Here is a 41,819-nt window from a genome sequence, read left to right as displayed (position 1 = left end):
GTTCGTCTAAAATTTTCAGTTTAAAAGGTTCTGAATACCGTCTGATTACTTTGTCATTTTTATACATAATGTTTAAAATTATGTAGCCTTTATTCAGGACGGGTCAAAATTGCCTACAACGGTTTTGTGTAAGCGTCAGTAACGGGAAAGTGCGTGAGTACTTTCGGCTGACGCACCTAATTTAGCAAAACGAGTTGAATTTCCGATTAGGAAATTCAGCCGTTATTGTGCTAACACATTGTTGACAGTAGGTTTTATTCATTCAACATTCTGTTTTTTAAGAAGTCATTTTCAAATTCAATTATAACTTTTTCTCTGTATTTCATATGACTCAAGACACTTATTAAAGGTAAATCTTTATACATATAATTCAGATAGTCGAATTTCTTAGCTTCACGATTTTGAACGGAATCTGTATTTAATTCTCTACGAACTCTTTCTGCTAAATTCTTATCCGTAATCAATTTCAAGATTTCAGTTCTATAGCTTTCAAGTTTAGAAATGAATTTAGTCGCTTTTTCGTTATATTTTTCTCCATTGAAGAAAAATTCGTTTATCAACTCTTTATTTGAGAGTTCTCCATTATAGTCATATTGATCATTTATTTTATCAAATAATTTCCAGTAAACACTGTCCAAATATTTTAAATATTCAGTTGTTAAACTATGATAAGTTTGTGTTGTGTCATCATTAAGTAATTTGTCATTTGATAGATTTTCAGCAATTTGGTCTTTTAGCATTGTACTAGAATGAACGAATTCCTCAATTAAAAAGCCATACATTGTATAAGTTTCATTTACATCGGAATCGGGTTTTAAATCAGTTTTAGAATCCGTTTTGCAAGAGTAAACAATTGTTAAAAGTAAAAGGAATTTGATTAGTTTCATAGGTGTATTTGGTAAACTTAGCCAACCTATTTGTATATAGAGAAAATGTTCTCAATGGGTTGTACTGCTAAAAATACTAAAAGTTGTAATTTACACCAGTACTTTTCTTACTTGATTTGCAGAATTTAGGGTTTTTCAGCACCCACTTAAGGAGTTGAATATTTCAACTGCGCTCTCAGTACAGGCCTTATGTTTGAAATTCCCGATCCCGATAGTTATAAGGATTGAGTAACCACGCCCAAAAGCGTGGCAGGTGTCCAAAAAAAATGAGATTACAAAAAAAGCTTCCAATATATAAAAGGAAGCTTTTAGTTGAGGCGTCGAGCGGAATCGAACCGCTGTAGCAGGTTTTGCAGACCTGTGCCTAAGCCACTCGGCCACGACGCCTTATGAAATGAAATCTATCAAAATAAATTTTGATAGACCTTTGAAATTGTCATTCCCGAGACATTGGGAATCAGTGCTGCAAATGTAAAAAAATTTGAGACTTTTACTCACAAAAAATTACTTTTTACGCTTATCTGTCATTTTTACGGTAACCACCTCTACATCGCCACCAATGGGCGGGTTTAGTTTGCCTATACTCACGGTGGCCTTTTTTACCAAAGCATCTTCATTAAATATTCTATCTAAAATACGTTTTGCAACGGTTTCCAACAATTTAGAGGGTATGTCCATTTCCTCTCGCACTACTTTATTTAAAAACACATAGTCAACTGTATCGTTTAACTCATCGCTTTTGGCAGATTTTTGTAAATCGGCTTTCACCTCTAAATCCACACGGTAGTCACTACCAATTTTTGTCTCTTCTCTCAAACAGCCATGATAAGAGAAAACTCTTATGTTTTCAACCTTTATAATTCCCATACAACAGATTTTAAGTCGGTAAAATTACCTAATTTTGCCAATATTTTATTTAAAGGGGTTAAAAACTTCCAATTGTAACATATTTTATGTCTGAAGAAAGAAAATCACTCAATTTTATAGAGCAAATTATAGAGGAAGATTTAGCAAATGGCATGTCGCGTGACGATTTGCATTTTAGATTTCCACCAGAGCCTAATGGCTACTTACACATTGGCCACACCAAAGCTATTGGTATTAGTTTTGGCTTGGGTGAATATTATAATGCTCCTGTAAATCTTAGGTTTGACGATACAAATCCCGCTAAAGAAGAACAGGAATATGTTGATGCTATTAAGCGCGATATCGCTTGGTTGGGTTACCAATGGGATAAGGTTTTATTTTCTTCGGATTATTTTCAGCAGCTATACGATTGGGCCATTATGTTGATAGAGGAAGGAAAGGCCTACGTAGATTCGCAATCTAGTGAAGCTATGGCAGAACAAAAAGGTACACCTACAGAGCCTGGAGTAGATAGCCCTTATAGAAACAGATCAGTTAAAGAGAACCTCGAACTGTTTCAGCGCATGAAGGATGGTGAATTTGATGAAGGTGAGCATATTTTGCGTGCTAAAATTGATATGCAACATACCAATATGCTGATGCGCGATCCTATTATGTATCGTGTAGTAAAAAAGGAACATCACAGAACAGGAGATAATTGGTGTATTTACCCAATGTATGATTGGACGCATGGCGAGAGCGATTATATTGAACAGATTTCCCATTCCTTATGTTCCTTGGAATTTAAACCTCACAGGGAGCTTTACGACTGGTTTTTAGATCAAGTGGTTGACCCAGATAAATTAAGGCCGAAACAACGTGAATTTGCCCGTTTAAACCTTAGTTATACCATCATGAGTAAGCGTAAGCTGCTAAAATTAGTGGAAGACGGTATTGTAAGCGGATGGGACGACCCTAGAATGCCCACTATTTCTGGTTTAAGACGAAGAGGCTACACGCCTACAGCTTTAAGAAAGTTTGTGGAAACCGTTGGTGTTGCAAAGCGTGATAATGTCATCGACGTATCGCTTTTAGAATTTTGTATTCGTGAAGATTTGAACAAAACCGCACCAAGGGTTATGGCAGTTCTAAATCCTGTTAAACTTGTCATCACAAATTATCCAGAAGATAAAGTAGAGTGGATGGATGCTGAAAATAATCAGGAAGATGAAAGTGCTGGTTATAGAAAAGTGCCATTTTCAAGAGAATTATATATTGAAAAAGAAGATTTTAAAGAGGAGGCAAGTAATAAGTTTTTCAGATTAAAACTAGGAGGTGAGGTACGCCTTAAAAATGCGTATATCATTAAAGCAGAAGATGTGGTTAAGGATGATAATGGAGAGGTTAAGGAAATCCACTGTACTTATTCTGAAGACACTTCAAAGAAAGTAAAAGGCACACTGCATTGGGTGTCTACTGCTCACGCTATAAAAGCTGAGGTTAGAGAGTATGACCGACTCTTTAAGGATGAAGCACCTGATAGTCATCAAGACAAGGATTTTATGGAGTTTTTAAATCCCGATTCTCTAAAAACAATCGAAGCTTTTGTTGAACCAAGTTTAAAAGAGGCTAAAATTGGGGATAGATACCAATTTCAGAGATTGGGTTATTTCAATGTGGATGATGATAGTACTTCTGAAAAACTTGTGTTCAATAAAACCGTTGGGCTAAGGGATACTTGGGCCAAAATTAAACCACAACAACCAAAAAATCAAAAGCCTCAAAACAATCAGCCTAAGCGAAAAGCTATCGACATCATAAAGCAATTAGGTAAAAAATACACCAATTTACCAGAGGAGAAACGTTTAAAAGTACGCGCCGAAATACTGGAGTTAGCAAAAGACGTTACATATGATGACATTGAGCCACTATTTAACACTGCGGTAAAAAAAGCAGGCACCAGAATTGCGGTTACTTTAGTCTTAAACGTGATGCTTAATAACGGTTTAGACCGTAATCAATCTGTATTAGACTTTCTTTCAAAAGCAAAGGAGGACAAAAACGATTTACTGGTTGCTGAGGCCTCTTTAATCTAAAATTTTAATCTGTTTCAAAAGTTAAAAAAAACCTTCCGTTTTATTTTTTAGCTATATTTAGGTACTAACTATAACTTTTTAATATTATGGAAATTAATTTTTTAGCGATTTTAGTTGCTGCAATTTCAGCCTTAGTTGTTGGTTTTGTTTGGTACAATCCAAAAGTGTTTGGAACCGTTTGGATGAAAGCTGCTGACATGACCGAAGAAAAAATGAAAGGTGCCAATATGGGAAAAATATTCGGTATGGCTTTAGTCTTTGCATTATTATTAGCAATGAGTATGCTTACTCTAACCATTCATCAGTTTGGAGCTGCTGGTATGGTTGGTGGCGATGTTGAAAACGCTTTGCCTTCTTTTAACGCATTTATGGCAGATTATGGTACCGCACACAGAACTTTTGGTCATGGGGCATTACATGGCTTTTTTGCTGGCGTATTTATTGTGCTTCCTGTACTGGGCACTAACGCTTTATTTGAGCGTAAAGGTGCAAAGTACATCCTTATAAATAGCGGATACTGGATGGTAACTATGGCTATTATGGGAGCAATCATTTGTGGGTGGCAATAATTTTGTAAACTTTTAACATATTTAAAGACTGAAGATGTTTAATTTTCAGTCTTTCTTTTTGTATTGATACACTATCAAATTTATAGAAGCATAAAAGATGTCCCGCAAGAATGGGACGCTTTAACGGTAGACGATATTCTTTTACAATCTACTTATTTACAAGCTTTAGAAAACGCTGCTCCTAGCAACATAAAATGTTTTTATATAGGTGTTTTTAAAGGCGAAGCCCTTATCGGTGTCGCCCTTATTCAACGTGTACAACTCTATCTAAAAGATATGTTTAGAGATACGAGAGTGTCCTGCGTAAAAACCTTTCTAAAAGATACGGTTTCAAAATTGTTAAAAGGCAATATTTTAGTGGTTGGTAACTTAACGCATACGGGGCAACACGGACTTTACTTCGATTCTGAGTCTATTTCAAATCATGAATTTTACAATGCAGTTTTTAAAGGTGTTTCTGAAATAGAATCTACCATAAAAGCTGAAACCAATAAAACCATAAGACTAATTTTGGCAAAGGACTATTTCTTGGATGATGCGATTTTAGATGATACCTTTTTCAAAAGAAATAAACTCCATAAAGCTACGGTACAACCCAATATGATCATGAACATAAGGGAAGATTGGTGCGAGAATGGTGATTACATATCGTGTATGAACAAAAAATACCGTAGACGCTATAAACGTGCTAAAAAGAAACTAAACAGTATTGTCTGCAAAGAAATGAATTTAGAAACTATCAAAACCAGTTCAAAATTACTTCATGATCTGTATTTAAACGTTTCAAACAATGCAAAGTTTAACACCTTTATTTTACCTGAAAGTCATTTTTATAATTACAAACTTCATCTAAAAGATAACTTTAAGGTTTTTGGGTATTATTTGAAAGATGAATTGGTTGGTTTTTTCACTTTAATACTGAATGACAAACAATTGGAAACCTACTTTTTAGGCTACGATTCGGAGCATCAATACCCTAATCAACTGTACTTAAACATGCTATACGATATGACAAAGTTTGGTATTGAAGCGGGTTTTGAATCTATTGTATTTGCCAGAACCGCCATGGAAATTAAAAGTTCTGTTGGGGCGAAGGCAAAACCTATGGTCATGTATTTAAAACATACAAATGGAGTATTAAATGCTATTTTAAAGCAAGTATTCAGATTTATGAACCCAAAACAGGATTGGGAAGAACGACACCCTTTTGATTAAAATTAACATGGGTTGGTGTTTAAGTATTCTATTTTTATTCCGACAAAGTGTACTTAATCCCCTTTTTTATGAGACAGTTGCAACTCCTTCTTTTGATATTGCCCTTTCTAGGGTTTTCTCAAAATATGACCAATGACAAACTTCAAGAGATTTACACCAGCATTAGTGATTCCATAAACGGACAACCAGGTGGATGGCAATTTCATATCAAAGAAGTGCCCTTGATTTCCATTACAGATGAAAATCATAATAGAATGCGTATCATATCGCCAATAGCCGATTCTAATAGCTTAAACGAAGAATTAATCAAAGCTGCTTTGGTTGCCAATTTCCATACAGCCTTAGATGTAAAATATGCGGTTTCAGATGGTGTGTTATGGTCGGTGTTTATTCATCCTTTAAAAGAATTGTCCGAACATCAGGTTAAGGATGCTGTAAGTCAAGTATATTATGCAAATATCAATTTTGGAACCACTTTTACCAGTACCTCTTTAACATTTCCTGGAAGTATCAATAATCAGCCAAAAGAAGAGGAAAAGCAAAAGGAAAAAATTGAATTTAAGAAATCATAAATTTCTAGTTGTCATTCAGAGCGAAGCGAAGAATCTACGGTAGCATAACATGTAGATTCTTCAGTCTTACCTCCTTCTGAATGACACTATAGATTACTTATCTTTTGAAGGATTCTTTTTAGCATTTTTCATAGCCTCACCTATTTGGTTACTCGCTGTAAAACTCGCCACCATATCATTCAGCATATTACTACCTGCCTGTGGTGCATTAGGTAAAAGAATTAAGTTACTATTGGTTTCTTCACCCAAAGACTGTAACGTATCATAGTGCTGCGTTACAACAATAAGCGCAGACGCCTCTTGACTGTTGATGCCAACACGGTTTAGTACCTCAACAGACTCTTCTAAACCACGTGCAATTTCACGACGCTGATCTGCTATACCTTGCCCTTGCAAACGCTTACTTTCTGCTTCAGCCTTTGCTTTTTCAACAATTAAAATACGTTGCGCATCTCCTTCAAATTGTGCTGCTATTTTTTCGCGTTCTGAGGCATTAATACGGTTCATGGCTTCTTTTACTTGTGCATCGGGGTCAATATCTGTTACAAGTGTTTTGATAATGTCATATCCATAATCAAGCATAGCATCGTTAAGTTCTGCTTTTACTGCAATTGCGATGTCGTCTTTTTTAACAAACACATCATCTAATTTCATTTTAGGAACTTCAGCACGCACCACGTCAAATACATAACTGGTGATTTGATCATGAGGGTAATCTAACTTATAGAAAGCATCATACACTTTTTCTCGAATAACTTTGTACTGAACAGAAACTTTTAAGCGAACAAATACATCATCTAAGGTTTTCGTTTCGATAATGACATCTAGCTGTTGAATTTTTAAACTTAGTTTACCAGCAATTCTATCTACTAAAGGAATCTTTAATTGAAGACCCGAGTGACGAATACTCTGGAAGCGCCCAAAGCGCTCAATAACCGCAGCCGTTTGTTGTTTTACAATGAAGAATGAAGAGATTAAGATAATTAATCCCAACACGATAAATGGGATGTAAAAGAAGTTCATATCTGTGTTTTTTAATGGTTAAAAATTTCGGATTACTAATTTACGTTATATTTGAGCATTAAACCCTAAATACCATGAAAATTAATCCTTACATTTTATTAGTAGCGGTTGCACTATGTTTTGTTACAACTCACCATGCGCAAAAAGGGAGATATCCAATTACTAACGGCTTTTCGGTTTTTGGAGGTATTACGAAGTTTGATATTACAACTGATAATTTCGTAACGTCCCAAGGCGATGGTTTTTTAGGTGGAATAAGTGCTACTGTTGATATACCATTGCGTTGGTACAATGTTAGTTTTGGCATGCAATTATCCGAAAGTAATATTGACATTCTAGGACGTCCGAGTCTAATTAGTACCGAAAATGAATTTATAAACTACAAAATGTTTGCTGCCCAAGTAGCAATGCTTATGCACATAAAAGTAATACCAAATCATTTTACTATTGATGCAGGACCAATGTTGCAATACAACGGAAAATTAGAGTTTAAGAATAGGGATCAAGAAGGGTATTATATTAATAATTACGCAAATTTAACCGCTGAGGATATTACCAATATTTCACAATTTAATTTTAATGGCGCTGTGGGTGCGTCTTTAGGCATTAGAAACTTTAAGTTGAAGGCGCAATACATTTATGGCTTTACTAATATTTTGAATAAACTTGAAAACGAAGGGCTAGACACTACCGGTGGAGATGCACGTTTTAAAGGTAATCAAAGCATGTTGGTTTTGGGAGCTATGGTATCGTTCTAGACTATTTAAACTATTCTTTGGTATAATACTGTGTTTCCTTAATTACGGAATCCAATTGCTTTACTTCTTCGATTGTAGAACTGATATCATCTGATTTTACGGTTTCTTCTTTAGTATAGCCCACATAGTTTAACCATCCTTCAGAACGTATTTTTCTGCGGTTACTAACCACTAAAAACAGAGGGTCAATCTTAAGAGGTGCGATCGAAGCTGTCGGATCATTGATTTGGATGTTAGGATACAAATCAGACAGTATTTTTTTAGCCATATAAAAATGACCAACGGCATTGGGGTGCACCCCATCCGGAATAAAGGTGCTATCTGATTTTTGGGTTTTAATGGCAACAAGTTGATTATTCAAATAAGTGTTAAGGTCAATTGTTTTAATATTCTCAAGGGTTTTTAACCACTTGGAGTATTCAAATAAAACAGATCCATAATCATAATACGGATGCTGATACGATTGTGGTTCATCTTCAAACGCTACACGGTCTATAATTGGGTCTGGATCAAAAGGCGTTGGTGTCATTAAAATGAGTTCCGCATTAGTTGCTTTCACTTTTTTAATTAGCTTATGTACACCGTTTTTATAATCGTCAAAGCGTGCGCTATCTTTCTCCGAATATATACCATCATTCATGCCATAGCAAGCTAAAACTAGGTCTGGTTTGATGAGTTGTAAGGCATCATCCAATCGCGAGTGCACACAGGGTCTCAGAACAGAGCGGTTTGCTTCAGTACCTCCCGAAACAGTTTCTCCGGATAACCCAATACTGATAATATCCAAAGATGTTTCAGGGTAGTTTTTTCTAAGGTAATATTCTAAAAAATCAACGTATTTGCCATTTTCGGTAATGCTGTTGCCTAAAATTAGCACTTTTTTGTTGTGGAGGGGGAGATTTGGTTTTTCTTGTTCTTTCTCGCAAGAATGAAAAGAATATGCTGCCAAGAAAAGAAATAGAACTTTTAAAAGTTTCATTTATTTATATTTTATGAGGTCATCAATTTTTCAAGTTTATTAAAATCACGATTCAAGAAAATTTTCAAATAACTCAATGCCTCATTTTTACTAAAACCCCATTTATCAATTACATCCATGGTTACTTTTTTACCCAAAAGACCAAAAAGTACGTTTTTTTGAACTTTTCTGTTATACCATAATGAAAACTCTAAGCTTTTATTAGCCATTTGAGCAGTTAGTCCCAAGCTAAACTTATTGGATTCATTCACAAAGTCTAGCGATGGATTATAACATACATCTCCATCCTTTAACGAATGCAAAAGCTCTAATTGTTGAACCCAAGGGTAGCTGCCTGCTATTTCTAAAACCTCTTCTTCATTCAAGAGTGTATCAATATATTCAATTTCAGGCTTATCGGGATGACAAATAGAATATTTATAGTTCAAAACAACTTTATTTGGATTTAAAAATTACAATATAGCCACAGCCTTCTCAATCCGTGCAACACTCTCCGCTTTCCCAATCATATACATAATATCAAACACATCAGGCCCTTGCAGTGCGCCAACCAATGCTAAACGCAATGGCATCATTACTTTACCAAAGCCTATGTCGTTTGAGGTAATCCAACCTTTTAAGTTGGTTTGAAGGGTTTCCACGGTAAAATCATCAATGGCATTTACAATAGAAACTACTTCTTTTAAGATATCTTTTGTACCTTCCTTAAAAGCCTTTTTTGATGCTTTTTCGTCATAGGACGTTGGTGCTGTGAAGAAAAAATGACTCAAGCCCCAAAAGTCTGAGACAAAAGTGGCGCGTTCTTTCACTAAAGCAACAACCATCTCTACATAATTCACGTCGATGTCATTTCCACCAGCAGGAGAAATCCCATCCTGAGATTCTTCGCTACCGCTCTGAATGACATTCAGCTTTTCATTTATTATTGGTAAAAACTTTTTAGCTAATTCATCATTAGCTTGCTCTTGCATATAATGATGGTTAAACCACTTGGTTTTATCTGGATCAAAGCGCGCACCAGATTTGTTCACGCGTTCTAAATCGAAAGCGTTTATCAAGGCATCTAAACTAAAAATCTCTTGCTCTGTTCCTGGGTTCCAACCTAAAAAAGCTAAAAAATTCACCATAGCTTCAGGGAAATAACCATCTTCTTTATAGCCACGAGACACATCTCCTGTTTTGGGATCTTTCCATTCTAACGGAAAAACAGGAAATCCTAATTTATCACCGTCACGCTTGCTTAATTTTCCTTTTCCTGTGGGTTTCAAAATCAAGGGCAAATGTGCAAACTCAGGAACTTCCCAACCAAAGGCTTGGTACAATTGGTAATGCAACGCTAAAGAGGGCAACCACTCCTCGCCACGTATCACATGCGAGATTTCCATTAAATGGTCGTCCACAATATTTGCTAAATGATAGGTGGGCATGCCATCACTTTTAAATAATACTTTATCATCTAAAACATTGGTGTCTATTTGAATATCGCCACGGATAATATCCTTTAAATGCAGCGTTTCATCCTGTGGTGATTTAAAACGTATCACATAATCTTCGCCGGCATCCAACTTCGCTTTTACTTCTTCTGCAGAAAGAGATAATGAGTTTTTTAACTTTAAACGATTATGCCAATTGTAAATAAAGGTTTTGCCCTTTGCTTCATGATCTTTTCTATGGAAATCTAATGTTTCGGCAGTATCAAACGCATAATAGGCATTTCCTGAAGCAATCAGTTCATCGGCATATTGCTTATACATGGCCTTCCGTTCGCTTTGACGATACGGCCCGTAGTTCCCTGGCTTTACAGGGCTTTCATCAGCAGGCATACCACACCAGTTTAAAGCGTCGATAATATATTGCTCCGCGCCTTCAACATATCTGTTTTGGTCTGTATCCTCAACGCGAAGTATAAAAGTACCGTTATGCTTTTTAGCAAACAAATAGTTGAACAAAGCAGTACGAACACCGCCTATATGCAATGGTCCTGTTGGGCTAGGTGCAAAACGCACACGAACGTTTTCAATCATGTTTTATCTGTTTTAAAACTGTGGCAAAGATAGAGCAGTACTCTATAAAGACAAAGTGTAGAGTGCAGAAGTTTAGCAGATAGAGAAAGGCTTGCGTTTTTGTAAATATGCAAGCGGATAAGTGCGCTAAGGATTGCAGCGGCAGCTTTTGGTCCCGCTACAGCGGGAAGCCAAAACTATTAGCGGAAAGCCTGACCCAAAGGGGAGCGCCCAAACCTTGATATTAGGAGTATTTTAACGGGAGGTTTAAATTGAAGTAGAAAATAAAATTGTAGTTTAGTAGCTTAAAAGGCTTGAAACCCTTGTATTTATGCCCAAATCATGGATAATTTTAAATATATTCAGCAAAAATTAGAGCGGTTTACAAAACGGTACCATACCAATGAGCTGCTAAAAGGCGGCATTTTGTTCTTTGCCATTGGCTTGCTGTATTTTCTGGTGACCTTATTGATTGAGCATTTTTTATGGCTGAACACGACAGCGAGAACGGTGTTGTTTTGGATGTTTATTGCTGTGGAATTGGCGTTACTGACTAAGTTTGTGTTTATTCCGTTAGCGAAATTGTTTAAGCTGAAAAAAGGCATTGATTATGAGAAGGCTGCAAAGATTATTGGGACGCATTTTCCTGAGGTAGATGATAAACTGTTGAATGTTATTCAATTGAAGGAGAGTGAGGAGCAATCGGAACTATTGCTGGCAAGTATTGACCAGAAATCGGTGGAGTTGAACCCAATTCCGTTTAAATTGGCGGTTAATTTTAAGCAGAATTTGTCGTATTTAAAATATGCTGTAATTCCCATTATTATTTTGTTGCTAGTGTATGCTACTGGGAATTTTAATTGGTTTAGCGACAGCTACAAGCGCGTAGTTGACTATAAAACGGCTTATGAGCCACCTGCACCGTTTCAGTTTTTTGTAGTAAATGAAGATTTGAAGGCAATTGAAGGTAAGGACTTTAAGCTTTTAGTAAAAACAGCTGGGGAAGTTGCTCCTGAAAATGCCCAGATTCAATATAACGATGAGACTTATTTTTTACAGCAAACAGGTGTTGGACAGTTTGAGTATATTTTTTCACAACCACAACAACCCATCATGTTTAGTCTTTCAGCAAATGAAGTAAACTCTAAACCGTACGAACTTGAAATAGTTGAAGTGCCGTCGTTATTGAGTTTTGAGATGGTTTTGGATTATCCTTATCACACTAAAAAGCGAGATGAAACTTTAAAAAGCACAGGGAATGCAGTGGTTCCTGAGGGTACAAAGGTAACGTGGCAATTGCAAACCAAATCTACAGATAATGTGTTTTTGTATGCAAAGGATACCCTTGGTTTCACTTCAAAAAATGATAATACTTTTTCTGCCTCTAAAAATCTATATTCAGATTACGACTATACCTTAAGCACGAGCAATAAAAATTTGAAGGATTATGAGAATTTGTCGTTTTCCATTGATGTGGTTAAGGATGAATTTCCTGAATTGAATGTACAAATGAAAGTAGATAGTTTGGATTTGCAAACGCTTTATTTCTACGGACAAGTTAGTGATGATTATGGACTAAGTAAATTACAATTAGTATATTATCCTTCTGATAATGAGAAAGATAAAAAGACTGAAGCTATTGCGATTACGTCTTCTAATGTTCAAGATTTTATTTCGGCTTTTCCGGATAATTTAGAGATTACGGCTGGTGTGCCTTATCAGTTATACTTTCAGGTGTTTGATAATGATAGGGTGAATAGGTTTAAAAGTAAAAAAAGCCCTGTTTTTAATTATCGAAAACGCACTCTGGAAGAAGAAAAAGAGAAACAGCTAAAAGAACAGGGGGAAAGCATTAAGGACTTAAACAAATCACTTGAGAAGTTTGAGGAGCAGGAAAAACGCTTGGATGAATTGACCAAAACCGGTAAAGAGAAAAAGAATTTAAACTTCAATGATAAAAAGAAATTAGCATCATTTTTTAAACGCCAAAAGCAGCAGGATGAAATGATGAAGAATTTCAATAAAAAACTGCAGGATAATTTAGAAGAGTTTCAAAAGGAAGAGCAAAAAGAGGATCCTTTTAAAGAAGATTTAAAGAAACGTTTGGAGGAAAACGAAGCGCAATTGAAAGAGAACGAAAAATTGCTAGAGGAACTGGAAAAATTGCAGGAAAAAATCAACAATGAAGAGTTGATTAAAAAACTAGAGGAAGTTGCGAAACAGAATAAAAATAAAAAGCGAAGTTTAGAACAATTGCTAGAGCTTACCAAACGATTTTATGTAGAGAAGAAATTGGAGAAGTTAGCCAATGATTTAGAACAATTAGCAAAGGAACAAGAGCAACTCTCTGAATCTTCAAAAGATGAAAACACTAAGGAAAAACAGGATGCCCTAAACAAAAGTTTTGAGGATTTTAAAAAGCAAATAGAGGAACTGGAGAAGGAGAGTAAGGACTTAAAAAAGCCAATTGATATTCCCCGGGATAAACTAGATGAAAAGGAAATTGAAGATGAGCAGCAAAAGGCGTCAGAAGCGTTAGAGCAAAAAGAGGCACAGGAAGAAGAACAAGAACCTCAAGAGCAAAATGAGCAAAACGAACCGTCTGAACAACAAAAGCAGAATATGCAAAACGCGCAGAAAAGTCAAAAGAAAGCGGCTCAAAAGATGAAACAGCTCAGTAGTAAAATGCAAAATTCTATGCAGTCGATGAGTGGCGAACAAATGCAAGAGGACATTGAAATGCTGCGACAAATATTGGATAATTTAGTGTTGTTTTCGTTTGATGAAGAGGCATTGATGGATCAGTTTAAATCCATTGACGTTAATCACAACAGCTACGCCAATTATTTAAAACGCCAAAGTTATTTAAAGGAACATTTTGAGCATATTGATGATAGCTTGTTTGCCTTATCGCTACGTCAGCCAAAACTATCTGAGCAAGTGAATAAAGAGATCTCTGAAGTGTATTTTAATATCGACAAAGCTTTGGAGCGTTTAGCAGAAAACCAATTGTATCAAGGGGTTTCCAATCAGCAATTTGCTATAACTGCTACTAACAATTTGGCAGATATGCTAAGTGATATTTTGGATAATATGCAAGAAAGTATGAGCATGTCTATGGGTCAAGGAGGTCAAGGTGATATGCAATTGCCGGACATCATTATGAGTCAGGAGCAGCTCAATCAGATGATGCAACAAGGCATGAAGAAAGGTGAAAAGGGAAAACCAAAAGAAGGTGAAGGCAAAGAGAAGGGTAAAGGAGAAAAGGAAGGTGAAAATGGAGAGCAAGGAGAAAAAGGCAAGAACGGTAAGCAACAAGGCAAAGAGGGAGAAAACGGTCAGCAAACGGGAGGCGAGGGTGAAGGCTCTAATTTTGATATGGAAGGTTTACTTTACGAAATTTATCAAAAGCAACAGCAACTGCGTGAGGCTTTAGATAAGCGATTAGAAAAAGAAGGCAAAGGTGGTATTGGAGAAAATCTCTCCAGACAAATGGAAGAAATAGAATTGGATTTATTGAATAAAGGATTTACCAATCAAACGCTGCAAAAAATGATGAATTTAAAACATCAATTATTAAAGCTAGATAATGCTACGTTTCAGCAAGGAGAGGAAAACAGAAGAGAATCTGAAACCAATACGAATAATTTTGATAATGATTCAAATAGCAACATACCAACGGCAAAACAATATTTTCAAACTACAGAAATTTTAAACCGTCAAGCTTTACCTTTGCAGCAGGTTTATAAAAAGAAAGTACAGCAATATTTTAAAAAAGCTAATGATTAATTTCAACTACGAAACGGATTTTAAACTCACCACAGAAGAACACATATCCCATTGGGTTATTGAGACCATAAAGTTGGAAGGGTACAAATTAGAAGAGATTAATTATGTGTTTTGCGATGATCAATATCTTCACAAATTAAATGTTGAATTCCTTAATCATGATACACTAACAGATATCATTAGCTTTGATTATTCGGTCGGAAAAATAATACAAGGCGATATTTTTATTTCTATCGAAAGAGTGGCTGATAACGCCATGGATTTCGAAGTTAATTTTGAAGACGAGCTTCATAGAATAATTATTCATGGCGTGTTGCATTACTGCGGATATAAGGATAAGACAGATGAGGACGCAAAGGTAATGACGGCAAAGGAAGACCACTACCTGAAGATGTTATCTTAAATTAAAGATTTCAACGTATATTTGCAGACCAAATTTTATTACCAACTCACGACACCTGCGTCGAGGGTTCAAATAAAATTGTCATTCCCGTGACAACGGGGCTCTAAGATGTTCCACGTGGAACATTGTTTTTGAAAAAGGAGAATTATGTTTAACGAACTTTATGATGTCATAGTAGTAGGAGCGGGGCACGCAGGAAGCGAAGCTGCGGCCGCTGCTGCAAATATGGGAAGCAAAACATTGTTGGTCACCATGAATTTGCAAAACATTGCGCAAATGTCTTGCAATCCAGCCATGGGTGGTATCGCCAAAGGGCAAATAGTTCGTGAGATTGATGCGCTTGGTGGTTACAGCGGTATTGTGTCTGACACTTCGGCTATCCAGTTTAAAATGCTCAATAAATCTAAAGGACCCGCAATGTGGAGTCCTAGAGTACAGAGTGACCGTATGCGATTTGCTGAAGACTGGAGGTTGCTTTTAGAGCAAACAGAAAACTTAGATTTTTATCAGGAAATGGTTTCTGGTTTGCTGATTGAAGGCGATAAAGTTGTTGGTGTCAAAACTTCTTTAGGTATAGAAATTAAATCTAAAACTGTTGTACTGACCAACGGTACTTTTTTAAACGGATTGATTCACATTGGTGATAAAAATTTTGGTGGTGGGCGAGCAGGAGAAAAAGCTGCGACAGGAATTACAGAACAATTGGTGGGTTTAGGTTTTGATTCCGGTAGAATGAAAACAGGAACACCTCCAAGGGTTGATGGACGTTCTCTTGATTATTCTAAAATGATTGAACAGCCAGGAGACAACAATCCTGAAAAGTTTTCTTATTTAAATATTACAAAGCCTCTTCAAAACCAACTTTCTTGCCATATGACCTACACAAGTCCTGAAGTGCATGATTTGCTTCGTGAGGGATTTGACAGATCGCCAATGTTTAACGGGAGAATTAAAAGCCTCGGTCCTAGATATTGTCCTTCAATTGAAGATAAAATAAACCGTTTTGCTGATAAGGACAGACATCAACTATTCATCGAACCCGAAGGTTGGAACACAGTTGAAGTTTATGTAAATGGCTTCTCTACGTCCTTGCCAGAAGATGTACAATTTAAGGCTTTACGCTCCGTTGCTGGTTTTGAAAATGTAAAATTCTTTAGACCTGGTTACGCTATAGAATATGATTATTTCCCGCCAACACAGCTAAAGCATACGTTAGAAACTAAGCTTGTTGAGGGGTTATATTTCGCCGGACAAATTAACGGCACAACAGGTTACGAAGAAGCAGCTTCCCAAGGACTAATGGCAGGTATAAATGCTAGCTTAAAAGTACAGGATAAGGATCCTTTTACTCTGAAAAGAGATGAAGCTTATATAGGTGTTTTAGTTGATGATTTAATTACAAAAGGCACAGAAGAACCCTATCGTATGTTTACATCTCGAGCAGAATACAGAACTTTATTGCGTCAAGACAATGCGGATTTAAGATTAACACCTAAAGGTTACGAGCTTGGTTTAGCTTCTGAAAAACGTTTAAAACGTATGGAAGAAAAACACGGAGCTGCTGAAAAATTTGTGTCATTTTTTGAAAGCCAAAGTGTAAAGCCAGAAGAGATAAATCCAATTTTAGAAAAGAAAAACTCATCTCCTGTAAAGCAATCAGGTAAGCTTTTTAAGATATTTGCAAGACCAAATATTGAGATGGAGGATGTTAGAAAAGTGGCGTCTGTTGAGTCATATATTAATAATAATAATTTGGATAGGGAAGTCATTGAGCAAACCGAAATTCAGGTGAAATACGCTGGTTATATTGCTAAAGAAAAGAATAACGCCGATAAATTAAATAGATTAGAGTACGTTAAAATTCCTGCTAATTTTGACTATTCACAAATAAAATCCATGAGTTTTGAAGCTCGAGAGAAGCTGAAAAAGATTCAGCCAACAACAGTCTCTCAAGCATCAAGAATTAGTGGTGTTTCACCAAATGATATTTCTGTATTGCTAGTTTATATGGGAAGATAATTTCAACAAAACTGAAACGTTCCACGTGGAACATTTTAAATAATCTTGCTTTTCATATTGCTGAATTACACTCTGAATTTACTTTAAAATGAACGCAAATCCATCATATCTCATCGTAAAGGATTACTCTGTTTCTGGTGAAGAGTTTCATTTAATTGAAAATTCAGAATACGGTTATTTGGAAACTTCACCTCGTCCATCAGAAAACAAATTACCAGAATATTATAAAAGTGAAGACTACATTTCCCATACAGATTCTAAACGAAATTTGTTTGAAAAAGCATATCATTTCGTTAGAAGTATTTCCCTTAAAAAGAAATTAAAATTGATCAATTCGTTTTCTTTAAAAGGAAAAACACTTTTAGATGTTGGATGTGGCACAGGTGATTTTTTAAAAACTTCGCAGAAGAATGGATGGCAAGTTTTTGGAATCGAACCAAACGAAAAAGCAAGAGCTATTGCTAATAAAAAAACAAGCAATGCTGTTTTTGAAATAGAACATCTTTTAAAATTTAAAGCACATAGTTTTGATATAATTACGTTATGGCATGTTCTGGAACATCTCCCTAATTTAGAAGAACATATTTCAATCATTAAAAAATTATTGAAACCTGAGGGTAAATTGATAATCGCAGTACCAAATTATCAAAGTTACGATGCCAAATATTACAAAGCATTTTGGGCAGCTTATGATGTACCAAGACACCTTTGGCATTTTAATCGGGATTCTGTTTCAAGTTTAGTTGGAAAGTTTAATTTAAAGGTTATTAAAACCAAACCGATGTGGTTCGATGCATTCTATGTGAGCATGCTCTCTGAAAAATATAAGTCAGGAAAAATGAATCCAATCAAAGGGTTTTGGGTTGGCTTAGTCTCAAATATCAAAGCCTTAGGCTCAAAAGAAGCTTCCTCCCTAATTTATATCATTAAAAACCGTTAAAGCTAATTTTACCAACGCTGTTTCAATATTGCTCTGTTAGACAACGAAAGATCCTTTCTGGATTTTTAACGCTCTTAAACGGCTTTATTTTAATCTAAAAATAATAGTTTTTACTTATAGCGAACTAAAATATCTATAATTTTTTATTATAAGTTAAAATCCAACCAATTACGGTTTTCATTTTCACATACTTTGTTACATTTGTGCGACCTTGAAAAATAAAACGAATCAAACTAAAAAATAAAAGTATGAAGCATATATTTTTTGTATTAGTGGCGATGTTAGTTTTAGCATCTTGCCAAAAACCAAACAAAATAGGCTATGTGCATAATAGCACCTTAATTAACGACTACCAAGCCAAAAAAGATTTAGAAAAGCGTTTTAAGGGAAAAGAACAAACATTTAATAAAAGGAGAGATAGTATGGTGGCCACTTATCAATTGGACCTAAAAGAAGCCCAGATCAAGGCAAAACGTATGTCTCAAGCTAATCTTCAAAAATTATCTCAAGAGATTCAGGAAAAGGAACAATTGTTAAGCCAAAGAATCCAAACCGAACAGCAAGCGATACAGCAATCTTTTCAAGTGGAAATAGACACCCTAATAGTTGAAGTAAAAGACTTTGTGAAAGATTATGGTAAAGCCAATGGTTACGACTTTATTTTGGGCACAAGCGATGGTGCTTCCTCAGTTTTATATGGTAAAGATCAAACCGACTTAACCCAAACCATTTTGGATGCTTTAAATGCAGAGTATAAGAAAGAGTAAAAGACATAAACGCTTAAAAGTCAAGCACATAGCTTGGCTTTTTTTATGCTATAAAGATCAACATAAAAAGAAAGAGTTTAATTTATCTATCACATTTAATCATTTGCAAGTATATTATTTTGAACTATTGTTGCGGAACGACGTTGTAATATTCCTTGTAACTTTTAATCAGGCTTTTTATGTAACAACCTAGTCAACTTAATTGATAAATCTGTTAAAATAATCTTAGAGTTACCATTGCGCTCAATATGGTAAATCGCATCTTGAAGTTCATTACTAATTTCCATAATGTTATTTCCATGCACAAATGGTGCAAATTTATCTAATTGGAACTTCTCGGTTTTAGGCTCAAAATACACCAAATCGCTAGCATTGTAATTAAGTAATAAAGCCTGACGGAAAAAATCCAAGCAAAAATTTAAAAACTGCTTTTGTGTTTCACGCCCAGTTTTAGCAATATCTTCGCTCCATGTAATCAAGTCGTGGATAGCCGCCTTGTTCCCTTTAGCCTTAAACGCGCTGCGAATCCAAAATATAAACCACGTTTCAAACTGTGTGTCTTCAGAGTCGTGATAGACCAAATCACATGCCTTATTAAAATTTCCATTAGCTTGATGTGCAATTTTTGTGGCAATTGAAGCCTGCAAGTTGTAATTTTTAATCAAGGCTGCTTTAATCACCTCCTCTGCTAGCGGAGGAAAATGTAAAACTTGACATCGGGAGCGAATCGTATTGATGATCTGTTCTTCATCTTCAGCGATCAATAAGAAAATGGTTTGGTTTGGCGGTTCCTCAATTAACTTTAAAAGCTTATTAGCACAGGCTATGTTCATTTTTTCAGCCATCCAAATCAGCATTACTTTATAACCGCCCTCGTAAGATTTTAAGGTGAGTGATTTTACAATTTCATGCGCCTCATCTACACCTATTTGTCCTTGCTTATTGTCCACACCTAGTAGTTTGTACCAATCAAACAAATTACCATAAGGCTGTTCTTGCAGCAACTGTCGCCATTCCTCTAGATAAAAATTAGAAACAGGCTTGCTTTTTACTTTGCTGCTAGTAGTTACAGGAAATGCAAAGTGTAAATCAGGGTGTGAAAGGTTTTTAAATTTCAAGTTACACGCATCATTCCCAGAGGTGTTATCGCCATTACTATTCCCGCACAAAATATATTGTGCATAGGCAATTGCCATTGGTAAAGTGCCGCTACCCTCTGGTCCTACAAATAACTGCGCGTGCGGAATACGTCCGTTATCGGCACTTTGGGTTAAGTGCGATTTTATATGTTCTTGTCCTAAAACATCCTGAAACAGCATCGCACAAAAGTAAACGATTTTTTTAATATCTAGGCGTTTCCTTCATTGGGATTCACTAGACTTTACCTTGTAAATTATTGAGCGTATTACTCTTTAGTGAAGCTTCTCCTTTATGGGATTCATTTTATCAAGTTGTTCTTTTATAAGCTCCTTTTCTTCTGGAAAAAAACCTTGTGCCAGCAGCAACACACCAAAGCCTAAAATCACTAAGGCCACAATTTTTTTTGTTTTGAATATTAATCTTGGTGTCAATCTACTCTTTAGTTTCTTAGCAATAGAAATTTTAATTAAATCTACTAAAAGATAAACCACTAATATTGTGGTAAGAAACACGACTACTCCATTTTCAGATGCCGTAAGTGTATTGGCTAATACTATAAACGCCACCCATCCTATCAGTACCCCTATGTTAATAAAGTTTAAAAGAAACCCCTTTAAAAACAATTTTCCGTAGCCTTTTTTTATTTCAACTTTGTAGTATTCCCTAACAATTTCTCGAAAGGACCTAGATGTTTTTATAAATGAAATCAAACCATAGGCGACCAATAATACACCTCCGAAAATTAGAAAATTAGGGTCATCCTTTATTTTCTCTACTAGCTTATTGGTACTGAAAAACGCGACGACGATAAATAATATATCAGCTAAAATTACACCACAATCAAAAATCAAAGCGCTTCGAAAGCCCTTTGTTGCGCCTGTTTCTAAAAGCACAAAAAAAACCGGACCAATGGTAAACGCCAAAATGATGCCAAAAGGGATGGCTCTGATTATATCGTCAAACATGTAAAGATGATTCTTTAAACAAAGTAAAGAAATAAATACATAAACAAAAAAAGACGCTTTAAATAAAGCGTCTTTTTAAAACAAACTAAACTTAGCAACTATTTATTGCTTTATCAATCTAATGTTATCTATTCCTGCTATCGTTTCTATCTGAGCGAAATAAATACCTGTCTTTAAATCAGAACCATCAATTTCAGCCTCGTTGCTTTTTGGAGAAAGTGACAGTACTTGTTTTCCTAAGACATCGTATACTCTAACAGACTCTATTTGAGTACTTCCAGAAAGCGTCCATCTTTCTTGAGTTGGGTTCGGGTATGCTTTGAAAGTTTCTTTTGCATAAGTTTTATTGCTTAATGTTCCTGCATTTGCCGAAAAATAAATGTTGTCAAAGTAAACAATTGTAGTGTTTAAATCTGAAGTTGTTCCTAACTTAAACTGAAGATAATTGGGTTTTGTTAAACCTAAAGCCGTAAAATGGGATAAATCGATACTAAGGTTTTGCCAAGAGCCGAAAACCAACATACCATCACCCGAACCATCAGTCTTCAAAATATAATCTTTTTCACCTTCACCTTGTCCAATTAAAATAAATTTAACCTCGTGTCCATTAGCTCCTGGAGGTAAATTCGGTGCAAAATATGAGAAGTTTACAAAATTATATGCACTAATATCAACAGGAGCATTTGTTCCTTCTCCATAACCTGCATCTGAGAAATCCATTTTAATAGCTTCATCTGTTCCTGCGCCAGAATCTAAGTCTATTTTTGAATCAAAAGCACCAAAGGCATAATCAGGTGTCCAAATATTTGTGAATCCGCCAGTATCACCATAAAGGCTTAAAACTTCACCATTTGGTGTGTTTGGGTTAGGTGCATCATTAGGCAATGTTGCCGTGAAAGAAACCGTGTATGTTTGCATAGTTGATGCGTCTGCAGAGGTAACTACAATTGTTGCATCGCCTGGTACACCAGGAGCTTGAGTTATAGATGCTGAAGCACCGCCATTGGTTGTTGTTGCCGATGTAATTTGAGGCGCAGTAGTGGTTCCTATTTGTACTTCATATGTATAATCTAACGTAGCAGGACCAAAACCGTTAATCGTGGCTCCAGCTACTTGCAAATCACTCAATGTAGCATCTTTTAAAGGATCTGCTGGATTTTTCCAAAAATAAATGTTATCTAAATATACGTCAGCTCTTGGTGTCGGGCTTCCAAAACCTGGACGCACAAAAATAAATTGTCCAACAGCATCCCAAGTCATACCAGTAAAAGAACTTTTTGGAATGTCAATACTTGTCCATGCGCCTGCAGTAGTTGTAATACCAACTTGAACCTCAGTTGTTCCCGTTCCACCTGTTCCGTTGTTTATTGGCGATACATTGATTGTTTCTGCATTCGGAGTCCATATATCTACATGAAGAAACTCCATCGAAGCTGCATTTTGAGCATTTGCAGTAAAATCTGTACCTTGATATGACAGCTCATCATAAAACAACACCAAATTACCTGAACCTGTATCTACAGCTGGATCTGGTGCATTCCATGGAGCTGGTTGAGACCAATTAGGTGAGTAATTAACACCTGTTATATCGGTGTACGGATTTCCACCGTTCCCCCCTCCATATATAGAAATAACATCTTCTGTATTTCTTGCAGGAGGCGCCGTTGGATCGGTAGTTGGTTGAGCATAACCATAATATGCTGTCAATAAAAAAAGTAATAAAGTAATTTTTTTCATCTTGAATAGTTTTTAATTAATATTAATTGAATTCTTAGTTTTGTTGTCTTCCAAATTTAAGTCTTGGTTATTGATAAATTGACAAAACTTACCCCTACAAAAAACATACATCTCAAAGAAAACCCAATATTATTGAGCATTTCTCAAAAACACCTTGTTCCATGGGGTTTTAAAAGCTTTATAGTTCTAACCAAAAAATGCCCAAATACAGTATATACCTATGATGTTGTGGTAATGTTGTGGTAATGTAACTCACAGAATTACTATGTATAGTCTATTTACTAAAAGTACCGTAATAGACTCTGCTAATGAGTGCCTGATTTCAAGATCATATTCTACACAAATAATCGCTTTGCTTTGTTTAGTTTTACACCCTTCGTGTGAAACTTAGGTTTCTCATTTTTATCCCATAAACCCCAATATGCTCCAACATCTCCTTCCGATCCAACTTTCCATGATTCGTCGAAAGAGGAAAAATAGAAAATATCTATACCTTCTTCTTGGGACCATAGTTGCGTGTTTATAAAGTATTTCATTGCATTTTCCTTAGATGGAAACGCACCATTTAAGCCTTCCCCTTCACTGGGCCACCCTGTTTCAGAAATAATTACCTTTTTGCCATTTCCAGCTTTTAACGCTTTATTATACATATCTTTCATATAAATCAAAGCGTACTCAATACTACAACCTTCCCAATAAGGGTAGCAGTTAGCCAAAATTACATCACAAGCCTCAGTGATACGTGGTCTTAGTGTAAACTCATAATAAGCATCAACATATCCAACGGGGATGTCTGTTATCTCATTTTTCACATCATAAATAAAACCCAATAGTTCATCTTCGCTTAGATCGCCGCGATACATTACTTCATTTCCCACAGCAGCAACATCAACTACGCCATCTCGGGCTAAGTTCTTTAATCCTGCTATTTCTTTTGTATTCATTTCTGATTCATCTCCTAACCAAGCGCCAACCATGGTTTTCATACCCATTTCTTTAGCAATCTTAGGTATCAACTCATTTCCCTCGGTACATGAAAATGACCGTACCCATCTTGTGTAAGGCTTAATTACTTTTAAACGTCTTCTTATCTGCTTTTCTGAAAGTTGGTCTCCCGGTTCTTGACCTTCTTTATACGGACTAAACCCAATACCATGCATCCCGTTTTTCAAAACTCTTTTAAAACAGTTTTGCAGACCTCTTGTAGTCTTGTTATCCAAGTTATATCCAGATAGCGACAATATTTTATCAGATCTATACGACATCTACAACTACTTTTTTATTATAACCTTTTTTTCTTTTTTCTAATTTCACTCTTACAGCATTTGCCCTTTCTTCATTTACACCATAATTGCGCATGATATACATTGCTATTAGTGTGCCTACCATAGGGAAGAAACAAAAGAAGGCATGAAGCCCATCAACTGCAGATTGTTGATCAGTTGTAGCCAGATCAGGGTTGAATCCCACTATGGCAATAATTACTCCACTTAAACCGCCAGCTATTGCAAATCCGACTTTAACCATCCACCAATAAATCGCACCAAAAATACCTTCTCTTCGTAAACCTGAATTTAATTCATCTATATCAATAACATCAGCGGTCATGGACATCATAATTGTAAATAGACTCCCGATTCCGAAAGAGAAAAAGGGTAGAGCAATTATGTACATCCAAGGCTTACCTGGAATAAACAGAAACCAAAGCATTATGTATCCTATAACGGATATGCCCTGAGATAATAAAAATGCTTTTCTCTTTCCCATAACCTTAGACATTTTCGTTACAATAGGAATTACAATAAAAGTCGTTCCCAATGCTCCCAGACATCCAAATAATGAAACCCAGATTCCGCTTGCAGCCGCGTCTCCATTAAACAATTTGTAAACAATCACAAAAAAGGTAAGGGCCGCTACTGTATTAAAAGCATTGAAAATCAAAAACGTAGCAGCGCATAATTTTCTAAACTCTTTAATCTTAAAAGCTTCAACAAAACTGAAGAATATATTTTTTAAACTATTACCTGCCTTTGCTAAACTTAATGATTCGTAATTTTCATCAAGTGTAGACCTACTCTTTATGAAAAATGCTGGAACCATAGCGCAAATCGTACAAGGTATTGCAACCCAAATAGCTAATTGCCGCACAGCTACATCTGCGGATGGAAACCATTCTGGATCGTACATGATTATCCAAAACAATGGCGCTATTACCCATGCCCATTGGCCTATCCATTGCGCTACTGCCATAATACTGGTACGTTCGTGAAAATCATTACTCATCTCATATCCCATGGCTACATAAGGCACGCTAAAAAAGGTGAGTCCTAAGTAAAAAACTATCGACCACAGGAAGAAATACCAGAAATTATAATCAAGACCACTGTCTTTATACAATTGCCACATAAATACATAAGCAATACCCATCAATAAAGCACCAATTAATACATATTGCCTTCTACGTCCCCATTTGGATTTAGTGTTATCTGAAATATAGCCCATTATTGGATCTGTTATCGCATCAAAAATCCTTGGAAAAAAATAGATGAGCGACCACATCCAACCAGTAAAACCTAGGTCTTGCACCAAAACTACCATGAATATTCCAAGTATTGCCGGAAACATCTGGTTCGCAAGCATGCCTATTCCGAAGGCCACTTTTTGCCCGAAAGGAACTTTATCTCTAGATGTGCTCTTAACTATTGACATATTTTAATTTTTGTGCTTCAGTAGCTTATACATAAAGGGCATGATATTTACATACACATATTTGGGTCGCCACACAACAAGTATGCAATCTCAAAGTAAATATTATAAACTATAGCAAATTACCTGACTTCTTTTTTGCTCTTAGAACTTTAGGTTTTCATGTTTATCCCAAAGGCCCCAATAAGCCCCTACATCACCTTCGTCTCCTGTTTTCCATGATTCATCAAAAGATGAAAAATAGAAAATTGGAATATCATTCTCATTAGTCCATCTGATGGTATCAATAAAATACTTCATTGCCGCATCTTCAGCAGCAATGGCGCTATCAAGACCGCCGCCTTGACTAGGCCAACCCGTTTCTGTAATGATAATTGGTTTTCCTTGAGCTGCATCTACAACTGACCCATACATGGCTTGCATATGACCGAGTGCATATTCAATTGGGCAACCTTCCCAATATGGATACAAATTTGCCAATACTACATCGGTACTTTCAACTAAAATAGGGTGTCTTGAAAACTCGTAATAGGCATCCACATATCCTACTGGAATATCCAAACCTGCTAGCGCCTCTTTCACACGGTTTATGTAGCCTACTAATTCATCTAACGTTAAATCGTTTCGATATAACACTTCGTTCCCTACAGCCGCTACGTCAACATTGCCCGCTTTTGCTAAAGCTATTAAAGCTTCGATCTCTCTTTCATTATCTTCTTTGTCGTCACTAAGCCATGCACCAACTAGTGTCTTAAGACCATGCTTTTTTGCCATCATTGGAACAAATTCATTACCTTCAATACATGAAAATGATCGAATAGCACCAACGTAAGGTTTTAAAATATTGATGCGCTGCTCCACTTGTTCCATGCTTATATCATCGCCTGGAGATTGCCCATCGCGGTACATGCTAAAACATATCCCATGAAAACCATCTTGAATGGTTTTGCGCCATAAGGCTTTTAATTCTTCTAAAGAATAATCTGAAAGATTGATACCTTTCGTTGCTATCTGACTATAGTTAGATGTGTAATATGATGCTTCTCTGTAAGACATTGTGCTATTCTTTTTTCTTGGTTTTACTTTTAATTATTTCGAACTATTAAAATACACCCCTACAATTTTTTCGAGTATATACCTTTATTCTATCTACTTCCTTTGCGCCAGAAGGCATTTCCTCAAGTTGCAATCCTGGGTAATCGTCAGCTTCCTTCCATTTGGCAATGGTTTCACTAAAGAAACTTGAGGCAGAAACGTCAGCTTCGTAAACAATTAAATCGTAGACCTCTCCTAAATCGCCTCCAAAACGTGTTACTACTTGCCACTCACCATCTCTCTTATAAGAGGTGTTGGTATGGTCTGACTGTGGATAATACCTGTCGTCCGTTGGGCGAATCAACACCCAAATATCATTTTTGTTAGTTTCAGGGTAAACGCCCATGGTCAATATCCTACAATCAACAGAATCCTGATCTATTGGCGAAATAACTTTAGTCGCACTTACAGGCCCCTCCACTTTTAACTTATTGCCAATGGAGACTTGCTCAATTTGTCTATTATAATTAACTAAGTTTGACGAATAACTGGCGTAGATAATCATTAAAACCCCAATTATTCCAGCTGGTATTCCCAGTTTAGTGCTAATAAATCTAGCGCCTGAGCTCAATTTTATACTGCTAAGAATCGCAATTAAAATAAATGCAAATCCTACTATGATTAATACTTTTGTTGACATTTTATTTTGGTTTTGTTTGTTAGCGTTTATAATTACAATACGCCTCTTCTTTCCTCTAATTCGGCTTTTATTTCTCTTGCTCTTTCTTCAGTAAGGCTATATTTCCACATTACCCAAATAGCCAAAGCTGCTGTAACTACTGGAATAACAATATCAGCTATCCTAAGTTGCGTAAGTGTTTCCGCTGTTTGTGTAGCTGCATCTCCATCAAACCCAATTAAACTCAATACAAGGCCTCCTAAAACTAGTGCTAAACCTTGACCTAATTTTACTACCCACCAATACAACGCACCAAATGTTCCTTCCTTTCTTGGTCTGCCATTTCTAAGTTCGTCCAAGTCACAAACATCAGCCGTCATACTCATCATCAACGTAAATAAGCTTCCTAATCCGAATGACATTAAAGGGATTGGAATAAAGGATAACCACACGTTATCAGGTGTGAAGGACCACCATTTTAAAATATATCCGACGATTGAAAGTGCTGTTGAAATGATAAAGGCCTTCTTTTTACCCCACTTTGTCGCCATTTTTGAGACTATTGGAATCACTAGAAATGCTGATACCAAAGCCCCTATGGAACTAAACCATGCTGGCCATGTAGCAGTGGCTTCATAACTTCCATTAAAAATATAAAACACGAAGATAAAGAAGCTGAAAGATGCTACAATTTGATAGCCATTAAATACTAAAAATGTTGCGCCACACAGCTTCATAAAAGGTTTATTCTTAACGGCTTCACCAATACTTTTAAACAAATCTTTTACGTTGCTAAAGATATTTTTTAGTGTTAGTGGTTTTCTATCGCCCATATTTCCAGCATCTATTCCCCTGCAAAAAATTGCAGGTAAAAGTCCGAGGACTAAACATGCCACACCAACATATATGGCCATGGTTCTAACCCCTTCTGCTTGATCTTTAAAAATATCTGGATCAGCAATAATTACCCAAAACCAAGGCACTATGACCCACGCGATGAGGCCAACGGTTTGGGAAAATGCCATTAACCGTGTTCTCTCGTTATAATCAGACGTCATTTCGTACCCTAAGCCCACTAATGGTGTTGCAAACATGGTATTGCCAATGAGGAACACCATGGACATGATTAGAAAGTACCAAAAATTATAGTCTGATGAATTGTTTTCATCAAGCTGCCAAAGCAAAACAAATGTAATGGCACTTAGTATACCTCCAACAAAAATATATGGTCTTCTTCGTCCCCATTTTGAATTTGTGTTATCTGATATAAATCCCATAATAGGATCGGTAATAGCATCAAAAAACCTAGGTAATCCTCCTAAAAGTCCTGCTAGAAACGGATCCATTCCAAAGGCTGTAAGTAGGAAGAACATAAAGAAACCTAGAGCTCCAGGGTAAAGGTTTAAAACCAAATGACCTGCACCAAATGCTGCTTTTTGGCCTAAGGGCACTCTATCTTCAGCGGCTGTTTTTACGTTTGACATAATTTTAATCTTTTTTAGTTAGTTAGTTTTAGCTGTGCTTGGAATTACAATAGTTTGAATAGCTTGTGCATCTATTGAAAATTCTACATTCTTTTCATTAAGTGATAGGCTTATGGTTTTTGGGGTTTTGAATTCATTAAAAAGTACAACAGCGATTGAACCATCAGGGTTTTGTGCCGCTGTTGCCATTAACTTATCATCAGGGTTTTCCAAACCAATTACTTTAGCCTCTGGCCTGATGTATTTACTAAAATGCGCCATAGTGTGGTAAAGCGGGGTGAAGTAAACCTCATCTGTGTCTGGATTGACGATTACAGGCGCAATACACCAGTTTTTAAACCAGTTTGGGCCTCCTTTTGTATCCAATACCATGTTCCAATCTACCCAGCCATCTACCCAATTATTTAAGCAGCCAATAATGTCTCTTGCATAACGATTTACAGGGGCGTACTTTGGATGCATGTGCTTGTCTTTCTCTGGTGCCCACTCAAATCCCCAGTCCGTTGCTTCTTTTTTCCAATACCATGCGTCATCCTTCCAAACGGGGGTTTCAGCATCCACACATGCTTCAGATTGAATCAAGAGTTTATTTGGTGCTTTATCATGCGCGTATTGTAATTCCTCAGGGAAATAATGGAATGTACTGGCATACCAGTGAATCGCTGTACCATCAAAATATTTAGATGTTTCTTCATTTTTATATTGAGAATCTATCCATTCTTTGAGGTGCTCCCTGTTTTGATCGTATCCTAAAATTTTAAGATATCCTTTTCCATCAGCTTCAAGTTTGGGACCTAAATAATTCTGAACAAAATTGGTCATTTCATCAGGAGTGTAATGCATGCTTTCCCAATTGTTGCCATTTCCTAATGGTTCGTTTTCAACAGTAAAACCCCAAATATCAATGCCTTCTGCTTTGTAGGCATCAGCATATTTTGAAAAAAACAATGCCCAGGTATCATAGTATTCTGGTAATAATTTACCGCCAACCCATTTGTTGTTATCTTTCATCCAAGGTGCCGCTGTCCAAGGAGAACCAAAAATTTTAAACCCATCGGTAGAAGCCGCCATAGCCTCTTTGATAAAAGGGATTAAGTCGTCTTTATCCTCTTCTATTGAGAAGTGTTCTAAATTTTTATCGCCTTCAACAGGTGTGTATGAATAGTTTGAAACAGAGAAATCACAAGAATTCATGTGTGTTCTTGTTAAAGAGTAATGCGCGCCTTCTTTACTAAAATAGGCATCAATTATTTTTTTGCGATTCTCTTTGCTCAACTTATTTAATAAGTATGCTGACGCTTCTGTAAAAGCACCACCAAACCCTGTAATAGTTTGAAATGTTTGGTTAGGCTTTAACTTAAGTGATACTTTTTCTCCTGAATTTTGAAACTCTGTTATTTTAGACAGTTTATTGCCAGCCTCTGAAGTTTCATAAACCTCAACTAGAAGTTTTTTGCCCTCACTATTACAACTTATCATAAGCACAATTACTATTAAAAGTGATATGTTTTTTAATGCCTTCATCTCAATAAGTTCTCTATTAATGGTTGTTTTGACTTGCATGCCACGCTTCAGGAGTTGGAGGAACTTCCACATCCTTCATCAGGGCTTCTTTATCGCCACCATACGTTTTTGTTATTGGATTGCCGTTTCTTGTTAGACCTTCAAATGTGCCTTTGTCCACTTCATCCCAAAGCACATATTTTGCTTTTCCATCAACAGTAAATAATCCAAAATGCTTTTCAGAATTCCCAGTATTTGGACCGCCTTTCCAAGGCTCATCAAATCCTTCAAAATAAAAACATGACATGCCCGCTTCGTTGGTCCAATCTCTCATATGCTGATAATACAATGCTTCTTTATACTCATCACACGCTTTAGAACCATTAGTACCATAATGCCCAGAAGAAAAACTTGCCCAACCTGTTTCTCCAATATGTATCGGTTTATCAACACCAAGGCTTTCCATATATTTTTTCACATTACTGGTTTGTGTCATGGCATATTCCTTAGCCCTTAACATGGAAATTTCTATTTTTTCCATATCTGTCTTACCTTCAAGTCCTTCTTGATTTAACCAAAAGTCTGGTTGGTAATGTGTATCGTGCATAGGGTAGGTGTGTACGGATAGAAAATCTACGGCCTTAATCAGGTTGTTCAAATCTTCAACATGGTACTCTTCGCCACCGCCTCCCCATGAGGCGAAATTATCAGAGCTCGTAACCCATACATCTTTTGATAGTTTCCCTTCTTTCTTTAAGTTTTGTAGATAATTTACCCACTTAAGTATAATCCAAGGTTCCACATAATAAGAGGCAGCCCACTTCACCATAGCTTCATTACCAACAGCAATAACCTTTATAATATCGGGGTATTGATTTGCCAACGCCACAGCTTTTTCCATCTGTGGTTTGTTGGCTTCGCTTTCTTCATTATGAATTGGTGCTTTATCTGTCCAAGCATTTTTACAATCTATCCAAGCACCCAGCATCACGTACATTTCAAAACTTGAATCTTTTTGCTTTATCTCACTAATTGCTTTTAATAGATTCTCAGCCTGGGGTAAATGCACTTTATAGGTGCGAATCATTCGAATACCCAAGGCGTGTAATATTTTCATGTCTTCCTTTAGCTCTTCATGGGTTGGTTCTATACTATGATCTGCATGCCTATAACCCCCATAAGACATAGCTAAATAGTTAGGGTTTCCTAAAATATCTTTTGCTGTTAATTCCTTTTTATCAATCACTGGATTATCATTATTTTTTTTAGTCTTTCCGCAAGACCAAATAGCTCCAATTATTAATATTAGTACACAAGATTTTATGATCGATACATACTTTTTCATAATTAATAGTTTACGGTTTCTTCCTTCCTAGGCGGCACATGTACATCCTCTAGCAAATCTTCTTCTTTGCCATTGTAGGTTTTTGTAATAGACATACCATCTCTTGTCAACCCTTTAAAAACACCTTTGTCTACCGAATCCCAAATGCCGTATTTAGCCTCACCTTTTAAGTTGATTAATCCAAAATGATTTTCAGAACCTAGTGGGTTTTCTGCGTCTTTCCAAGGTTCGTCAAATGCTTCAAAATAAAAACATGATATTTCTTCAGTGTTAGTCCACTCTCTCACAAGTTGATAGTATTTTCCCGATTTATACTCATCAGCTGCTTTTGACCCATCAGCGCCATAATGCTCATTAGAAATAGTTGCCCATCCCGTTTCACCGATATGTACCGGTTTATTAATGCCAAGACTTCGCATATAATTTACAACACTATCATATTGGTTCTGGCAAAACAACAAAGCGCGTTGCATTGCAGATTCAATTTTTTCTTTGTCTGATAGCTCTACATCTTCCTCGGGAACCATCCAAAAATCAGGATTATAGTGCGAGTTATGCATAGGGTAGGTGTGCATTGAAATGTAATCTACAGACCTGATAAGGTTGTTCAAATCTTCATTATGATAATTAGAGTCTCCTCCCCAAGAAGAAAAATCATCAGAACTAGTAATCCATAAATCGTTTGGAAGCTCGCCGCTTTTCTTTAATTCTTGTAAATGATTAACCCATTTTAAAATAACAGTTGGTCTCACAAAATAACTTGTGGCCCAATGCACCATAGCCTCATTACCCACAGCTATTATCTTTACAATATCTGGGTATTGTTTCGCTAAAGCTACTGCGCGATCAATTTCACCTGCATTTTGCTCACTTTCTACTTCATGGTTGGGCATCATGTCAGTCCACGCATTTTTACAGTCAATCCATGCGCCTAACATCACATACATTTCAAAGGATGAATCTTCCTGCTTTAATTCACTAATGGCTTTTAACAGATTGGAAGCCTGTTGTAGCTGTACATTATAAGTCCGCAATATTTTGATGCCCATTGCTGATAATAGCTTCATATCATCTTTGAGCTCACTAACCGTTGGCTGAATATCGCGTGTTTTGTGACGATAGCCTCCATAGGAAATAGCAAGGTAATCAGGGTTTCCTAGAATATCAGCGGCTGTTAACTGCTTTTGTGTATGTCTCTTTTTCTTAGATTCTAGCATTTAAAAAAATATTGAGTAAATACTATTTTGATTTACTTGAATTTGGTTTTTACTTATTTATAAAAACAACAATCTTTTGTACATCGCCTGTTCTTTCGAATAGTGATTTTGAAATAGCTTCATCCAAACTTTTACTATTAGATTTCACTTGTTTTCCATCACTATAAACAACTTCCAAACCTTCCGTATCAGATAATTGATAAACTACGGGAACTTGACAATATGTAAAGCACAGCATGTCTTTATCCAGTAAAAGCTCTTGCTCTGTTTTATTCACATCGATATAACGGAATGTTTTTGGAGCATTTAAAAACTCCTTTTCTTGAAGCATGCTTGGTTTGAACATAATTTTACCAGCTTCAACTGAAATACCCAATTCACCAAACCTGCTCAATACATCTTCTTTCACCTGACCTGTCATTCCTGGCTGTTGCGCACCTTTTGTAGCTGGTGTATGCGAATAAGGGTCTGTCGGGAAAGCCCCATATAGCTCTGGCGATTTATGTACCCCGATGCCCGCGTTAATCTCATAATAATGATCGAAAAGTCGTCCGATTATCGTGTCATCTTCATTGTTATTAACTGCCATCAAGCAATTTTCTTGAACGGCTAATAATAACTTAGACACCATATGCCAATAAATAGACCCTAAACCTTCGTATCCAAAGAAGGTTCCAGAACGTCCTGTAAATGACTTATGATCAAAAATATCTTCAAACGTTTGAAGCAAAAATTCTTCATCTCTACTCACTAACGATTTATAATTATTATCTAAGCTAGATAGTGCATCCTTTAAACTATCTGCATTATTGAAATTACCATTAAAATGATAACCTCCGTTTACATCCTTTTCAACAACTTGTCTGTTTCCGTCGGCAATCAATCGCTTAAGTAATTCAGATTGCTCCACTTTACTCTCTGGAATATTATTCTTTTTATCAAATCGAGGTAACTCCTTGTTAGGATATAAAATATAGCTGTATTGGTCTGGTCTGAATAACGAACTATTCTTCAAGCCATCCAATACGTTCAATGCTTGGTTAGGCGATAAATAACCTGCACTTAATGCTGCTACTTGTCCTTCCAGCATTTCAGATAAGTACGAAATGGAAACTTCATTATCGTTTTCAACCGTCATTAAATTGTAGGCGTGATACATATTATCGTCGCGCTTATTGGCATCAATACTGTGCTCTAAATACGATTTAGTAACCTCAATAAAGCTTGATATGTCTACTAAACTTATTTCAGTTTTCGAATTTGAAAATCCATTTTTATAAATTGTAGCCCTGTATTTACTTCCTGCCTTACCCAATCCATCAAGTACCGTTTTGCGGTCTTTATCCGAAATGTTTCCAGATAAAATATTTGCATTGTTTTGTAGGGTCTCAGAAATTTGATTGAAGAAAACATTTAATTCTTCGGAAACTTTTACCGATTTAGTATCTGTATTTGTAACTAAACCTTCAAAGAAATTTAAGAACCTATAGATGTAATAAAGCGTTACCATAGACACGCCATTGCCCACAAGTGCGTTGTTTGCATCATTCCATTCTGGTCTTTGCGTATTTAGCCAAATACCGCCTTCTGGAATAAAGTTTGAAATTTTTGAAAGTAGGGTAGCCAATATTTTTTCAATAAAATTGACGTGATAGATGTTTGCATTTTGATCCAATAGTAACGCACCGTCCGCACCTAAAACATCTCTTCGTTTATGGATGGTTCGGTCTAATTCATGGTCAAAATCAATAGTGTCTTTTGGATTCTTTAGGGTGTCCTCATAGCTTTTGATAACGTAAGGCACATTAGCATATACGAATACATCTTGGTTGAAGCGTTTCTCCAAAGTACCAGGGTAGTGGTCTTCAATAAATTCAAGAAATTTTAGCAAATAAATTATTTGATGATCGCCCCAATATCCAATGTAGGACCATGGGTCATGCTCTTCAATTACTTCCCAGTCAAAACCGTCTTTTGTTACTCGATATGGATTATAACCCTCAAAAGTTGTGGCATTCAAAAACTTATGAATCATTCCTTCAATGTACTCTGGGTAAGAATGTGCCAGGGCTTCCCAATTTTGAAAAATATCACGCCAGTTCCCTTCATAATCTAAAATTTTAGACCCATCAACTTCACTTCTTGTATTGATTGAGAACTTATTCCAAGGCCTACTTGGATCGCCATGTCTTCTACTGAATTTTAATGGTAGGTATTCAAAACATAAACGTTTAAAATCCTGGTTATCATCTCTTTCTGCAAGTTTTTGAATTGCATCTAAAGAAAATTTATCGCTTAAACTGTATAAAACCGCTTGTTTTTCTTTGAATACATCCTGATTCGCATGGGCTATGTACTTTAAAAAATCTGACTTCTCAATGGTATAGCCGTCATCAAAAATGCCGCCTCGCATAATATTGAACAGCGTATTCGAGAAGTGCCTCATATTTGTTAAGGGATCCTCTGTTTGCTGTAGCCCATCAGAAGCAGCTGTTAAATCAATTAAATTTTTTGTTCCAAAATCAATATTGTTTTGAACCAAGCCTTCTAAATCAGATTCATTTTTAATAATTTCTGAAATTTGAACCACATCTGTAATAGATTGATTTACATTAGCGACAAACATCCAGTTTTTAGCGCTTCCTTCTGCCAATTCGATTTTAGACACCGCAAAATAAGCACCTTTTTCGGCCTTCATGTCTACCTCTTGAGACACCGATTTACCTTTTCTAAAGCTATCTAATTGCAATGAGGATATTAAATAAGTAGGGTCTTGTAAACCAGATGACCAAACTATATTTGACTTTAAAGCCTCACTAGGTTCTGCTTTGTCTACTATAACTGAGCTTAACGCATAAATGCCTAAGCCTACTTCTTCTTGTAATTCACTTTTCTTATAGGCGTCAACCAAGTTGCTTCTGGTGTTTTGTAAATCTGCAGTTACGCTAGCGGGCAATATATTCTGTAAGCCATCAAGCATTGAAACCCCAACTTTTGTGTCAGAATTATTGATTAAGGTTGATTTTTTTACAAACCCAAATTTGTTGCTAGAATTCCATTCGTACCTGAACGTTAGTTTTAAATCCAGATTAATTTCTTCAAAAACTATTTTATTACCATATCTGTTTTTATACAGATTGGTTTGTGTTTTATAAATTCCCGTTTGACGGATAGAAAATGGCTCCCAAAGACGTGTTTTTCCGTTTTGGTTAACGTGAAATATGGCTTTACTTCCTGTAATTTCAGCCATTTCAGTAATCTTGTCATCAGTATAGTAAGGAAACAATGAATAGTCAGCGTTTTTACGACCAGCCGTTAAGCCGCCATTGCTTGATATAAACATCCAATGGTTAGAGTCGCTTACGATGCTCATGAAAAACGGACGCATTTCGTCACTATTTGAAATCTTGTAATAAGTTTCGTTGTTAAAAGTGACCAATTCGCCTTTTATACCCCTTGTTTCATTTAAAACATTATGTGGTTCAGTAATAATCATAATTTAGTAAAATAATCTGCGTAAAGCTTAAAAGGGTTAGCACTTGTGTTCTTAAAAGGCTAACCCTTTTGTAAAAAGTTATTTATTCTGCGGCGTAAACCCTCACGTAGTCAACATACATGGTTTGAGGAAACACGGTGTCTTCATTTGGGTTTCCATCAAAATTACCACCTACAGCCAAATTGATTAGCATGAAAAACGGACCATTATCAAACACCCAATTAAATTCTTGTACCTCTTCTTCCTCTAAGCTTTCTGGTGTTATTTGGAAATACAAAGCATCATCTACGTAATAATTGATGTATTGCGGGCCCCATTCAATCCCATAAATATGAAATTCTGTATCTACACGAGTTTCCTCAAATTCATATTCTTTTAATATGGGGTTTCCGCCTGAATATCCTGGACCATGAACAGCGCCACTCACCTTTGTAGGTTTAGAACCTGCATTTTCCATAACATCAATTTCACCACAAAACGGCCAATTTACGTCATCAATATTAGCACCCAATAGCCAGAATGCAGGCCACATACCTTTACCAAAAGGCAGCTTCATTCTAGTTTCAAATCGTCCATATTTTTGTTCAAACAACCCTTGTGTTAAGAGTCTTGCAGAGGTATAGCCTGCGCCTTCAAAATCTTCTTTTATGGCTGTGATTTTAAGCATGCCATCTTCTACAATTACATTCTCAGGTCTATCAGTATAATACTGTAGCTCGTTATTTCCCCATCCATTATCACCTCTTCCTATATCGTAAGTCCATATAGCAGGGTTAGGCGCGCCATCCTCATCGAATTCCTCGGCTAACACAATTGTATTGAAATTGGTTACTTTTTGTGTTTCATCAGGGTCGCAACTTGCAATTAAAAAAACTACGGCTCCACACAATATACTGCCCACTAGGCGAGTACTTATTTTATTATTTAAAATTTTATTCATCTTAAGCAAGGTTTTTTATTATTGTTCGGCGTAGAAATAAATATTATCTAGAGATACGTTGGCAATTGTATTGTCAGTAACAAAAATAAACGCACCTAAAGCATCTCTGTTATTAAGCCCGGAAAAGCTCGACAACGGAATATCAAATTGTACCCATTCGTTACTTTGTAAATCATTACCAGTTATGTTAAAACTTCCTGATTCCGAATTACTTAAAGTAAAATTATTGAATAGTTCAATCCTAAAGAAGTCTGATGCTTCTACGATTTCATTCGCTCTAATGTCTATGTGTAAATGTGTCATTTCTGTAGCATCAACTGGTTGTACGCCACTGCCATCCCTACCATAAAACTCTATAGCGACAAAATTTAGCAATGTATAATCAATAATGTTATTGCCATCTACTTCAACTCTACCGCCAAGTGTAGTTTGAAAACCGTCTAGGTAAAAGCCATTATAATTATCTACCGGAACATTGGCAAACACATCGCTAAAGATAGAAATCACCGCAAGATTTACAGCTTCAACAGTTAATGACCCAGCTGCTTCAATTCCGCCTAGGCTGGCTGTAATTTTAGCAGTATTATCAACTAAACCTGTATTTGGGTCTACTTCTCCCAAACCATCAATTGAAACAACACCTTTCTCGTCCACTGAGGCCACAAAAGGATTAGAAGTTTCAAAATCAAAATATGCAGGTGCGGCCTCTACGGTTACATCTTGCCCATTAGGCAAGCTCATCTTTTGAGCAAAGCCCAATAAAGGAACAGAGGTGTCAATATTTGCTTGCGCTGTTTGGTCTTGACCGCCAAGAATTGATGGTCTTGGTTGTGCTACAGTCCCTAGCTTTTCAAAACGCAGTTCATCTATCCAAAACGTGTATCCAACACCATTTGTTTTTTGAGTTCCGGCAGAAAAAGCAAACAAACCTCGCTCTTGTACTAATTTAGACGGATCTGGTATTGGAATGTAGTACTTTCTCCAATCTGTAGATAGCTCTATGTCTCTAAGGTTAACTACATATCTCTCTAAGCCAAAATCAGTACCAAAACCTACAACATCTATAGAGGTAGTAATTGATCCTTTAGCCCAAAACGTAAGGACATCATAACCTGTTAAATCTCTTCCTTCACCACGGTCTCTAAAAATCCCGCCTACATATGCACCGTTAGGGTCTGTTATACTTGGTACATCAATTCTTATAGAGGTCGTTCCAGCATATGACTCATTTACATCTACTCCAAAAGCTTCTGTATTTGCTCCTGTAGCGGGGTCGAAAGATTCAAAAAATTCATCTGTTAGACCTACAGGATTATCTGTAAAGATTTCAGGATTATTAGGGAAGGTGGCCAGTTCAAAGTCTTCTGACACCTCTCTATCACAACTTGTCATCACAACATACATAAGGCCTATTAAGGCAAAAACGATGTGATATTTAAAATCTATTTTTTTCATAATATACTTTTTTTATTTGCCTATGTTGATGTGTATATACGTTCTTATTTCCCATTCTGTCCCGTTAGGAAACCCAACAGGACTAAGTATTGGCTCTGGAGGGAATGCATCGTTAACTGTATTGGTAGGGCTATATCTTGGAGAGTTTTGATCCATAGAACGCCACATGCCTCTAATTCCAATTTGTGTACTTGGTAAGATAAACCAGTCTGGTTTTCCTAGAGTTGTCGATACATCTAACATTAATTGTAAAGGATATGTTAGGTTAAAATCACGATGGTAATCAAATGGCCCCCAATCGTTTACTTTAACATGAGACATTAATTTCATGTTCTTGTACATCATTCTTAAATCTCCACCAAAACGTGTGATTGTTCTATCTGAATCACCATTTGCTTGACCATTTCCATAATAGAAATTACCAATAATTCCAAAATCTGAATTAACTTTTGATACCATGCGCGAATGCAATTCCCATAAATCTTCAGCTGGAGCAGATTCTCCAAAAGCAAAGAAAGAACGATCTGCTAGGAAACCTATGTGACCATCCATTTGTGTTGGTAGATGACGATAGGTAAACCCTAAATTCATTGCAAACTTTGCGTCTTCAGATCTATCATTATCCCACTCATACATCCAAGTTCCTGGTGTAGGATCAAACGTTAATAATAGTTCCCCAGCAGTAGTTTCCCTGTTACCGTTTCTTACGGCAAAAGGGTCGTCAATAACGTTTCTTAATCTACCCGGACCTACAACGCCATTAGGCATGGGATCTACCAAAGGTTGCTGATACATGAAATTAGGTGCTATTTGGAAATTACCTGCTGAAAGCGCAAAACCTGTTAAAAAATTTGTCATATTTCCACTTCCAGAGTCTTTAAGTCTCCAACCCGTAAAGGTTCTTGTTTGGTCTACACCTCCGTTTGCAACCAATCCCATGTATGACCCTTGAGCATACCAATTAAAACCACCTTTTTGGTAAGTAAGTTTTGCCTTAGCCCCCCAATTATCACTGCTTTGTATTTTATCTACAATCACCGCATTATTGTTTGGTGAGTATATCTGGAAAGAACTTCCATTTAATGGGTTTCCTCCCCAAATACCCCCAAGTGTAACTCCAAAATGTCCAAACTCTCTTTCTAAAGCAAGTGTTGCTCTCTCAGTTGGCCACGCCGGAATAATACCTGAACGTACTTGGTTCTGATTTAATAAACGACGACCGGTGTCATCAAACTCTAAATCTGTATTAAGATCTCTATGATATACTCCCGTAACATCCCAATTCATTATGTGTTTAGAATACTTTAAAAGTACTGTTGGGTTTGCTCCCCACCACAATTGAGGTCCAAATGCAGCTTTAAGCCCATTTAAATCGCCTTTACCATCAACTTCAACACCTAAAATTTCACCGTTGTAAATGTCTAAATTAGGGCCATAATTAGCTTCTGGATAAAGGTTGAAGAAATCGCCTTCATAAGCCCAATGGTAGTGGCCTGTTCTATAAAAACCTCTTAAATCAAAATCTTTAGCTTTCCATTCAAATTCTGCTTGGTATACTCGTACACGATTGTTATCTGTAAGAGTAACTTGATCACCCTCTACATTAGTTATATTAACTGGACGACCTACATTTTCATAAAAAATTTCGTTTATAGGATTGGAAGCAACATTTCCTAGAATATTAAAATCTACATTTGCCGTCATATTTGGTGCGGGCTTGCCTTGGATACCCACGAAATAAGATTGCATATGATCGAACCCTAGTTGATCTGGAAACGTTTGCGCGTCATCAGGATCAGCTGTTTCTGGAGTTGTTATTAAACTACCCCCAGTATTGAAGGTTGTAAATTGAGCCGATAATCTACTAATACTCAATTTATCTGAATCACCTCCTGACAGTGCCGCTTTATCGCCACGTGCCCTAAGAACAGCATCCATAATATTGATATTATCAAAATAGTTATCGATAAATTCTAGGTTTACACCGTCTCCATAAGGGTTGAGCGCATGAGCGTCTTTTAGTGTATAATATGAAGCGCGAGGGTAAAGATCGTATAAGCCTCTGGCGTTAGTTGGTCCCTTTGCACAAATACCAAACCACTCCTCGTTCATATTATTTGAGCCATTCTCAGTGTCGTGATAATACCCGCCATTACTCCATGAAGCACCAGTTTGGTGAGTGTCTGCATCTTTTCTATCATCAAAACCTAGTTTCCACCAGCCATCACTGAACTGAAACGTGAATCCACCTATTGAATTTCCTGCTTTTCCTAAACCAGCAGCATTTTCATAAATCTCTTTCCAGTTTAATAAATTATAATGCGCTTGCCAATATTGGTCTTCTTTGTCCGTAAGGGCGTTGTAAGCATCTGCACCAAATTCAGTAAACATTACTGGCTTGTCCAGTTTTTCTTTTACTACTTGGAAAAAATCTCCAAAAGATTCCCCTCTATAAGTATTAGCGCCATAAACATCCACATCCTTACATTCCTCTGCTATAATATCTATGAACAATACATCTCCATTGCATATCGCTACGGGATGGTTTGAATCCATTTCCTTCATTTTTATGGCAACCTCATTCATCAAACGATACATTGGCCTACCTCGTTTTTCACCAACTGCTCGTTTCTGCTCTTCACCTTCTGGGAAATCTTCGGTTTCAGCCCCTTGCCAAAATAGTCCGTAGTTGTTTTCATTACCCATCATGTACATCAAAATCCCAGGAACATCTTTGTACTGTTCTACCAGTTGCATCATTTCAGACACTAACAACTCTTGTGTTTTTTCATCTGAATAAATGGTAACGGGCGTCCAAACACCATCTATTGTGAGCCCGTAGCGCCCAAATGTGTGGTTTAGTAAGGTGTAGACACCATATTTTTCGTAGATATAAGTTACCCACTTTGCTGGCACACCAGTATATTGTCTTATAACATTAACATTCATGTTTTTTAGAAGTCGCATTTCGCTATCCAAACCTGCTTTGATAATATCATCAGACTGTTTATAGAAATTCGCATTGGTAACATCTGTGCCTATTGGAACATAATCCCAATTCATACCATTAATCATAAAATCTTTACCATCTACGACTAATCTAGTTCCTTGATCATTCTTTACTATCTCCACTTTATTGGCTTGAGCAAAAATTGCAGAAGTAAATAAGAGAAACACTAATCTTAATAAATTATTCTTCATATTTTATTTAGTTAAATTGGTTTTGAACTTCACTCTTATTTTAGACTACT

The 41,819-nt window shown here is 36.4% G+C and carries 31 protein-coding genes and 1 tRNA gene; 10 read left to right on the top strand and 22 right to left on the bottom strand.

Annotation, left to right across the window (positions count from 1 at the left end):
- Positions 1-254 precede the first annotated feature (254 nt).
- The 3 genes from EYD45_RS08575 to folB form a co-directional block, all read right to left on the bottom strand.
- Positions 255-887 (bottom strand): hypothetical protein, encoded by a 633-nt coding sequence (locus EYD45_RS08575; RefSeq protein ID WP_130964124.1) that lies wholly within the window; start codon positions 885-887, stop codon positions 255-257.
- A gap of 315 nt (positions 888-1,202) precedes the next feature.
- Positions 1,203-1,274 (bottom strand) — tRNA-Cys (locus tag EYD45_RS08570).
- 117 nt (positions 1,275-1,391) lie between these two features.
- Entirely contained in the window at positions 1,392-1,754 is a 363-nt protein-coding gene (gene folB, locus EYD45_RS08565; protein ID WP_130964123.1) for a dihydroneopterin aldolase, read from the bottom strand.
- A gap of 86 nt (positions 1,755-1,840) precedes the next feature.
- On the opposite strand from folB, the gene EYD45_RS08560 reads away from it, so the two are divergent.
- The 4 genes from EYD45_RS08560 to EYD45_RS08545 all read left to right on the top strand — a co-directional run bounded on the left by EYD45_RS08560 (position 1,841) and on the right by EYD45_RS08545 (position 6,185).
- On the top strand, positions 1,841-3,829 hold the full coding sequence (locus EYD45_RS08560) for a glutamine--tRNA ligase/YqeY domain fusion protein (protein WP_130964122.1): 1,989 nt from the start codon (positions 1,841-1,843) through the stop codon (positions 3,827-3,829).
- An 86-nt stretch (positions 3,830-3,915) separates the two neighbouring features.
- Complete coding sequence (locus EYD45_RS08555) at positions 3,916-4,398, top strand: DUF1761 domain-containing protein (protein ID WP_130964121.1); 483 nt, start codon at positions 3,916-3,918, stop codon at positions 4,396-4,398.
- A 63-nt stretch (positions 4,399-4,461) separates the two neighbouring features.
- Positions 4,462-5,613, top strand: a complete 1,152-nt coding sequence (locus EYD45_RS08550; protein ID WP_130964120.1) for a GNAT family N-acetyltransferase — start codon at positions 4,462-4,464, stop codon at positions 5,611-5,613.
- Positions 5,614-5,681: 68 nt separating this feature from the next.
- Positions 5,682-6,185, top strand: coding sequence for a hypothetical protein (locus tag EYD45_RS08545; protein ID WP_233702585.1), 504 nt, complete (start codon positions 5,682-5,684; stop codon positions 6,183-6,185).
- A gap of 93 nt (positions 6,186-6,278) precedes the next feature.
- On the opposite strand, the gene EYD45_RS08540 is transcribed toward EYD45_RS08545, so the two are convergent.
- A complete protein-coding gene (locus EYD45_RS08540; protein WP_130964119.1) occupies positions 6,279-7,208 on the bottom strand; it encodes an SPFH domain-containing protein in 930 nt (309 codons plus the stop codon).
- 74 nt (positions 7,209-7,282) lie between these two features.
- Here EYD45_RS08540 and EYD45_RS08535 point away from each other — a divergent pair, with 74 nt between their 5' ends.
- Positions 7,283-7,966, top strand: coding sequence for a hypothetical protein (locus tag EYD45_RS08535; RefSeq protein ID WP_130964118.1), 684 nt, complete (start codon positions 7,283-7,285; stop codon positions 7,964-7,966).
- 10 nt (positions 7,967-7,976) lie between these two features.
- Here the strand turns inward: EYD45_RS08535 and EYD45_RS08530 are convergent, their stop codons facing one another.
- Genes EYD45_RS08530 through gltX form a run of 3 tightly spaced genes read right to left on the bottom strand, consistent with a single transcriptional unit; the run spans position 7,977 to position 10,969 of the window.
- Positions 7,977-8,945, bottom strand: a complete 969-nt coding sequence (locus EYD45_RS08530) for an SGNH/GDSL hydrolase family protein (protein WP_130964117.1) — start codon at positions 8,943-8,945, stop codon at positions 7,977-7,979.
- An 11-nt stretch (positions 8,946-8,956) separates the two neighbouring features.
- A complete protein-coding gene (locus tag EYD45_RS08525; RefSeq protein WP_130964116.1) occupies positions 8,957-9,373 on the bottom strand; it encodes a hypothetical protein in 417 nt (138 codons plus the stop codon).
- 24 nt (positions 9,374-9,397) lie between these two features.
- On the bottom strand, positions 9,398-10,969 hold the full coding sequence (gene gltX / locus EYD45_RS08520; RefSeq protein WP_130964115.1) for a glutamate--tRNA ligase: 1,572 nt from the start codon (positions 10,967-10,969) through the stop codon (positions 9,398-9,400).
- A gap of 321 nt (positions 10,970-11,290) precedes the next feature.
- Here gltX and EYD45_RS08515 point away from each other — a divergent pair, with 321 nt between their 5' ends.
- The 5 genes from EYD45_RS08515 to EYD45_RS08495 all read left to right on the top strand — a co-directional run bounded on the left by EYD45_RS08515 (position 11,291) and on the right by EYD45_RS08495 (position 18,866).
- Complete coding sequence (locus tag EYD45_RS08515; RefSeq protein WP_130964114.1) at positions 11,291-14,737, top strand: DUF4175 family protein; 3,447 nt, start codon at positions 11,291-11,293, stop codon at positions 14,735-14,737.
- A complete protein-coding gene (gene ybeY / locus EYD45_RS08510) occupies positions 14,730-15,140 on the top strand; it encodes an rRNA maturation RNase YbeY (RefSeq protein ID WP_130964113.1) in 411 nt (136 codons plus the stop codon). Before EYD45_RS08515 ends, ybeY begins: the two co-directional genes overlap by 8 nt.
- Before the next feature lie 147 nt (positions 15,141-15,287).
- The gene (gene mnmG / locus EYD45_RS08505; RefSeq protein ID WP_130964112.1) at positions 15,288-17,159 is read left to right on the top strand and encodes a tRNA uridine-5-carboxymethylaminomethyl(34) synthesis enzyme MnmG; all 1,872 of its coding nucleotides are present in this window, start codon (positions 15,288-15,290) and stop codon (positions 17,157-17,159) included.
- A gap of 88 nt (positions 17,160-17,247) precedes the next feature.
- Positions 17,248-18,099 carry a class I SAM-dependent methyltransferase gene (locus EYD45_RS08500; RefSeq protein ID WP_130964111.1) on the top strand — a complete coding sequence of 284 codons (852 nt, stop codon included), beginning with the start codon at positions 17,248-17,250 and terminating at the stop codon, positions 18,097-18,099.
- A gap of 248 nt (positions 18,100-18,347) precedes the next feature.
- Positions 18,348-18,866, top strand: coding sequence for an OmpH family outer membrane protein (locus EYD45_RS08495; RefSeq protein WP_130964110.1), 519 nt, complete (start codon positions 18,348-18,350; stop codon positions 18,864-18,866).
- 164 nt (positions 18,867-19,030) lie between these two features.
- Here EYD45_RS08495 and EYD45_RS08490 read toward each other — a convergent pair whose 3' ends face one another.
- The 15 genes from EYD45_RS08490 to EYD45_RS08420 all read right to left on the bottom strand — a co-directional run bounded on the left by EYD45_RS08490 (position 19,031) and on the right by EYD45_RS08420 (position 41,769).
- Positions 19,031-20,185, bottom strand: a complete 1,155-nt coding sequence (locus EYD45_RS08490; RefSeq protein WP_130964109.1) for a DNA polymerase III subunit — start codon at positions 20,183-20,185, stop codon at positions 19,031-19,033.
- A gap of 93 nt (positions 20,186-20,278) precedes the next feature.
- A complete protein-coding gene (locus EYD45_RS08485; RefSeq protein ID WP_130964108.1) occupies positions 20,279-20,971 on the bottom strand; it encodes a LysE family translocator in 693 nt (230 codons plus the stop codon).
- A gap of 102 nt (positions 20,972-21,073) precedes the next feature.
- The gene (locus EYD45_RS08480; RefSeq protein WP_130964107.1) at positions 21,074-22,708 is read right to left on the bottom strand and encodes a T9SS type A sorting domain-containing protein; all 1,635 of its coding nucleotides are present in this window, start codon (positions 22,706-22,708) and stop codon (positions 21,074-21,076) included.
- A 335-nt stretch (positions 22,709-23,043) separates the two neighbouring features.
- On the bottom strand, positions 23,044-23,973 hold the full coding sequence (locus EYD45_RS08475) for a glycoside hydrolase family 17 protein (RefSeq protein ID WP_130964106.1): 930 nt from the start codon (positions 23,971-23,973) through the stop codon (positions 23,044-23,046).
- On the bottom strand, positions 23,963-25,417 hold the full coding sequence (locus EYD45_RS08470; RefSeq protein ID WP_130964105.1) for an MFS transporter: 1,455 nt from the start codon (positions 25,415-25,417) through the stop codon (positions 23,963-23,965). The genes EYD45_RS08475 and EYD45_RS08470 overlap by 11 nt, the downstream gene beginning before the upstream one ends.
- A 141-nt stretch (positions 25,418-25,558) precedes the next feature.
- Positions 25,559-26,470 (bottom strand): glycoside hydrolase family 17 protein, encoded by a 912-nt coding sequence (locus EYD45_RS08465; RefSeq protein ID WP_130964104.1) that lies wholly within the window; start codon positions 26,468-26,470, stop codon positions 25,559-25,561.
- Positions 26,471-26,516: 46 nt separating this feature from the next.
- Positions 26,517-27,149 (bottom strand): hypothetical protein, encoded by a 633-nt coding sequence (locus tag EYD45_RS08460; RefSeq protein WP_130964103.1) that lies wholly within the window; start codon positions 27,147-27,149, stop codon positions 26,517-26,519.
- 32 nt (positions 27,150-27,181) lie between these two features.
- Positions 27,182-28,612, bottom strand: coding sequence for an MFS transporter (locus EYD45_RS08455; RefSeq protein WP_130964102.1), 1,431 nt, complete (start codon positions 28,610-28,612; stop codon positions 27,182-27,184).
- 18 nt (positions 28,613-28,630) lie between these two features.
- A complete protein-coding gene (locus EYD45_RS08450) occupies positions 28,631-30,136 on the bottom strand; it encodes a glycoside hydrolase family 30 protein (RefSeq protein WP_130964131.1) in 1,506 nt (501 codons plus the stop codon).
- 16 nt (positions 30,137-30,152) lie between these two features.
- Positions 30,153-31,460, bottom strand: coding sequence for a glycosyl hydrolase family 17 protein (locus tag EYD45_RS08445; RefSeq protein WP_130964101.1), 1,308 nt, complete (start codon positions 31,458-31,460; stop codon positions 30,153-30,155).
- 2 nt (positions 31,461-31,462) lie between these two features.
- Positions 31,463-32,677, bottom strand: a complete 1,215-nt coding sequence (locus tag EYD45_RS08440) for a glycoside hydrolase family 17 protein (protein ID WP_130964100.1) — start codon at positions 32,675-32,677, stop codon at positions 31,463-31,465.
- Between the two features lie 49 nt (positions 32,678-32,726).
- Entirely contained in the window at positions 32,727-36,173 is a 3,447-nt protein-coding gene (locus EYD45_RS08435) for a hypothetical protein (RefSeq protein WP_130964099.1), read from the bottom strand.
- 82 nt (positions 36,174-36,255) lie between these two features.
- A complete protein-coding gene (locus EYD45_RS08430) occupies positions 36,256-37,113 on the bottom strand; it encodes a glycoside hydrolase family 16 protein (RefSeq protein WP_130964098.1) in 858 nt (285 codons plus the stop codon).
- Between the two features lie 18 nt (positions 37,114-37,131).
- Positions 37,132-38,568, bottom strand: coding sequence for a carbohydrate-binding protein (locus tag EYD45_RS08425; RefSeq protein ID WP_130964097.1), 1,437 nt, complete (start codon positions 38,566-38,568; stop codon positions 37,132-37,134).
- A 12-nt stretch (positions 38,569-38,580) separates the two neighbouring features.
- Entirely contained in the window at positions 38,581-41,769 is a 3,189-nt protein-coding gene (locus tag EYD45_RS08420) for a glycoside hydrolase family 2 TIM barrel-domain containing protein (protein WP_130964096.1), read from the bottom strand.
- Positions 41,770-41,819: the final 50 nt, after the last annotated feature.

It is taken from the genome of Hyunsoonleella flava (assembly GCF_004310325.1).
Taxonomy (GTDB): Bacteria; Bacteroidota; Bacteroidia; order Flavobacteriales; family Flavobacteriaceae; genus Jejuia; species Jejuia flava.
The sequence above is the reverse complement of the archived record's forward strand: the minus strand, read 5'-3'. Positions and strand labels throughout refer to the sequence as shown.

Bases quoted from the DNA above. Each gene is read 5' to 3' on its own strand.
- EYD45_RS08575 (WP_130964124.1), bottom strand. From the start codon at position 887: ATGAAACTAATCAAATTCCTTTTACTTTTAACAATTGTTTACTCTTGC.
- folB (WP_130964123.1), bottom strand. From the start codon at position 1,754: ATGGGAATTATAAAGGTTGAAAACATAAGAGTTTTCTCTTATCATGGC.
- EYD45_RS08560 (WP_130964122.1), top strand. From the start codon at position 1,841: ATGTCTGAAGAAAGAAAATCACTCAATTTTATAGAGCAAATTATAGAG.
- EYD45_RS08555 (WP_130964121.1), top strand. From the start codon at position 3,916: ATGGAAATTAATTTTTTAGCGATTTTAGTTGCTGCAATTTCAGCCTTA.
- EYD45_RS08545 (WP_233702585.1), top strand. From the start codon at position 5,682: ATGAGACAGTTGCAACTCCTTCTTTTGATATTGCCCTTTCTAGGGTTT.
- EYD45_RS08540 (WP_130964119.1), bottom strand. From the start codon at position 7,208: ATGAACTTCTTTTACATCCCATTTATCGTGTTGGGATTAATTATCTTA.
- EYD45_RS08535 (WP_130964118.1), top strand. From the start codon at position 7,283: ATGAAAATTAATCCTTACATTTTATTAGTAGCGGTTGCACTATGTTTT.
- EYD45_RS08530 (WP_130964117.1), bottom strand. From the start codon at position 8,945: ATGAAACTTTTAAAAGTTCTATTTCTTTTCTTGGCAGCATATTCTTTT.
- gltX (WP_130964115.1), bottom strand. From the start codon at position 10,969: ATGATTGAAAACGTTCGTGTGCGTTTTGCACCTAGCCCAACAGGACCA.
- EYD45_RS08515 (WP_130964114.1), top strand. From the start codon at position 11,291: ATGGATAATTTTAAATATATTCAGCAAAAATTAGAGCGGTTTACAAAA.
- ybeY (WP_130964113.1), top strand. From the start codon at position 14,730: ATGATTAATTTCAACTACGAAACGGATTTTAAACTCACCACAGAAGAA.
- mnmG (WP_130964112.1), top strand. From the start codon at position 15,288: ATGTTTAACGAACTTTATGATGTCATAGTAGTAGGAGCGGGGCACGCA.
- EYD45_RS08500 (WP_130964111.1), top strand. From the start codon at position 17,248: ATGAACGCAAATCCATCATATCTCATCGTAAAGGATTACTCTGTTTCT.
- EYD45_RS08495 (WP_130964110.1), top strand. From the start codon at position 18,348: ATGAAGCATATATTTTTTGTATTAGTGGCGATGTTAGTTTTAGCATCT.
- EYD45_RS08490 (WP_130964109.1), bottom strand. From the start codon at position 20,185: ATGCTGTTTCAGGATGTTTTAGGACAAGAACATATAAAATCGCACTTA.
- EYD45_RS08485 (WP_130964108.1), bottom strand. From the start codon at position 20,971: ATGTTTGACGATATAATCAGAGCCATCCCTTTTGGCATCATTTTGGCG.
- EYD45_RS08480 (WP_130964107.1), bottom strand. From the start codon at position 22,708: ATGAAAAAAATTACTTTATTACTTTTTTTATTGACAGCATATTATGGT.
- EYD45_RS08475 (WP_130964106.1), bottom strand. From the start codon at position 23,973: ATGTCGTATAGATCTGATAAAATATTGTCGCTATCTGGATATAACTTG.
- EYD45_RS08470 (WP_130964105.1), bottom strand. From the start codon at position 25,417: ATGTCAATAGTTAAGAGCACATCTAGAGATAAAGTTCCTTTCGGGCAA.
- EYD45_RS08465 (WP_130964104.1), bottom strand. From the start codon at position 26,470: ATGTCTTACAGAGAAGCATCATATTACACATCTAACTATAGTCAGATA.
- EYD45_RS08460 (WP_130964103.1), bottom strand. From the start codon at position 27,149: ATGTCAACAAAAGTATTAATCATAGTAGGATTTGCATTTATTTTAATT.
- EYD45_RS08455 (WP_130964102.1), bottom strand. From the start codon at position 28,612: ATGTCAAACGTAAAAACAGCCGCTGAAGATAGAGTGCCCTTAGGCCAA.
- EYD45_RS08450 (WP_130964131.1), bottom strand. From the start codon at position 30,136: ATGAAGGCATTAAAAAACATATCACTTTTAATAGTAATTGTGCTTATG.
- EYD45_RS08445 (WP_130964101.1), bottom strand. From the start codon at position 31,460: ATGAAAAAGTATGTATCGATCATAAAATCTTGTGTACTAATATTAATA.
- EYD45_RS08440 (WP_130964100.1), bottom strand. From the start codon at position 32,677: ATGCTAGAATCTAAGAAAAAGAGACATACACAAAAGCAGTTAACAGCC.
- EYD45_RS08435 (WP_130964099.1), bottom strand. From the start codon at position 36,173: ATGATTATTACTGAACCACATAATGTTTTAAATGAAACAAGGGGTATA.
- EYD45_RS08430 (WP_130964098.1), bottom strand. From the start codon at position 37,113: ATGAATAAAATTTTAAATAATAAAATAAGTACTCGCCTAGTGGGCAGT.
- EYD45_RS08425 (WP_130964097.1), bottom strand. From the start codon at position 38,568: ATGAAAAAAATAGATTTTAAATATCACATCGTTTTTGCCTTAATAGGC.
- EYD45_RS08420 (WP_130964096.1), bottom strand. From the start codon at position 41,769: ATGAAGAATAATTTATTAAGATTAGTGTTTCTCTTATTTACTTCTGCA.